57 protein-coding genes are annotated in these 52,769 nt (G+C 43.3%); 31 read left to right on the top strand and 26 right to left on the bottom strand.

Annotated elements, in window-relative coordinates:
- Positions 1-285: 285 nt before the first annotated feature.
- The gene (locus tag VC188_RS08885) at positions 286-873 is read right to left on the bottom strand and encodes a DDE-type integrase/transposase/recombinase (protein WP_323483702.1); all 588 of its coding nucleotides are present in this window, start codon (positions 871-873) and stop codon (positions 286-288) included.
- Between the two features lie 59 nt (positions 874-932).
- Entirely contained in the window at positions 933-1,214 is a 282-nt protein-coding gene (locus tag VC188_RS08890) for a transposase (RefSeq protein WP_028819441.1), read from the bottom strand.
- A 784-nt stretch (positions 1,215-1,998) separates the two neighbouring features.
- Between VC188_RS08890 and VC188_RS08895 the strand changes: the two genes are divergently transcribed.
- Positions 1,999-3,039 (top strand): STAS-like domain-containing protein, encoded by a 1,041-nt coding sequence (locus VC188_RS08895; protein ID WP_215320774.1) that lies wholly within the window; start codon positions 1,999-2,001, stop codon positions 3,037-3,039.
- 210 nt (positions 3,040-3,249) lie between these two features.
- Complete coding sequence (locus tag VC188_RS08900; protein WP_323483703.1) at positions 3,250-3,852, top strand: nitroreductase family protein; 603 nt, start codon at positions 3,250-3,252, stop codon at positions 3,850-3,852.
- Between the two features lie 186 nt (positions 3,853-4,038).
- On the opposite strand, the gene VC188_RS08905 is transcribed toward VC188_RS08900, so the two are convergent.
- Positions 4,039-4,605, bottom strand: a complete 567-nt coding sequence (locus VC188_RS08905; protein WP_215320770.1) for a YceI family protein — start codon at positions 4,603-4,605, stop codon at positions 4,039-4,041.
- Between the two features lie 526 nt (positions 4,606-5,131).
- Between VC188_RS08905 and VC188_RS08910 the strand changes: the two genes are divergently transcribed.
- Genes VC188_RS08910 through egtD (VC188_RS08940) form a run of 7 tightly spaced genes read left to right on the top strand, consistent with a single transcriptional unit; the run spans position 5,132 to position 11,576 of the window.
- Entirely contained in the window at positions 5,132-6,199 is a 1,068-nt protein-coding gene (locus VC188_RS08910) for an SUMF1/EgtB/PvdO family nonheme iron enzyme (protein ID WP_323483704.1), read from the top strand.
- Positions 6,200-6,258: 59 nt separating this feature from the next.
- On the top strand, positions 6,259-7,299 hold the full coding sequence (selD, locus tag VC188_RS08915) for a selenide, water dikinase SelD (protein ID WP_323483705.1): 1,041 nt from the start codon (positions 6,259-6,261) through the stop codon (positions 7,297-7,299).
- A gap of 39 nt (positions 7,300-7,338) precedes the next feature.
- Positions 7,339-8,211 (top strand): putative selenate ABC transporter substrate-binding protein, encoded by an 873-nt coding sequence (locus tag VC188_RS08920; protein ID WP_323483706.1) that lies wholly within the window; start codon positions 7,339-7,341, stop codon positions 8,209-8,211.
- Between the two features lie 5 nt (positions 8,212-8,216).
- A complete protein-coding gene (locus VC188_RS08925; RefSeq protein WP_323483747.1) occupies positions 8,217-8,993 on the top strand; it encodes a phosphonate ABC transporter ATP-binding protein in 777 nt (258 codons plus the stop codon).
- Positions 8,994-8,995: 2 nt separating this feature from the next.
- Positions 8,996-9,823 carry a PhnE/PtxC family ABC transporter permease gene (locus VC188_RS08930; RefSeq protein ID WP_215320762.1) on the top strand — a complete coding sequence of 276 codons (828 nt, stop codon included), beginning with the start codon at positions 8,996-8,998 and terminating at the stop codon, positions 9,821-9,823.
- A complete protein-coding gene (gene phnE, locus VC188_RS08935; RefSeq protein ID WP_215320760.1) occupies positions 9,820-10,614 on the top strand; it encodes a phosphonate ABC transporter, permease protein PhnE in 795 nt (264 codons plus the stop codon). Before VC188_RS08930 ends, phnE begins: the two co-directional genes overlap by 4 nt.
- Before the next feature lie 29 nt (positions 10,615-10,643).
- Complete coding sequence (egtD, locus tag VC188_RS08940; protein WP_323483707.1) at positions 10,644-11,576, top strand: L-histidine N(alpha)-methyltransferase; 933 nt, start codon at positions 10,644-10,646, stop codon at positions 11,574-11,576.
- Between the two features lie 11 nt (positions 11,577-11,587).
- Here the strand turns inward: egtD (VC188_RS08940) and senB are convergent, their stop codons facing one another.
- On the bottom strand, positions 11,588-12,538 hold the full coding sequence (gene senB / locus VC188_RS08945) for a selenoneine biosynthesis selenosugar synthase SenB (protein ID WP_323483708.1): 951 nt from the start codon (positions 12,536-12,538) through the stop codon (positions 11,588-11,590).
- A 157-nt stretch (positions 12,539-12,695) separates the two neighbouring features.
- On the opposite strand from senB, the gene VC188_RS08950 reads away from it, so the two are divergent.
- A complete protein-coding gene (locus tag VC188_RS08950; RefSeq protein ID WP_323483709.1) occupies positions 12,696-13,115 on the top strand; it encodes a CHRD domain-containing protein in 420 nt (139 codons plus the stop codon).
- A gap of 159 nt (positions 13,116-13,274) precedes the next feature.
- On the opposite strand, the gene VC188_RS08955 is transcribed toward VC188_RS08950, so the two are convergent.
- The 3 genes from VC188_RS08955 to VC188_RS08965 form a co-directional block, all read right to left on the bottom strand.
- A complete protein-coding gene (locus VC188_RS08955) occupies positions 13,275-13,478 on the bottom strand; it encodes a hypothetical protein (RefSeq protein ID WP_323483710.1) in 204 nt (67 codons plus the stop codon).
- Positions 13,479-13,683: 205 nt separating this feature from the next.
- The gene (locus tag VC188_RS08960; RefSeq protein ID WP_323483711.1) at positions 13,684-14,451 is read right to left on the bottom strand and encodes an ABC transporter permease; all 768 of its coding nucleotides are present in this window, start codon (positions 14,449-14,451) and stop codon (positions 13,684-13,686) included.
- Positions 14,441-15,382, bottom strand: a complete 942-nt coding sequence (locus tag VC188_RS08965) for an ABC transporter ATP-binding protein (protein ID WP_323483712.1) — start codon at positions 15,380-15,382, stop codon at positions 14,441-14,443. The genes VC188_RS08960 and VC188_RS08965 overlap by 11 nt, the downstream gene beginning before the upstream one ends.
- Positions 15,383-15,811: 429 nt before the next feature.
- Here VC188_RS08965 and VC188_RS08970 point away from each other — a divergent pair, with 429 nt between their 5' ends.
- The 3 genes from VC188_RS08970 (at position 15,812) to VC188_RS08980 (ending at position 16,631) form a co-directional block, all read left to right on the top strand.
- Entirely contained in the window at positions 15,812-16,000 is a 189-nt protein-coding gene (locus tag VC188_RS08970; protein ID WP_323483713.1) for a hypothetical protein, read from the top strand.
- A gap of 84 nt (positions 16,001-16,084) precedes the next feature.
- Complete coding sequence (locus tag VC188_RS08975) at positions 16,085-16,420, top strand: hypothetical protein (RefSeq protein ID WP_323483714.1); 336 nt, start codon at positions 16,085-16,087, stop codon at positions 16,418-16,420.
- Entirely contained in the window at positions 16,413-16,631 is a 219-nt protein-coding gene (locus VC188_RS08980) for a heavy metal-associated domain-containing protein (RefSeq protein WP_323483715.1), read from the top strand. The genes VC188_RS08975 and VC188_RS08980 overlap by 8 nt, the downstream gene beginning before the upstream one ends.
- On the opposite strand, the gene VC188_RS08985 is transcribed toward VC188_RS08980, so the two are convergent.
- From VC188_RS08985 to katG, 4 genes are all read right to left on the bottom strand, one after another.
- A complete protein-coding gene (locus VC188_RS08985; RefSeq protein ID WP_323483716.1) occupies positions 16,632-16,907 on the bottom strand; it encodes a hypothetical protein in 276 nt (91 codons plus the stop codon).
- Between the two features lie 25 nt (positions 16,908-16,932).
- Positions 16,933-17,082, bottom strand: coding sequence for a hypothetical protein (locus VC188_RS08990; RefSeq protein ID WP_323483717.1), 150 nt, complete (start codon positions 17,080-17,082; stop codon positions 16,933-16,935).
- A gap of 110 nt (positions 17,083-17,192) precedes the next feature.
- Complete coding sequence (locus VC188_RS08995) at positions 17,193-18,239, bottom strand: NAD(P)-dependent alcohol dehydrogenase (protein ID WP_323483718.1); 1,047 nt, start codon at positions 18,237-18,239, stop codon at positions 17,193-17,195.
- A 65-nt stretch (positions 18,240-18,304) separates the two neighbouring features.
- Entirely contained in the window at positions 18,305-20,455 is a 2,151-nt protein-coding gene (gene katG / locus VC188_RS09000; protein ID WP_323483719.1) for a catalase/peroxidase HPI, read from the bottom strand.
- Positions 20,456-20,669: 214 nt separating this feature from the next.
- Between katG and VC188_RS09005 the strand changes: the two genes are divergently transcribed.
- Together VC188_RS09005 and VC188_RS09010 are read left to right on the top strand one after the other, a co-directional pair.
- The gene (locus tag VC188_RS09005; RefSeq protein WP_323483720.1) at positions 20,670-21,161 is read left to right on the top strand and encodes a pyridoxamine 5'-phosphate oxidase family protein; all 492 of its coding nucleotides are present in this window, start codon (positions 20,670-20,672) and stop codon (positions 21,159-21,161) included.
- A 252-nt stretch (positions 21,162-21,413) separates the two neighbouring features.
- Complete coding sequence (locus VC188_RS09010; RefSeq protein WP_323483721.1) at positions 21,414-23,795, top strand: ice-binding family protein; 2,382 nt, start codon at positions 21,414-21,416, stop codon at positions 23,793-23,795.
- Positions 23,796-23,815: 20 nt separating this feature from the next.
- Here VC188_RS09010 and VC188_RS09015 read toward each other — a convergent pair whose 3' ends face one another.
- From VC188_RS09015 to egtD (VC188_RS09030), 4 genes are read right to left on the bottom strand one after another with little or no spacing between them, the layout of a single operon-like run.
- Positions 23,816-24,472 carry a DsbA family oxidoreductase gene (locus VC188_RS09015; RefSeq protein ID WP_323483722.1) on the bottom strand — a complete coding sequence of 219 codons (657 nt, stop codon included), beginning with the start codon at positions 24,470-24,472 and terminating at the stop codon, positions 23,816-23,818.
- Positions 24,473-24,477: 5 nt separating this feature from the next.
- Positions 24,478-25,614: a PatB family C-S lyase gene (locus VC188_RS09020; RefSeq protein WP_323483723.1), complete on the bottom strand. Its 1,137-nt coding sequence runs from the start codon at positions 25,612-25,614 to the stop codon at positions 24,478-24,480.
- Complete coding sequence (gene egtB / locus VC188_RS09025) at positions 25,604-26,842, bottom strand: ergothioneine biosynthesis protein EgtB (RefSeq protein ID WP_323483724.1); 1,239 nt, start codon at positions 26,840-26,842, stop codon at positions 25,604-25,606. The genes VC188_RS09020 and egtB overlap by 11 nt, the downstream gene beginning before the upstream one ends.
- Complete coding sequence (gene egtD / locus VC188_RS09030) at positions 26,832-27,779, bottom strand: L-histidine N(alpha)-methyltransferase (RefSeq protein WP_323483725.1); 948 nt, start codon at positions 27,777-27,779, stop codon at positions 26,832-26,834. Before egtD (VC188_RS09030) ends, egtB begins: the two co-directional genes overlap by 11 nt.
- A gap of 95 nt (positions 27,780-27,874) precedes the next feature.
- On the opposite strand from egtD (VC188_RS09030), the gene VC188_RS09035 reads away from it, so the two are divergent.
- The gene (locus tag VC188_RS09035) at positions 27,875-28,156 is read left to right on the top strand and encodes a DUF427 domain-containing protein (protein ID WP_323483726.1); all 282 of its coding nucleotides are present in this window, start codon (positions 27,875-27,877) and stop codon (positions 28,154-28,156) included.
- Between the two features lie 54 nt (positions 28,157-28,210).
- On the opposite strand, the gene VC188_RS09040 is transcribed toward VC188_RS09035, so the two are convergent.
- A complete protein-coding gene (locus VC188_RS09040) occupies positions 28,211-28,906 on the bottom strand; it encodes an SDR family NAD(P)-dependent oxidoreductase (RefSeq protein WP_323483727.1) in 696 nt (231 codons plus the stop codon).
- A gap of 151 nt (positions 28,907-29,057) precedes the next feature.
- Here VC188_RS09040 and VC188_RS09045 point away from each other — a divergent pair, with 151 nt between their 5' ends.
- On the top strand, positions 29,058-29,747 hold the full coding sequence (locus VC188_RS09045; protein ID WP_323483728.1) for a cupin domain-containing protein: 690 nt from the start codon (positions 29,058-29,060) through the stop codon (positions 29,745-29,747).
- A gap of 2 nt (positions 29,748-29,749) precedes the next feature.
- On the opposite strand, the gene VC188_RS09050 is transcribed toward VC188_RS09045, so the two are convergent.
- Genes VC188_RS09050 through VC188_RS09065 form a run of 4 tightly spaced genes read right to left on the bottom strand, consistent with a single transcriptional unit; the run spans position 29,750 to position 32,389 of the window.
- Positions 29,750-30,325: a histidine phosphatase family protein gene (locus VC188_RS09050; protein WP_323483729.1), complete on the bottom strand. Its 576-nt coding sequence runs from the start codon at positions 30,323-30,325 to the stop codon at positions 29,750-29,752.
- A 37-nt stretch (positions 30,326-30,362) separates the two neighbouring features.
- Positions 30,363-30,749: a dihydroneopterin aldolase gene (locus tag VC188_RS09055; protein ID WP_323483730.1), complete on the bottom strand. Its 387-nt coding sequence runs from the start codon at positions 30,747-30,749 to the stop codon at positions 30,363-30,365.
- A gap of 10 nt (positions 30,750-30,759) precedes the next feature.
- The gene (locus tag VC188_RS09060) at positions 30,760-31,767 is read right to left on the bottom strand and encodes an NAD(P)/FAD-dependent oxidoreductase (protein ID WP_323483731.1); all 1,008 of its coding nucleotides are present in this window, start codon (positions 31,765-31,767) and stop codon (positions 30,760-30,762) included.
- On the bottom strand, positions 31,760-32,389 hold the full coding sequence (locus VC188_RS09065; protein ID WP_216265938.1) for an alpha-ketoglutarate-dependent dioxygenase AlkB family protein: 630 nt from the start codon (positions 32,387-32,389) through the stop codon (positions 31,760-31,762). The genes VC188_RS09060 and VC188_RS09065 overlap by 8 nt, the downstream gene beginning before the upstream one ends.
- Positions 32,390-32,469: 80 nt before the next feature.
- Here VC188_RS09065 and VC188_RS09070 point away from each other — a divergent pair, with 80 nt between their 5' ends.
- Entirely contained in the window at positions 32,470-32,652 is a 183-nt protein-coding gene (locus VC188_RS09070; protein WP_216265937.1) for a hypothetical protein, read from the top strand.
- 9 nt (positions 32,653-32,661) lie between these two features.
- Here VC188_RS09070 and VC188_RS09075 read toward each other — a convergent pair whose 3' ends face one another.
- From VC188_RS09075 to VC188_RS09085, 3 genes are read right to left on the bottom strand one after another with little or no spacing between them, the layout of a single operon-like run.
- A complete protein-coding gene (locus VC188_RS09075; RefSeq protein ID WP_323483732.1) occupies positions 32,662-33,039 on the bottom strand; it encodes a DUF4149 domain-containing protein in 378 nt (125 codons plus the stop codon).
- 18 nt (positions 33,040-33,057) lie between these two features.
- Positions 33,058-33,918: an oxygenase MpaB family protein gene (locus VC188_RS09080; protein ID WP_323483733.1), complete on the bottom strand. Its 861-nt coding sequence runs from the start codon at positions 33,916-33,918 to the stop codon at positions 33,058-33,060.
- 4 nt (positions 33,919-33,922) lie between these two features.
- Positions 33,923-34,564: an LON peptidase substrate-binding domain-containing protein gene (locus tag VC188_RS09085; RefSeq protein WP_323483734.1), complete on the bottom strand. Its 642-nt coding sequence runs from the start codon at positions 34,562-34,564 to the stop codon at positions 33,923-33,925.
- A 133-nt stretch (positions 34,565-34,697) separates the two neighbouring features.
- Between VC188_RS09085 and VC188_RS09090 the strand changes: the two genes are divergently transcribed.
- Both VC188_RS09090 and VC188_RS09095 read left to right on the top strand, forming a co-directional pair.
- Positions 34,698-34,847, top strand: a complete 150-nt coding sequence (locus tag VC188_RS09090) for a hypothetical protein (RefSeq protein ID WP_215320741.1) — start codon at positions 34,698-34,700, stop codon at positions 34,845-34,847.
- A gap of 33 nt (positions 34,848-34,880) precedes the next feature.
- Positions 34,881-35,309, top strand: a complete 429-nt coding sequence (locus VC188_RS09095) for a DUF2244 domain-containing protein (protein ID WP_215320740.1) — start codon at positions 34,881-34,883, stop codon at positions 35,307-35,309.
- Here VC188_RS09095 and VC188_RS09100 read toward each other — a convergent pair.
- Positions 35,301-35,792: a DUF4149 domain-containing protein gene (locus VC188_RS09100; RefSeq protein WP_216155806.1), complete on the bottom strand. Its 492-nt coding sequence runs from the start codon at positions 35,790-35,792 to the stop codon at positions 35,301-35,303. The two genes, VC188_RS09095 and VC188_RS09100, sit on opposite strands and share 9 nt — an antisense overlap.
- A gap of 89 nt (positions 35,793-35,881) precedes the next feature.
- On the opposite strand from VC188_RS09100, the gene VC188_RS09105 reads away from it, so the two are divergent.
- The 4 genes from VC188_RS09105 (at position 35,882) to VC188_RS09120 (ending at position 41,422) form a co-directional block, all read left to right on the top strand.
- On the top strand, positions 35,882-36,469 hold the full coding sequence (locus VC188_RS09105) for an RrF2 family transcriptional regulator (protein ID WP_072583930.1): 588 nt from the start codon (positions 35,882-35,884) through the stop codon (positions 36,467-36,469).
- A 20-nt stretch (positions 36,470-36,489) separates the two neighbouring features.
- Complete coding sequence (locus tag VC188_RS09110) at positions 36,490-37,893, top strand: exonuclease domain-containing protein (RefSeq protein ID WP_323483735.1); 1,404 nt, start codon at positions 36,490-36,492, stop codon at positions 37,891-37,893.
- Positions 37,890-39,143 carry a DASH family cryptochrome gene (locus tag VC188_RS09115; protein ID WP_323483736.1) on the top strand — a complete coding sequence of 418 codons (1,254 nt, stop codon included), beginning with the start codon at positions 37,890-37,892 and terminating at the stop codon, positions 39,141-39,143. The genes VC188_RS09110 and VC188_RS09115 overlap by 4 nt, the downstream gene beginning before the upstream one ends.
- 80 nt (positions 39,144-39,223) lie before the next feature.
- Positions 39,224-41,422: an OsmC domain/YcaO domain-containing protein gene (locus VC188_RS09120; protein WP_323483737.1), complete on the top strand. Its 2,199-nt coding sequence runs from the start codon at positions 39,224-39,226 to the stop codon at positions 41,420-41,422.
- A 58-nt stretch (positions 41,423-41,480) separates the two neighbouring features.
- Here the strand turns inward: VC188_RS09120 and VC188_RS09125 are convergent, their stop codons facing one another.
- Positions 41,481-43,358, bottom strand: a complete 1,878-nt coding sequence (locus VC188_RS09125) for a propionate--CoA ligase (protein ID WP_323483738.1) — start codon at positions 43,356-43,358, stop codon at positions 41,481-41,483.
- 196 nt (positions 43,359-43,554) lie between these two features.
- Here VC188_RS09125 and VC188_RS09130 point away from each other — a divergent pair, with 196 nt between their 5' ends.
- Positions 43,555-45,225, top strand: a complete 1,671-nt coding sequence (locus VC188_RS09130) for an MFS transporter (protein ID WP_323483739.1) — start codon at positions 43,555-43,557, stop codon at positions 45,223-45,225.
- A gap of 68 nt (positions 45,226-45,293) precedes the next feature.
- On the opposite strand, the gene VC188_RS09135 is transcribed toward VC188_RS09130, so the two are convergent.
- The gene (locus VC188_RS09135; protein WP_323483740.1) at positions 45,294-46,169 is read right to left on the bottom strand and encodes a LysR family transcriptional regulator; all 876 of its coding nucleotides are present in this window, start codon (positions 46,167-46,169) and stop codon (positions 45,294-45,296) included.
- Positions 46,170-46,320: 151 nt separating this feature from the next.
- Between VC188_RS09135 and VC188_RS09140 the strand changes: the two genes are divergently transcribed.
- From VC188_RS09140 to VC188_RS09165, 6 genes are all read left to right on the top strand, one after another.
- A complete protein-coding gene (locus VC188_RS09140) occupies positions 46,321-47,823 on the top strand; it encodes a CoA-acylating methylmalonate-semialdehyde dehydrogenase (protein WP_323483741.1) in 1,503 nt (500 codons plus the stop codon).
- Between the two features lie 9 nt (positions 47,824-47,832).
- On the top strand, positions 47,833-48,609 hold the full coding sequence (locus VC188_RS09145; RefSeq protein WP_323483742.1) for an enoyl-CoA hydratase: 777 nt from the start codon (positions 47,833-47,835) through the stop codon (positions 48,607-48,609).
- Between the two features lie 17 nt (positions 48,610-48,626).
- Positions 48,627-49,523 carry a 3-hydroxyisobutyrate dehydrogenase gene (mmsB, locus tag VC188_RS09150; RefSeq protein WP_323483743.1) on the top strand — a complete coding sequence of 299 codons (897 nt, stop codon included), beginning with the start codon at positions 48,627-48,629 and terminating at the stop codon, positions 49,521-49,523.
- A 21-nt stretch (positions 49,524-49,544) separates the two neighbouring features.
- Complete coding sequence (locus VC188_RS09155; RefSeq protein WP_323483744.1) at positions 49,545-50,597, top strand: enoyl-CoA hydratase/isomerase family protein; 1,053 nt, start codon at positions 49,545-49,547, stop codon at positions 50,595-50,597.
- Positions 50,598-50,616: 19 nt separating this feature from the next.
- Positions 50,617-51,768: an acyl-CoA dehydrogenase family protein gene (locus VC188_RS09160; RefSeq protein ID WP_323483745.1), complete on the top strand. Its 1,152-nt coding sequence runs from the start codon at positions 50,617-50,619 to the stop codon at positions 51,766-51,768.
- A 262-nt stretch (positions 51,769-52,030) separates the two neighbouring features.
- The gene (locus VC188_RS09165) at positions 52,031-52,603 is read left to right on the top strand and encodes a phasin family protein (protein WP_323483746.1); all 573 of its coding nucleotides are present in this window, start codon (positions 52,031-52,033) and stop codon (positions 52,601-52,603) included.
- Positions 52,604-52,769 lie beyond the last annotated feature (166 nt).

Raw genomic sequence — 52,769 nt, forward strand, 5'->3', positions numbered from 1 at the left:
AGATGGCGCGTGTAGTGTATGGATTAGTGAAGTCAAAACAGATGTATCAAGGTTACTATGAAAAAGCTTTACCCAGTGGATCGATCCCTCTCTGTAGGGCCGTAGAGGCCGCAAGGACCTCGTAGATAATGTTTGGACCTTCCACTGGGACCTCAGATTGTTTTAAGTAGGGTAAAGACCAAAACGTGAAGTGGCGGATCTTGTGTTAATTATGGTTAATCGGGACCCCTGATTTATTTGTGGAAGTGACCGTTTGGGTATAGACAAGTAGTAAGTTTGATTTTTTTAACTGCAAATTGCAGTTACGGTATGGCTTTGCCTATCGCTGGAAAAAGTTCTTGCATTTAGTACGTTATCACTTCGGATGTGCTCGGGGATGCCGTGAGTAATCATGGCGTTGGCCAGTTGTTCAATCACTTGGATTGAGCCAATTCGTCTAGCGCAGTGGATCGTTAAACACTTTCTACTGAACTCATCAATCATGGTCAGCATCCGGATCTTGCCACCATAAGCGTCCCTGATAAAGACAAAGTCATAACTCCAAACATGATTGGTATGAGTAGCTCGCAACCTCATACAGCTGCCATCGTTAAACCAGAGTCTGCCTCTAGGAGGTTGCTTTTGTGGGATCTTTAGGCCTTCTTGCCGCCAGATGCGAGCAACCTTGGCGGTAGTCGCTTGCCCCCAACCAGCGTTACGCATCATGCCCGCAATAAATCTATAACCGTAACGGCCATAGGTGCTGGCCATGCGGATGACTTCGGCTCTAAGGGGCTCTTCGTCATCTCTAGGCAATGGCATATAGCGATACGCTGCTCTAGATAGCCCCACTAAACTGCAGGCAGTCCGCTCAGAGATAGAATGCTGGTCCATGAGCAGCTGCGCTGCATTTTTACGCCTAGTCCCTGAAGGGACTTCCGCTGGTCGTAAGCTTAGAAGTTTCCCTTAATGACTTCCTTAAGCATGACTTCTCGTAGCGATAAGTCCGCTACGAGCTTCTTGAGTCGGGTATTTTCCAGTTCTAGATCTTTGTACTTACGAGCTTGATCGACCTTCATGCCGCCATAAATCTTGCGCCAACGATAGTAGCTTTGCTCTACCGTTCCCACTTCTTTACAGGCCTGGGCTAGGGTTTTGCCGTTCGTTGTCAGGACATCGATTTGACGCAATAAGGTGACGATTTGCTCGGGTTTAAGACGTTGGCCTTTTGCCATATTTAGCACTCCTTTAAGGTGAAGATTATCAAAAATCCTCTCTTCTGGAGTGGTACTAAAAATCAGGTCAGTTCAAGGACTCATAGCGTAAGTTGTGCCTTACACGTGGAAACTGTGTAAGGGATGGTGTCAAATTCGGAGAAACCTAAAGACGTTTAAACGAGTTGTTGTATTTGCAGCTAAGTACACAAATCGTTTTAAACGAATATGGCAACGCCGAGCGAAGCTTCAATGCGAAAGTATTGTTGAACGTGTAGAGACTAGACGGCACCCATCTAAGTTGAGCGATCAATATGATGAAGGCATAGTCCAGGGAGTGGTGAAAGCTACGCAAACCGGAATCCTTTGGTCCCAGGTTCAAGTCCTGGTGGGCCCACCAGAAATGAAAATACCAACCTTCGGGTTGGTTTTTTTTGTTCTAAAAATGACGATTTACTTAGTGATAGTCCTGATGTTTAATTTGTTATGTCTTTGATATCAACTTTTGATAAATCTTCTCTACAGCGACTAAGTCATGATGAGCTTATATAGCTATACCGTAACCTAACCCCCTATCAACGCGAGCATAGTGCCGTATGGCAATGTCGCTATAAGGTGGACAACAAGTGGATACGGGCTACTACCAAAGAAACCCAGCTAGACTTGGCGGTAAATAAGGTTAAAAGGGCCTCAGAGCGCATATAAGTACTATTTATTCAGGGTGTCTTGTCGATACTTGACCAAAAACTTTACAATAATTTCATAAAACTTTACAATAATTTCATAAAACTTTACAAAAATAGATATGAAATTTGCCAATACAAAGCGCTCCCAAGAAGTACGTCAGTTCTTGGTAGATGGCGTTAAAGCCAATCAACACGATTTAGCTCATGTCGCAATGGAAAGGTTTGGTCTTACTAGACAGGCTATCCATGCTCATTTTGCAGCGTTAGTTAAGGATGGATTTTTAGCTTCCAGCGGCAGCACGAAGGCGCGTGTATATCAGTTAGGCGTAAAACGATTTCATGATGGCCTATTTAAATTAAAGGGGTTAGAGGAGTCTGAGATCTATTCACGTGATTTTGGTGAAATATTTAATGGATTGCCTAAGGAAATTGCCAATATTTGTCATTACGGCTTTACTGAGATGCTAAACAACGCCATTGACCATTCGGAGGGTACCGAGGTCTACATCAATGTAGAAAGAACACCCGATTTTGTTTCAATATCAATTATTGATAATGGCGAGGGAATATTTAACCATATTGCTAGATTATTAAAGCTGCACGATCCACGTGAGTCGATTTTGGAGTTGAGTAAAGGAAAGCTCACTACTGATCCAAGTAATCATACTGGGCAGGGAATCTTTTTTTCATCCCGTGCTTTTGATGAATTCTTTATTTTTTCTGGTGATTTGGTCTTTACACATGCTGACGGTTCGGGAATGGACTTTTTACTTCATAATGAAAAGAGTCATCAAGGAACGAGGGTTGTCATGAAAATAGCGCTCAATTCAGAAAGAACATTGCGTACGGTATTTGATAGTTTTAGTGGTACAGAAGACGAAGATTACGCGTTTAATAAAACCGTTGTTCCGGTGAAGCTAGCTCTATACGAAGGTGGCCAGCTTATTTCGCGCTCTCAGGCAAAGCGAATTTTAAATCGTGTTGATCGTTTTAAGACTGTGCTGTTGGATTTTAAGGGTGTTGAATCAATTGGTCAGGCATTTGCAGACGAAGTGTTTCGCGTTTTTGTTAAACAAAATCCGCAAATTACCATTCACTCTATTAATGAGAGTCTTGAGGTGAAAAAAATGATTAAAGCTGCCCAAAGTAATTTGGGATAGAGACTAGGCGGCACCCATCTAAGTCGAGCAATCGATATTATGAAGGCATAGTCCAGGGAGTAGTGAAAGCTACACAAACCGGAATCCTTTGGTCCCAGGTTCAAGTCCTGGTGGGCCCACCAGAAAAGCAAACCCTCATCAGCAATGGCGAGGGTTTTGTCTTTTGAATGTTGCCGTATTATCAGGGTTTGAATCTCACTGAGGAAGTTAATGAATACATTTGATGCAATCCGCGAACGTAGGGCCGTTAAGTATTTTGACCCAAGTCATGAATTTACTAAGCAAGAGACAGAGCAGTTGCTTGACCTTGCTATTCAGGCGCCATCCTCATTCAATATCCAACATTGGCGTTTAGTGAATGTTACAGACAAGGCTTTAAGAGTAAAATTGCGAGAAGCTGCTCATGATCAGGCTCAAGTTACTGATGGATCCCTATTATTTGTAGTAACTGTGGATATCAAGGCTTGGGAAAAAGATCCTGCTCGATATTGGGTAAATGCACCCAAAGAAGCTCAAGATATCTTAGTTCCTTGGATTCATCCTTTTTATGCTGGAAAAGAGCAATTACAAAGAGATGAAGCAATGCGTTCAGCTGGCATCATGCTGCAAACGATGATGCTCTCAGCCAAAGCGATGGGTTATGACTCATGCCCAATGGTTGGCTTTGATTTTGATAAGGTCGCCGAATTGATTCATTTGCCTAAAGACTATGCCATTGCTGCAATGTTGGTCGTTGGTAAGGGCATTAAACCAGCATGGCCTAAGCCTGGATTTATCCCTAAGTCAGAAATGTTGATTGAAAACCATTTTTAAGCTGATATTTTCTGAGCGGGTTTGAACGGCATGAGAAATTCAGCCTAAGCCCAGGCCCTATTAGGCTGATTAAAGCCCTCATCAGAAATGGTGAGGGCTTTATTTTTACATGGTTCCGTTAGGTTTGGCGCTCAAATGAAACCTTATTACTTGCAGACTCTATTGGCAATACCAGTGTAATTAAGGCTATTCTCTTGACGCTTCAATCACTATATTTAAGCTGATCTCATCGCCAACAAATGGCACATATTTTCCTAGATTAAACTCTGAGCGACTCAACTTCGCGCTTGCGTTAGCGCCACACATATATTTCAAAGTAATCAAGTTACGACTGCAAGAAAAGTTAGTCACTTCCACATTAACGGGCTTAGTAATGCCTTTGATGGTGAGCTCGCCTGAGAGTGACGTAATGACCTGATCATTAAATATAACGTTATCGGAGATGAATTTGGCTACGGGAAATTTTTCAGAATTAAAGTAATCTTCACTTCTAAGTAACTTATTAAAGGTATCGGAGCCTGTGCTAATTGAGCCAGTCTCAATGTCAATATCTATAGTGCCGCCATCCATTTGATCATTGAGTGTAATAGTTCCATTCACCTTATCAAAACGACTAGTTTGAATCGAGTAAGCTAAATGTTTGTAGCTAAAACTAACAAAGGTGTGATCAGGGTCAGTAATATAAATTTCTGCCGCTTGTACCGAGGAGGTCACCAAAGTCAGGAGCAAGGCGCTTATATAAAAAAAGTTCATTAGATATTTTAGGTGTTGATATGAGAATGTGCTGAATCAGCGCCCCTATCCTCAATAGGGGCCTAAATACCTTGTTTTTAGTCTTTCCGACAGTTAAGGCATCAATTGAGACTGTAAAAGATAAGTAAGAATGAGCATAAAATTCATTTATATAAGTTAATTCATTTAATTAACAACCGTATCACGCCCAATACTAATATTACTAAATCAAAAGACAGTAGCAATGCTTCCCCGAAACTCACCAAGTCAGATGCGAGATTTAGATGATCTTAGTCAATTAAGCAATATTGTTTCTGATAAATGCAGGGGTCAACGCTCATTAGTGAGAAGAATTTTTCACCGCGAAGTTTCATGCCCATTATGGGGTATAAAACCTTTGAGGAATTACTTGAGATCTTGCCTAACTAGTGCAGCAATATTGATGATCTTCATTTTCTAAATCCAAATGACACAGTTTGACTATCTGCGCTACGAGCCTTGGCCATTGCCAAATAAGCTTCTAATAGATTTGGAGCGCTCGACTCATGTGACACAAACCATTATTAGTAAGCTTGATCACGGTCAGGAAAAAGTCGCCTTATTGCCCGGATTAAACCCCCCGCATTGGGAGTTTGGTCATCTGATTTGGTTTCACGAATTTTGGGTTCATCGCAAAGGGATGGAATCTAATCCTTCCTTTTTAGCCCATGCAGATGCTTTATTTAATTCTTCTGAAATGATTCATGATGATCGCTGGCAGGTACAAATACCCTCTATCGATATCTTGATGAATTACTTTTCGGATGTGATGGAGCGTACATTTATCATCCTCAGATCTGGAACCTTGAGTCCTGAGCAGGCTTACTTTATTCAGTTAGCTCTCTATCATGAAGATATGCACAATGAAGCGTTTGCTTATATGTGGCAATCTTTAGGTTACGCCTGGCCTCTTGAGCAAGATCTTGGCGCTAGTCAAGACCAACACAATGATTTTGAGTCAAGATATATCCATATTCCTCAGTGCCAATTTCAGCTTGGGTCAGCACCAAGCACGGGCTTTATTTTTGATAATGAGAAATGGCAGCATGATGTATTGACTCATGATTTTTCAATTTCAAGCCATGCAGTTAGTAACGGTGAATATTTAGAGTTTTTAAGATCTCTAAATGATGCAGAAATAAGCTTTAAGCATCAACCTGCATATTGGAAAAAAGAGGGTAATGCCTGGTTTGAGCGATTTTTTGATCGGTGGCGAGAGCTGGATCTCAATGCTCCAGTGAGACATATCTCTGCCCATACTGCTGAGCAGTATTGTTTATGGAAGGGTGTTCGACTCCCTACTGAAAATGAGCTTAGCGTCTTAATGACATCAGCGCGTGAGCCATGGCAACCATCCAGCTTATGGGAGTGGACTAGTAGTACTTTTAAGCCTTTTGAGGGCTTTAGTTCTGATCCTTATCAAGATTATTCGGCCCCATGGTTTGATAGCAGACATCGGGTTTTGAAGGGTTGGAGTGTATTTACTCCTGACTATCTGCGTCGCCCCCAATTTCGTAATTTTTATCTACCTTCCCGCAGTGATTTTTTTTGCGGCTTTCGTACCTGTTTGGCATAAATTAGGTAAGCTCACATACTTAGCTGCCATCCTCTTACTTTTAAATTGAGTTCTTCAACATGACATATAACGGTCGTCTTACCTCCCTCTCTCACGGCGGGGGCTGTGGTTGCAAAATTGCTCCAGGTGTTTTGAGCGATATTCTGAAATCTTCCCCTATTCGCCAGATGCCTGCTGCACTGCTGGCAGGCTCTGATAACAATGAAGATGCCGCTGTTTATCAAATCAACGAACATCAAGCGATCGTGGCGACCACAGATTTCTTTATGCCGATTGTCGATGACCCCTATCAGTTTGGGCGAATTGCAGCTACGAATGCTATTTCAGATATTTACGCTATGGGTGCCCAACCTCTTTTTGCCCTAGCGCTATTGGGCATGCCAATCAATGTCCTTCCTTTGGAGGTCATTCAGCAAATCACTGCTGGCGGTGAGTCGGTGTGTGCAGAAGCTGGGATTATGATTGCCGGTGGCCACTCGATTGATACTGTAGAGCCGATTTATGGCTTGGTTGCCATTGGCGTAGTAGACCCTAAAAAACTAAAGCGTAATAGTGGTGCAAAGTTAGGCGATAGCATCATCCTTAGCAAGCCCTTGGGTGTAGGCATTCTTTCTGCTGCGCTGAAAAAAGAGCAGCTTTCTGACTCTGCTTATCAGGAGATGATTGCCTTAACGACTAAGTTGAATAAACCTGGCGTCGCGCTATCCCAACTCGATAGCGTGCATGCGCTTACGGATGTGACAGGGTTTGGCTTAGCAGGGCACTTATTGGAACTGTGCCGTGGAGCAAAGCTTTCAGCTCAGATTCAGTGGGACTCTATTCCAGTAGTTTCTGAGGCGGTCAAGCTGGTAAAAGAAGGTATCTTTACTGGTGCATCACCACGTAACTGGCTGGGTTATGGTCATGAAATAGAGATGGCCTCTCATTTGAATGAGTGGCAGCAAAACCTCTTGTCTGATCCTCAAACAAGTGGCGGTTTATTAATCTCTTGCAGTCCAGAAGCAACCGAGCAGGTATTAGAAATTCTCAGAGCAGATGGATTTAGCCAGGCTCAAAAAATAGGTCAATTTGTACAGGGCTCAGGCGTTTCTGTAGCCTAAGCTCTACTTCTTTAATTCAATAGAAAGTATCCAAACAATATGAAACTAAACACTTTGAAATTTTCACTCGGCCTTGTTTTAGCAACGCTTTGCTTTAGCATGTTCACGCTTCCAGCTCAGGCGCAAGCCGTCTTACGTGTCTCCGCGATTCCGGATGAATCACCAACTGAGTTACAAAGAAAATTTCTTCCTTTAGGCGAATATCTTTCTAAAGAGACGGGCATGAAAGTCGAATTTACGCCCGTGACAGACTACGCCGCAGTTGTTGAGGCGCTGGCAACAAATAAAATCGATATGGCATGGTTAGGCGGTTTTACTTATATTCAAGCAAAAATTCGTACGAATGGCGCCGTCAAGCCGATCATTCAGCGTCTTGAAGATGAAAAATTTACGAGTAAATTTATTATTCCTGAGGCTAGCTCGGCAAAGACTTTGACAGATTTAAAGGGCAAGACCTTTGCTTTTGGTTCACCATCATCTACTTCAGGCCATTTAATGCCGCGTTTTTACCTAATGAAGGCAGGCATTAACCCAGATAAAGACTTTAAGAGTATTGCTTTTTCTGGAGCCCATGACGCAACAGTCGCATTTGTTGCTAGCGGTAAAGCAGATGCTGGCGCTTTAAATGCATCTGTTTGGGATAAATTGTCTGATGCTAAAAATCCTAATACCGAAAAAGTAAAAGTTCTGTATACAACGCCTACGTACCATGATTACAACTGGACCGTACGAGGTGGTTTGGATGCAGCGGTAACTAAAAAAATTAGCGATGCTTTTTTAAAGCTGAATGCCAATGATCCTGCTCAAAAAGAATTAATGGATCTTCAGAGGGCTAGCAAATATATTCCTACTAAATCATCCAACTACGATGAAATTGAAAAGGCTGCAATTGGTGCTGGTTTGATTAAGTGAAAAAAATAGCATTTGCATTTAAGCAAGTTAGTTTTAGTCATAGCAATGGCAAAGAGGCGCTAAAAAATATCAACATTAGCGCCTCAGCTGGTGAATCAATTGCGATTATTGGATCATCTGGCTCTGGCAAGACGAGCTTGCTTAACTTGATAGCGACTTCACTGCGCCCTAGTATTGGATCGATATCGGTATTGGGCATTGATCCATGGGCGATTTCAAAAGGGCAATTACGCCGTTTACGCTCTCAAATAGGCTTAGTTCATCAAGCAGCTCCGATCCCACCAAGACAAAGAGTGATTACCGCCGTCTTAGCTGGTCGTCTTGGTCAGTGGCCGCTCTGGAAATCTCTTCTGTCATTAATCTATCCGGTAGATATCGCGGGTCCGCAGTTATGTCTGCAAAAACTCGATCTCGCCGACCGCCTCTTTGATCGTTGTGACCGCCTGTCTGGAGGTCAATTGCAAAGAGTGGGTGTCGCGCGCGTGCTGTACCAGAAGCCTTATTTATTGCTGGCTGATGAGCCAGTATCAGCAATGGACCCTGTTCTTTCTGATTTAACGATTCAGCGCCTTTTAGAGGATGCTCGCACCAGGGATGCTTGCTTTGTGGCCAGCCTTCATGCAGTAGACATTGCTTTACGGTGGTTCCCAAGAGTTGTTGGGCTGAAGGATGGGGAGGTCTTTTTTGACTTGCCAGCATCCGATGTGAGTGAGAGCTTGCTTCAACAGTTATATGCATCTGAACGCGGTATTCTGCCAAAACAAGGCAGTCCGAATCCATAACCATGAAAAGAGTGGTCTATTTTAGGGATCCAGATGCGCTCAGGCGTTTTGTGGTGACGTGTATTGCATTAACAATCTTATGGCCAATGATGCAATTGGCACAGTTTGATGTATTTGCATTATTTGAAGCTAGCAACCTCAAAGTTTTTACTAACTTCTTAATTCAGTTTTTCCCACCCAATCTTCAGGCATCATTTTTAGCGCTAGTGTTTAAGGCTACTTTAGAGACTTTAGCCATGGCAACTGCAGGCATTGCTCTGGCAATGCTGATGGCAATTCCACTGGGCCTCATCATCACTTATAGCCTATCGATTTCACGTATTGGTCCTGCTTCTGGTCATCGCATTGCGAAACTCGGTAGATATCTTGCCCGAATGCTGATGTTATTACTCAGAGGTATTCCAGAAATTGTATGGGCCTTGCTGTTGGTGAGAGTGTTTGGTTTGGGCCCAATCGCAGGCGTGCTAGCAATTGCTATTACCTATGGTGGCATGCTCGCAAAAGTGTATTCCGAAATCTTAGAGACTGAAAACACCCTACCTGCTAAAGCGCTAATAATGTTAGGTAGCGGCCGTATCAATGCATTTTTATATGGGTTATTGCCAGGCGCCTCACAAGAGCTAGCCTCTTACACAATCTATCGCTGGGAATGCGCAGTTAGGGCCTCGGTTGTCATGGGCTTTGTAGGTGCTGGTGGCTTAGGACAGCTTATGGACCAGTCAATGAAGATGCTCAACGGTGGTGAAGTATCTACCATTCTCATCGTATTTTTGCTGCTTGTTTTACTCGCTGACTACATCAGTCTCATCATTCGTCGGCAACTCGCATGAACCACTATCCTGCTCGCGAATTTTGTCTAAAGTGTCTCATTACGCTTGTGCTAATTGCGCTTTTTATTGTGGTGAGCTTTGTTTATCTTTCATTTAATCCTCTGGCTTTGTTTACTAAACAAGCTATGAGTGATGTTGTTATTTATACAGGACGCTTTTTTCCACCAGATCTCTCACCATCTTTTTTACAGAAGGTGTGGAGTGGTGTATTGCAGACCTTGGCCATTTCTGCCTTGGCCACTTTATTAGCGGCAATTGCGAGCCTTTTTCTGGCGCTACCAGCAGCTGGACAGTTTGGTCGTAGCGCAAAAGTAGCAACCCGTTTTTTCTTAAATTTTTTGCGCTCGGTGCCAGAGCTTGTTTGGGCGGTATTAATGGTACTAGCAGTAGGTTTAGGACCATTTGCTGGAACCCTAGCGCTCGCCTTGCACACCACAGGAGTGCTGGGGCGTTTATTTGGCGAGACCCTGGAAAATCACTCTCCCAATGCAACGCAAGCTCTGAGATTGGCTGGGGCAAGTAATGCTCAAGCATTTATTTATGGGGCTTTACCAGGGATTTATTCTCAACTGCTCTCTTATAGTCTTTATCGTTGGGAAATGAATATACGTATGGCCACGATATTAGGATTTGTTGGTGCAGGGGGTCTTGGACAAATTCTGTACTACGAACTCTCTTTATTGCATGAGCAGCAAGCCTCAACGGTGATCATAGCGATGCTTATCTTAGTTATAGCTGTAGACATGATTAGCAACAAGCTTCGTAGAGTGCAAATGCACAGTCTTGGCTAAATTAGGTAACATGAAAAAGGAATATTGAAGTGAGTCAAGATAATTTACCCGATCAAAAATTAACTGATGAAATTATTGCTGGTCTTTCACAAGAGCAGCCATCAATATCTCCAAAGTTTTTCTATGATGAAATTGGTTCGCACTTATTTGAGGCAATTACTTTTTTGGAAGAGTATTACCCAACCCGAACTGAAAAACAAATCATGGTGCAATACGGCGAAGCAATAGCTTTGACGATTGGAAAGTGCGATGTTTTGTTGGACTTAGGGGCTGGTAACTGTGAAAAGGGTAGCGCATTATTTGACACCCTATTACCCAAAGAATATCGGGCGCTAGATATCTCAAAAGAATTTTTAGAGCAGGCTATCTCAGGCTTGCAAAAAGAATTTCCAAAAATTCAGATGCAGGCACAAACCTGTGATTTACAGGAAGAAATGGCGTTTCCTGATTTGGTGGGTCGAAAGAAAACCTTTTTTTATCCAGGCTCTTCCATTGGAAATTTTGACCCAGATGCTGCGCTGGGACTATTCAAAAATATTGTGAAAGTTTGCCAAGGTGATGGGGGTTTATTGATCGGGGTTGATTTGGTTAAGGATCGCGAAGTTCTATCTCGAGCTTATAACGATGCCCTTGGAATTACTGCGGCTTTTAATAAAAACATCCTTTTACACCTGAACCGGCTAGTTGAAACGGATTTCAATTTAGAAAATTGGGAGCACTACGCAATTTTTAATGAGCAACTTACTCGAATCGAAATGTATCTTCGATCTACTCGGAATCAATTGGTTTCGTTCCCCGGTGGCGAAAGGCGTTTTGATAGCGGTGTGCTTATTCATACTGAAAATAGCTATAAGTACACGCAAGAAAAATTTGAATCTCTTTTAATGAGCGCCGGTTTTAAAGCCGTACACTCCTGGACTGATCCAAATTGCTACTTTTTGGTAGCTTATGCGACAGCATAGGGCCTGATTGATTATTTAATCAGGCTTTTAATGAGCTTTTGAATAGATTTTTGCTCTAATTCTGATTTGGTGATCTTCTGTCGCAAGGCAATCGCCCTGCACAATTTTTCATAAAAGGCTGGATTGGTTTCAGCCTTGGTTAGTAGTTTGCTTAAAGCAACTTTATCGCCTACTGGATAGTAGGCGGGGTAGGCATCTCCCAGTAAGCCTCGATTACCTGGAATGTCTGATGCAATTACTGGGATGCCAATAGCAATAGCTTCAGATACCACATGGGCGCCACCTTCCATAATGCTGGATATGATCATCACGTGTGAGCGGGAGAGCCACTGAAGCGTTTTAGAGTGACTCAGTTGGCCTAACCATCGATAACGCATAACGTTTTTTTCAATAGAGAGTGCTTGCTTTTTAAACTCAGGACTCATTGCCTTGCCGAGTTGTACCAGCTGAATCTTGCTGTTTGAGGGCAGCAAAGATAGGCATTGCGCAGCACAAAAGGGATCTTTTTCAGACCGCAGATGGCCAATGATGCTGGCTAAAAAATGACGTTTTGGTGGCGGCTTTCTAGTGATGCCTTTTACTGACTGGTAAATCACTTGGACTTTATGATGAAATTTCTTAGGTAAGGATTGAATGGCATCTGGTTGAAGAACCACAATCGCATCAGCCATCTCCATTGACTTGATAACTTTAGTGGAGTTTTTTAGGTCTCGGTAGATGTCCGTTCCAGTCATGATTAATATGACTGGATAATTGGGATAGGCTTTTTTATACCTTTGAATAGAGTCATGACTTCGTAGTCCATGTAGTGCAATCAGAACATCACATGGCTTTTTAGACCATTGCTCTGTAATAGCGCTTTGGTAATTGAGGCGTGACAAGAATTGATGCCACCGTAAAGCAGTAATACGGTTTCCGTGAAGGGTGCCAGGGGGTGCGGGCGTTACGATTTCAATACGCATTTCAAGTCAATAAATCCGGGTTTGCCTAGATATAAATGTTATGTACTAAGTGATTCTAGGGCAGATGGTAAAGATACGTATAAAGCGAATCAATTGTCATGATTTATGCCTGTGGGTATGATAGTCTGAGGATTCGCTAACCCGATTGGAGATATAGATGAAGATTAATCATGTTTTTGCTAAAGCTGCTTTGGTATTGGGTGTTGGGATTGCCTCATTTGGTGTATCAGCACAGTCTATGAAAGTAACCCTAACCGGGTCTCAAGAGGTGCCACCAGTTATGACTTCTGCATCTGGAGTGGGTTCAATTATGGTTGCTCCAGATGGCTCTGTATCCGGAACCATCACTACCATGGGTATGGAGGGGACTATGGCGCATATCCACGAAGCCCCTATGGGTCAAAATGGCCCGGTAATTGTTCCATTTAGTAAAACTGCAGAAAATGTGTGGTCGGCTCCAGCAGGTGCTAAATTAACCGAGGCTCAGATCCAAAGTCTGAAGAGCGGAAATCTTTATCTCAATGTTCATAGCGCTACAAATAAATCTGGTGAAATTAGGGCGCAGCTTAAGTATTGAGAATATAGCTGCATCCTCAGCCTCATGTAACTAAGAATTGTATAAGCCACCTTAGGGTGGTTTTTTTGAGCGCTACTTTATATGGCGCTCACGACTTAGGGAACTCGTGATTAGAAAATTAAGATCTAATCGCGCAGAATGTGTCAATTAATCAGAGCCCTAATATCTCCGACGTTTTTTCCATGTATACGGCTCGCCATTTGAGAATTTACCGCTAGTGATGCCGTCTACCCCAAACTTACCCGCGATCTCTAGACCGTTAAATTTTATCGTAACAAACTCGCCTAGCTGCTTAGCCCAATCCATTGCTTCATCAAGCGTCTTAAATTCATACGTCTTCGAATGATGTTCTATGGTTATCACTTTAATCTTAGTAATGTTGATGGGATTAAATTGCGTAACAGTCCCCAGCTTAGCCCACTTTATGAAATTCCTTTAGGAAACTCAAGTAATGGACTCCGCTTATTGTTCTGAAGGGCTAGGGAATGTATGGTTTCGCTATGCAAAACGTACTGCATCGATAAAACAAATCCCTCGGCCGAGAGGGTGGGGGTTTTATCTTTTGGGGTTATTTCTTAAGACGGTAACCGGTTCTAAAGATCCAAATGACAACGGCAATTGATATTGCTAAAAAAGACATTGTCATTCCTAGGCTTACCCAAAGCGACACGTCCTCAATGCTGTAAAAGCTCCAGCGAAAGCCGCTAATGAGATACACAACTGGGTTGAGTAAGGCTACTTTTTGCCAGAAGGATGGCAAAACAGAGATCGAATAAAAGCTTCCACCTAGGAAAGTCAGTGGTGTAATGATGAGTAAAGGCACCACTTGGAGTTTTTCAAAGCCATCTGCCCATACGCCAATGATAAAACCAATCATGCTGAAAGTGATTGACGTGATCACCAAATAAAATAGCATCCACAAAGGATGATCTATTTGAAGTGGTACAAAAAAAGTAGCAGTAGCCAGAATGATTAAGCCCAAAATAATCGATTTACTTGCTGCAGCACCAACGTAGCCCATCACAATTTCTAATGGGGATATAGGCGCAGAGAGGATCTCATAAATAGTTCCGCTAAATTTAGGAAAATAGATTCCAAATGAGGCATTAGAAATACTTTGCGTGAGCAGTGAAAGCATGATGAGGCCAGGCACGATAAATGCCCCATAGGAGATCCCCTCCATCTGAGTCATACGCGAACCAATAGCAGATCCAAAAACAATAAAGTACAAGGAAGTCGATATAACAGGGGCAATAATGCTTTGCATTAATGTGCGCCGTGTTCTTGCCATTTCAAATTTATAAATAGCGCGTACACCATAGTAATTAAGCTTCATGTGTATCAGCCTTTGAGTTAACAAGATTTACAAAGATTTCTTCTAGTGAGCTCTGTTTTGTGTGGAGGTCCTTAAAGATAATGCCCAGGCTTGTGATCTTTTGAAGTAGCTGCGCAATATCAATATCTTCATCTTTGGAGTCAAAGCGATAAGTAAGCTCGTATTTATCTTCTGAAAGACTTAGACTCGGTAAATCCAACTCCTTCGGCAGGCTCTGGAGCGGGCTTTGTAGCTGAAGGGTTAACTCTTTTTTACCTAGTTTATTCATCAGCGCTAATTTATTGTCCACCATGATGAGCTCGCCGCTGCGAATAATACCAATACGATCAGCCATTTCTTCGGCCTCTTCAATATAGTGAGTCGTGAGAATGACGGTAGTGCCGTTGTCTTTCAGAATTTTGACCAAATTCCACATATCTTTTCTGAGGCTAACATCAACTCCTGCAGTGGGCTCATCCAGAAAAAGGATGCTGGGTTCATGAGAGAGCGCTTTTGCAATCATCACTCGGCGTTTCATGCCGCCAGATAGCGTCATAATTTTGTTGTGACGTTTATCCCATAAGGACAAGTCCTTCAGGATCTTTTCAATGAATGCTGGCTTAGATGGTTTTCCATATAAACCTCGACTAAATGTTACGGTATTCCAGACGGTTTCAAAAGAGTCGGTAGAGAGCTCTTGAGGCACAAGACCAATTAACTCTCTTGCCTCACGGTAATCGCTAATGATATTTTTACCATCCACCAAAACCCGACCGCTACTGGGGCTCACGATTCCGCAAATAATGCTAATTAAGGTAGTTTTTCCTGCGCCGTTTTGTCCAAGCAGGGCAAATATCTCACCCTTAGATATCTCCAAATTAATATCTTTTAGGGCCTGGAAGCCGGATTGATAAGTCTTATTAAGATGAGAAATGGAAAGGATGTTTGTCATAAGTGCTAATGATATTAGAAATCAAGCTACTTCGAAAAATCTCATTCATCAGGAGCGGGTGCAGCTCCAAATGAAAATGATGTTCAAAATAAGTCAATTAAGCAATTTTTATCCACACTAAAAAAACAAATCTAAGGAAGATCTTCTGGAAAACTGGCTAATGTGGCATAAACCGCCCTTCTGTTGTGGAGAGTCTAGGCCTTAGCGGGTCTACTTATGAAATCAACGACTTAGGGAGAAATTCCCAAGTCGCTATTCTTTTGATGCTACTCGGTTTGTGTGCAATCGAATATATCTTTCATATGTCTGATTGCATACAGACGAATTCATAAACCCTTTATAGACTAGCTAATCGATGAGTCAACCTACTAGGAAGGGGTGTAATAAATGTATCACTCTAACTTGCATACAGAGAACACCATTAGGTTAATGGAAATAGTTCTTGCTTTAACAGGTGATGATAAGTGCTACCCCTATCAAAATCCTCCATACGTATTAGATCATGACGGCATTATTACTCTCAGTGGGGCGCTTAGATCGGAATTAAATAAGATTGGAAATCAGGATTTGGTGGTTTGGGCGAGTCAAAATATTGTCAGCCTTTTTAAAGAAAATTAATACTTTTAAATATACGTACAGTGAATCATTGCGCCTGGTAGCAAACTTAATGATCATATAAAAGAATTTAAAAAGGAAAACAGAGTGAAACAAGAATACGAAATGGTAGATCAAAATATCCTTCTGTATGAGGCGCGCCTTAAGCATATAGATGAATTTTGCCGCCAGTCTGAAAAGCTGATACCGACTCACCCGGAGATGGATATAAAGGCTCAGTTAATTCCTATTAAAGCCGCACGAGAATCCCTGGTAGCCTTAATTAAATCTGCCAAGGCTGATGCAGAAAGGTCGCATACAAAAGAATCTGATAAACCCCATCACAGCCTCTTGTGGCAAGAAATTACTGCCGAGCTTGAAAGATTGTTAAAACCGTTTGAGAATTTATTACCTATTGTGCAAATATCTTCAAAAAATGACTGAAATTTACATAAGCGTGCAGGGCATGGAGAGTCAGGCTTGCATCAAAGCAGTCACCAAGGTGATTCAGGCATTACAAGATGTGCAAAGTATTCATGTAGATATCCAGTCTGGCCGTATTGAAGTTAGCCGAACTGTAAATAAATCAGATGATTTGATTCATGCTCTAAATGCCGCAGGCTACCCCTCAAGTCTAGATTTGGATGAGCAGTAATTATGGCCTCTGAACTGCCGATTGAATATTGGCATGCTCATTAATCGCATCTTCACTATTCTGTAGTGCCTTCAGTGCGTCAGCATGCGCCACAAGCGCATGAGTAGCAGAAGCCTCGTGATTGCCTAACTCGTGCATCCTTGCCGCCTCTAAATGACTTTTCATGGCTTGCTCATGATGATTGGCTGCTTTCCCATGAAAATGCTCGGCTGTACTTTGATGATGTACATGATTTTTATCTAGTGGATGTGAGTGACTTGGGTCTTGATGTGACATGAAATTCTCCTAAAAGATATATTGTTCAATTTTTAAGACTTTTTGCTGCCTTCTTGGCTGCTCTAGCTTCAGAGTAGGCAATTGCTACAGCCTGTTTCATCGGCTTGCCAGCTTTAATTTCTGTTTTGATGTTTTCCTTAAATGCTTCTGGACTTATTGATTTTTTTAGCGGCATTTGTTTCTCCTGGCGAACATAAAAGTAGTCTCTTTTAAATGTAATACATATTTCTTGGTTCAATTGTTTGCTAGCGAACAAAGCGATATATTTACGGTACTAACATGTTGCTAGCTGAGGCTGCTCATATCAATAACAAAGCGGTATTTCACATCGTTTTTTAAGATTCGTTCATAGGCGGTATTGATTTGATCCATTTTGATCAGCTCTATATCCGCCACGATCTGATGCTTGGCGCAAAAGTAGAGCATTTCTTGAGTTTCTTTAATGCCGCCGACCAAAGAGCCTGCAATGGTTCTACGCCGATAGACCATTGGTTCGGTATTGAGTTCTGCAGTAGGCCCAATAGAACCAACGATGCACATGCAGCCATCCACTTTGAGTAAGTTCATGTAGTGGTTATAGTCATGGGGCCCTGGAATAGTATTTAGTAAGAAATCAAACTGATTCACCATGCTCTGCATTGCAACTAAATCTGTAGAGATCAGCACTTCATCAGCCCCCAGTTTGATTGCAGTCATAGCCTTATCTTTGGATGTTGTGATCATTACAGTTTTTGCTCCCATGGCGTGCGCAAGTTTCACACCCATATGACCCAGGCCTCCAAGGCCGATAATGCCAACCGTCATTCCTGGCTTAACGCCCCAATGCATTAATGGTGAGTAGGTAGTAATTCCTGCGCAGAGCAAAGGCGCGGCACCCGCTGGATCTAAACCTGTTGGAACAATCAATACGAAATGCTTATCAACCACAATACTTTTTGAGTATCCACCAAAGCTAAACCCGCCCGGATCCTTTGAGGGGCTATTAAAGATGGTTGAGAAACCTTCTAGGCAGTACTGTTCAAGGCTGGATTTACAGGAAGTGCAAACTCCACATGATCCACCGATATAACCAGCGCCCACTCGTTGGCCAATTTTTAGATGCGTAACCCCTGCACCGAACGCGGTGACTTTACCAATAATTTCATGGCCTGGAACCACTGGATAGTGAGTGCCTCCCCATTCATTTTTTGTGAAGTGGATATCGGTATGACAGACGCCACAAAATTCAATGGCGATTTGTACATCGTTCACCCCAAGTTTTCGTCGCTCAATTTTGAAAGGCTCTAATAATGATTTATCAGATTGGGCTGCGTAGCAAGCGGTTAGGGTCATCAATTCTCCGGGGAAATTTAGTTTTTGGGTGGGCTGAAATATTCTTTAAGGCGACTGAAAAATTATCAAAAAATATCGGCGTTCATTACTTTGGCCCATGCCGCTACAAAGTCATTTACAAACTTTTCTTTGTTGTCATCTTGCGCATAAACTTCTGAGTAGGCCCGAAGAATGGAGTTTGATCCAAAAACTAAATCGACTCGTGTGGCCGTCCACTTGGTCTTTTTAGTATTGCTATCAATGACGTCATAGCTATTGCGGCCGGTCGGTGTCCAGGAGTAATTCATATTAGTGAGATTGATGAAGAAGTCATTACTCAGTACACCTTCCCTATCTGTGAATACCCCATGTGTTGTGCTGCCATAGTTTGTGCCAAGTACGCGCATACCGCCAATAAGCACTGTCATTTCCTGAGCTGTTAAGCCCATTAATTGAGTTCGGTCTAGAAGCAACTCTTCTGGAGTGACTGCATAGTTTTCTTTCTGCCAATTACGATAAGCATCGGCCAAAGGTTCAAGAACCTCAAATGACTCTACATCCGTCATTTCTTGTGTTGCATCGCCTCGACCTGGGGTAAATGGAACCTTTACTTCAAACCCGCCTGCCTTAGCTGCTTGCTCAATACCGATATTTCCAGCGAGAACAATAATGTCAGCAATGCTGACACCAGAGTCTTTTGAAATTTTTTCATAGACACTGAGTATTCTTGCTAAGCGGCTGGGTTCATTACCTATCCAGTCTTTTTGCGGAGATAGTCGAATACGCGCGCCATTGGCACCACCACGCTTATCTGATCCTCGATAGGTGCGGGCACTATCCCATGCCGTTGTCACCATATCGCCAATCGAGAGATCGTTGACTCTGATCTTGGCTTTTACAGATTCAATATCGTATTCCTTGGTACCAGTTGACACGGGGTCTTGCCAAATGAGCTCTTCTTTTGGCACATCTGGTCCAAAGTATCTAGCTTTGGGACCCATGTCACGATGGGTTAACTTAAACCAAGCTCTGGCAAATGTTTCTGAAAAATAGGCCTGATCTTGAGAAAACTTTTCTATAATTTTTCGATACTCGGGATCCATCTTCATGCCAATATCAGCATCAGTCATCATGGGCATGCAACGTATTGATGAATCCTCAACATCGACAGGCTTATCTTCTTCTTTGATGTTAATGGGCTCGTATTGCCAAGCGCCTGCAGGGCTTTTAGTCAGTTTCCATTCGTAATTGAGTAATGAGTGAAAGTAACCGTTATCCCATTGGGTAGGGTGCGCCGTCCAAGCGCCTTCAATACCGCTGCTAACAGTATCGCGGCCAATACCTCTGGTTTTATGGTTAATCCAACCAAGCCCTTGCTCATCTATTGGGGCCGCTTCAGGTACTGGTCCTAAATTTGCTGCATTGCCATTGCCATGGGCCTTACCTACGGTATGCCCACCAGCAGTAAGGGCTGCCGTTTCTTCATCATTCATCGCCATACGAGCAAACGTGACTCGAATATCATTTGCAGTTTTTAATGGGTCAGGATTTCCATCTACACCCTCTGGGTTTACGTAGATCAAGCCCATCATGACTGCCGCTAAGGGGTTGGCTAAATCTCGTTCACCTGAATAGCGACTACCTTCACCACCAGTTTTTTTCAGCCATTCCTTTTCGGAGCCCCAGTAGATATCTTTTTCTGGCTGCCAAATATCTTCGCGACCAAATGAGAAGCCAAATGTTTTCAGGCCCATGGATTCATATGCAATAGTTCCGGCCAAGATCATTAAATCTGCCCAACTGACTTTATTGCCGTATTTCTTTTTAAGAGGCCATAAGAGTCGGCGTGCTTTATCGAGGTTAACGTTGTCGGGCCATGAATTGATAGGCGCAAAGCGTTGGTTACCGCTGCCTGCACCTCCACGACCATCGGCAATGCGATAGGTTCCTGCTGAGTGCCATGCCATCCGAATCATCAGGCCCCCATAGTGTCCCCAGTCTGCTGGCCACCAATCTTGACTAGTAGTGATCAGGCTATGCATATCCTTTTTTAAGGCAGACACATCTAGTTTTTTTAATTCATCTCGATAGTTAAAAGACGGTCCCATGGGATTGGTCTTCGTGTCATGCTGATGAAGAATGTCGAGATTAAGCGACTTGGGCCACCAAGCCATTGGAGTCTCACTAGATTTTGTATTGGCGCCATTTGCAACTGGGCACATTCCATTTGATGTCATGGGTGTCGCCTTTCAGATAGATTGTTGATTAACAAGGTTCACCCTATCCGATAAAGCAAATCTGGTCTGTACGCTTAAGGACAAGTCTTCAATATTGGAAGATATGAGATTTATCCCAAACGGTATGTTGGTTAGCGCACTGTATTTCTCTTGTATTTCTATAGGATGGAAAGCTATAAAACTTTTTAATACTTGAAGGCAGGGGTTGGTGGCAATGGATAAGAGCACAAGCAAGGATTTATTTGATCTAGTAAGCGAATTCGATGTTGCGATGTTGGTAACCCATAGTCCCAATGGCATTCATGCGCGTCCTATGGCCATTGCACGCCTAGATGTTGGAATGTGTACAACTTACTTTGTGACTGACATCAATTCGATTAAGGTTGATGAAATTAATGCGAACCCTCATGCCCTGGTCACCTTTCAAGGCGCTAGAAAATATGCCTCAGTAAGTGGCGAGTTAGCCGTTCTAAAAGATCGCGAATTAATCGAGGGGATGTGGAAAGAAATTTGGAAAGTATGGTTTCCAAATGGTAAGTCTGATCCGAATATTGCTATTCTGAAATTTACAGCCCACGAAGGGGAGTTTTGGGATAACGCAGGTATGCAGGCATTGAGATATGTTTACAGTGCAGCCAAAGCCTATATATCCGGAACAAGACCTGAGCCTGATAAAGAGCAGCATAGCAAGGTGGTCATTAAGTAGGGTGAGTGACTGCTCACAGCCCCTTTATTGATAAAGCCTAGTGTGTAGGATTTCTCTAGACATCTTCCGGAGCAAATCTCTATAGATATAAATGCGTCTATGTTCTGTGCCGCACATACAAATTGATTTAATACGCCTAGATTGGAGTCTTGAGTAACGCATTTAATTAAATCATTCAAAACTTATCTGAAAACGAAACGTAGTAATTGGAGATACCTCTCCATCTCAATAGCTCTGATAACAAGCATTTGCTTGGGAGGGTGCGGGGGTGGAAGTGGGGGTGGGGTCGACTCTAATGCCGGATCCAATCTAAGCTCCTCCTCAAGAATTTCAGCCTTCTCCCTGAATGGCGTTGTTGGCGTCATTAGCGAAACAGGAAAAACTATTAGCGTAGTCATGCCTTCTGGCAGTGCCATTACGACTTTAATTACAACCTTCTCCACAACAGGTTCTAGTGTTGCCATTGGCAGTACTGCTCAAGTCAGCGGGATAACCATTAATAACTTTACCAATCCGGTTCAGTATGTTGTGACTGCAGCTGATGGCTCCACTGCAATTTATGCTGTAACGGTAACGGTGGCTCCAGCAACTGCAAAGGCTATTACTAGCTTCTCCCTCAATAGTGTCGTTGGCGTCATTAGCGAAACGGGTAAGACCATTAGCGTAGTCATGCCTTCTGGCAGTGTCATTACGAATTTAATCGCAACCTTCTCTACAACAGGTTCTAGTGTTGCCGTTGGTAGCAATACTCAAGTAAGCGGTAACACAATCAATAACTTCGCTAATCCAGTCCGGTATGTCGTGACTGCAGCTGATGGCTCTACCGCAACGTATACGGTGACGGTAACGGTGGCCCCAACAACTTCAAAGGCGATCACTGGTTTTTCCCTTGATGGTATTGTTGGTGTGATTAGCGAGACGGGTAAAACCATTGGTGTAGTTATGCCAGCTGGCTTTGCAGTAACAGGTTTAATTGCGACCTTCTCCACAACAGGCTCAAAGGTTGCCATTGGTAGCACCTCTCAAGTCAGCGGGACGACTGTGAATGACTTTACCAATCCAGTCCGGTATGTTGTGACCGCAGCTGATGGATCCACCACAACTTATACAGTAACGGTGACGGTGGCTCCAGCAACCTCAAAGGCTATTACTGGCTTCTCTCTCAATAGTATTGTTGGTGTGATTAGCGAGACGGGTAAAACCATTGGCGTAGTCATGCCTTCCGGCAGTGTCATTACGAATTTAATTGCAACCTTCTCCACAACAGGTTCTAGTGTTGCTATTGGTAGTACTGCTCAAGTCAGCGGAACGACTATAAATAACTTTACCAACCCAGTCCAGTACGCTGTGACTGCAGCGGATGGCTCTACTGCAATTTATACGGTGACGGTAACAGTAGCCCCAACAACTTCAAAGGCCATAACCAGCTTCTCCCTTGATAGTGTTGTTGGTACCATTACTGAAACTAGTAAGACTATCAGCGTAGTTATGCCCTCCGGATCTGGGGTAACAGGTTTAATCGCAACCTTCTCTACAACAGGTTCTAGTGTTGCCGTTGGCAGCACTGTTCAAGTCAGTGGGACGACGGCGAATAACTTCACCAATCCAGTCCAGTACGTTGTGACTGCAGCGGATAGCTCTACTGCAATTTATACGGTGACGGTAACGGTGGCCCCAACAACTTCAAAGGCCATAACAAGCTTCGCCCTTGGAGGTGTTACTGGTGTCATTAGCGAAACAGGAAAAACCATTGCTGTAGTTATGCCCTCCGGATCTGGGGTAACAGGTTTAATTGCAACCTTCTCTTCAACAGGTTCTAGTGTTGCTGTTGGCAGTACCACTCAAGTGAGTGGAGCCACAATCAATAACTTTACCAACCCAGTCCAGTATGTTGTGACCGCAGCTGATGGCTCCACCACAACTTATACAGTCACGGTAACGGTAGCTGCTGCTGGACCAGCTCCAGTAGCATTAGGTAATGCTGGAGCCTTTGTCCTATTTGCGGGTACAGGTATGTCCAGTAGTCCGGCTTCGGTGATTACGGGGAATGTTGGTGTTGGGCCAGGAGTGACTTCAACTGCGATTACTACTGGCTTTAACTTAACGCTCCCTCCGGGTGGAGCATATTCAACAGCTCCTCAGGTGACTGGTAATGTTTATGCTTACGACTATGCGAGCCCTACACCAGACTACATCGCTAGTACATCTAACGACATGTTGGCTGCATACAGTGATGCAGCTGGAAGGCCTAACCCTATTATATTTGCTAGCTCTAATTTGGATGGCCTGACGCTGGCACCCGGCCTTTATAGCTCGCTTGTGGACCTAAATTTATCTGCCAATAGTACTTTAACTCTTAATGGGGGTCCAAATGACGTATGGATCATTCAGGTTGCGGGAGGGCTTACAACTGGGGCAACAAGTAATATTTCTTTAACTGGTGGTGCATTACCTCAGAATGTCTTTTGGCAAATTAAAACTGCGCTTACTGTTGGAGCAACATCTACCTTTAACGGAGTGGTGTTGACTGGTACAGCAGTCACCATTGGAGTGAGCTCAATAATTCATGGAAGACTGCTGGCTCAGTCAGCAATCACAATGCATTCCAATGCCATTACTAAGCCTGCGCCTTAATAGCAAGGGCAGATATTTTTTTAGATTTTCTGAATTAATTGCTCAAATGCATTGATGAATGATTCAGGAGGCTGCGCTCCTTGTAAAAGGTATTGCTCATTCAGAATGATCGAGGGAACAGAGCTGATTCCTGCTTTTGTATAGGTCATTTCTTCTGCTCTGACTTCGCTGGTAAATTCATCGCCATTTAGAATTGCCTGCGCTCTTTGATGGTCTAAGCCAGCACGAGTTACTGCATCGATTAGATTTTTTTGATCATCTAAATTGACCGCAAGACAGAAGTAGGTGTTGAGTAATTCTGCTTTTAGGGTGGCTTGCTTTTGTAAATCATATTCCTTTGCTGCCCAATAGAGGAGGCGATGAGCATCAAAGGTGTTGTAAACCCGTTTACGACCCTCTGGATGAAACTCAAATCCAGCGTCTAAAGCCTTAGTTCTAATGTTGGCTTGATTAACTTTGACCTGGTCTACTGTTAACCCATACTTTTCAGTGAGATGCTCAATGGCATCTTGACCGCCCTGGGGCATATTTGGATTAAGCTCAAATGGACGAAAGTGAACTTCAAAATCCACATTATCCTTTAGCTCTTCCATTGCCTGTTTAAGATTACCAAGACCAACAGCACACCAAGGGCAGGCGATATCGGATACAAAGTCTATTTTAATAATTGGTTTCATCTTTTTTATGAGCAGGTCTTTTGAATAATATCTAAAGCGTCATTTAATCGACTTCTTTGTGTTCCAAAGTTGAGTCTGACAAATTGATCTCTACCAAATTGAATGCCTGGTGAAGTGGCTAAGCCAGCATCTAGTAGGAGTTGATAGGGGTTTTGGTTCTTCAGTTCAGTGCAATTAATCCAGGCCAAATAGCTGCCTTCCATTTTATCTAGGCTTAATCTGGTTATGCTGCCAATTCTTTCTTGAATCAAATCTCGGTTTTTTCTCAAGTATTCAATTAAAGCTTTTCTCCAGGGTTCACCTTCCTTCATTGCTGCCATTGTTGCTGTATATGCAAACAAAGAGGGCGGAGCAATGGTTTGATGAAGGCCAGCCTGCATTGCATTACGCAAGACTGGGTTTTCTGCAATAGCCCAAGCGAGGCCGATGCCAGGGAAGTTAAAGGTCTTATTTAAGGACATTAAGGTAACAGTCCTTTCTGAGATTTCCTTACTGATGCTTGCAAGCGGGGTATGTTTTCTGTCTGCAGCCAGCACAAGACCTGCGTGAATCTCATCAGAACAAATCCATAAATCATTTTGAACACAAAAATTGCCAAATTCTTTTAACTCATCTTTAGTAAATACAGTAGAGCCTGGATTTTGGGGGTTGCAAAATAAGGCCAATTTTGTCTTGGCATTAACGAGCTCTGATAATTGATCGCTTGGTAAAACCCAGCGACCCTCCTTCAATACCAGTGGCATTTCTTGAATTGATCTATTGGCAGTAGTGCAAGCAAGACTTAAGTGATGGTAGACAGGATTAGGAACAAGAATGCCGTCATCTTTGTTGGTGAGTTGCTGAACGGCTGTATAAAGTCCAGAAACAACGCTAGGGAGGATCACAATCCAATCAGGATCTATGGTCCATTGGTGTTGTTCTTGCAAATAGTCCGCAATCATCCTGTTCATTTGATTGGGGCTATGGGTATAACCGTAAATTCCTTGTTGCACTCTATCGTTCAGTGCCTGGATCACACAAGGCGGGGATTTAAAATCCATATCCGCCACCCATAAAGGAAGGGCCTCTTTGCTGTGAGCAATATCCCAGCGAATAGAGTCCGTCTTTAATCGATTGGTAGGTGTATCAAAATCAAATGCCATCTTTAGCAAGCCTTAAGCCCGTCATTTGCCAACGTGCATGTGTTGGGAAAAAATTTCGATAAGTAATTCTTGAGTGACCCTTAGGTGTGTAAGCTGAACTTCCTTTAAGCACGATCTGATTGACCATAAATTTACCGTTGTACTCACCAGCAATTCCGCCCCATGGCTTATAGCCAGGATAGGGAGTGTAGTTACTGCTAGTCCATTGCCAGGCTTTGCCAAATAGATCATCGATAGACGCAAAATGCGATTGTGCAAATGCCTCCCATTCAAATTCAGTGGGTAGACGGGCTCCAGCAAAGCCATCGAGATTTTGGCTGGCCCAGCGCGCAAAAGCATCTGCCTCAAAATAGCTAATATTCGATACTGGCGCCTGCAGATCAAGTGGGTTATTGCCATTCAGCGAAAAGCGCAAGATCTGAACTTGACTATCTTTATTCCAATACAGTGGAGCAGAAATCTTTTCCGCTTTAAGCCATGCCCATCCGGCATCTAACCACCATTGAAAATTATCGTAACCACCATCTTCAATAAATTGTAGCCACTCAGAATTACTGACTAGTCGATTTCCTATCGAATGCGTTTGATTCAGAGCGGTATGTTGTGGACCTTCATTATCAAAATGAAATCCATTACCTTGATAGCCAGTTTGAACTAGGCCGCTAATTCCTTCGATCCATTCAAATGGCTGGTCTACTGAGGGGGTCTCGTTATTTTGAGGGGTGTAAGTTGGCCAAAGTGAGTTGTTAGAAAAAAGATGGTGAATATCTGTTAACAGCAACTCTTGATGTTGCTGCTCATGGTTTATTCCAAGCTGTATTAGCCATAGTAGCTCTTCAGAGAAATTTTCTTTTAAGAGACTCTGCACTCGATCTTCAATATTTTTACGCCATTCGAGTACTTGCTGTAGAGAAGGGCGCGTTAATAAGCCGCGTTTACTGCGTGGATGCTTATCCCCAACCCCGTTGTAATAGCTATTAAATAAAACAGCAAATTCAGGGTTCCAAAAAGAAAAGTTCTTTTCAAAGGCCCTTAGAACCATTACTTCATAGAACCAAGTGACGTGGGCTAAATGCCATTTAGCGGGACTTGCATCTTCCATAGACTGTGCTTGGCAGTCTTCTGAGCTCAAATTCGCAATCAGATCTACAGAATACTTTCTGGAACTATGAAATTTCTCTAATAGTTCGTCTGTAGAGGGCGCTTGATATGAAAGGTTATTTTGCATATATCACTGCGAAATAGTTTTTGGGATCAGTCCAGATTTGAGTGGTTTCAAAACCAGCACTTATCAGTAATTGCTTGATAGATTCAATAGTGTACTTGTGTGAATTCTCTGTGTGAATCAATTCACCCTTTTTAAATGTTCTAGATTTTCCTAGCCAGGAGACTGTCACGTTCTCGAGCGCCTCTAGATACAGCTCAACCCTATTATCCGCATGATTCACTTTGACCTTGTGCCTGAATTGTTCCACCTTGAAATTAGAGTTCAGATGCGAGTTGATCGACCGGAGAATATTAAGGTTGAAAGCAGCCGTTACTTTTAGAGGGTCATCATATGCTGCCATCAGCACAGAATCTGCTTTCATCAAGTCAACACCAATTAACAAGCCGCCATCATTGGCTTGATTCTTGATTTGACTCAGCAAATGAAGTGCTTCCGAAGGGAGGAAATTTCCAAGGCTGGAGCCTGGATAAAAGAATGTCCTTTTTGTCGTGGCAATGGAGTCGGGAATGATAAGTTTCTTGGAAAAATCCATACCAATGCATTGCATCAGAATATGCGGATATTTTCCCGAAAGTTTATTTAAAGCATCTTGCAAATACCCAGATGAAAAATCAATCGCCAGGTAGTTTGAAGGTTTTAGAGATTCAAAAAAGGATTCTGCTTTTTGGCAATTTCCAGCGCCTAAATCGATTAGGGTGCCACCAATACCTACTGCTTGTGAAATTTGATCTCGGTACTGAATAAAAATATTTTTTTCAGTATTGGTTGGGTAGTACTCTGGCAATAGGGTAATGGCAGTAAAGAGGTGTGACCCTAAAGGGTCGTATAAAAACTTTGGAGAAATAGAGGCGTTCTCAGCCAGTAAGCCCAACTCGATCTCAGGAATAAAATCATGATCAATTGTGGCAGTATTTGCTGAAGAAGTCGGTATTTGCATGAATTTTTGATGACAGAATAAACATTAAAGTCGTCAATCTTTATACAGCATAAAGTTAATATTTGCTTTATGCTAAATCTTCACAAGGAGATGGTATGAAAGCTATTTGGAATAACGAAGTTTTGGCTGATTCAAACGCAACTATTGTGGTAGAGGGCAATCATTACTTTCCATCTGCTAGCTTAAATATGCAGTTTTTTAAGAAATCAGAAAAAAATACTGTGTGCTCTTGGAAAGGCACTGCTAGCTACTACGATGTAGATGTCAATGGTCAATCAAATAAAGATGCTGCATGGTACTACCCTGAACCTAAATCGGCTGCAAATAATATTGCTGGATATATCGCTTTTTGGAAGGGCGTTCAAGTAACTGAGTAATCCACAGTCGCTTATAAGTGTTATAGGGAGATGAATGTAGGTGGGTTCTGATTGCTACCAAGGCAATTTTTCACCTGAGTATGTCAGAAAGCTGCCTGAATCTTCCTTATTGACATTCGCAAGGACGTTGAACATATCAGTCACAGCTTCTAAAGGATCCCTGCCGATTTGCTGACCGCGAAAAGGTTGTGATAAACCAGAGTTCACGGTGCCGGGGTGAAGGGCAATCAAAGCAATATTGGGTTTCGTTCTTGCAAATTCGATAGAGGCCGTTTTAATGATCATATTGAGCGCGGCTTTTGAAGCTCTATAGCTATACCAACCACCCAGTCGATTATCTTCAATGCTGCCTACCTTAGCAGAGAGGGTTGCCATAACCCCATGCTTTGGGTCCAAGAGTTTTGAGAAATGCTTGATTGTTAGAGCTGGACCAATGGCGTTTGTATTGAACATCTCGGCCAGTTGAGTTGAATTCAAATCATCTAATTTCTTCTCAGGCATCCATTGTTCTGAGTGCAACACACCAATAGTGTTGATGATTAGTTGAAAAGGACCCAGCTCAGCCAGACTGCTTGCGGAGGCTTCAATAGTCTCAGGTTGAGAGTAGTCAATTGCATGAGGGGAATTACGATGGATGCCAATGATCTTGGAGCAAGATGGATGATTCTCCAAAAGTTTGACAAAATGGGAGCCAATAGTTCCCGATGCTCCGATGACGAGTGCGCTAAATGGATTGGGAAGTAAGCTCATGATGCCTTTTCAAAGCGATAAGAAATTTCAGGGTATTAAATAGACTTTATCGCAGTTCCCATAAAAGGGTTTGTATGCACCTTTGTCCTTTAAGCGCTTACCCCAATAGCTTGCTATGCTTATGGGTCTTTACATATGCGAAATTAACCAAGTGAATATCAACTCAGATTACAGCAAGAGAATTGTCATAGACCACCATGACTTGCCTTGGGTCCCCAGTCCTGAGCCAGGGGTTGAGCGACGCATGCTTGATCGCATAGGCGATGAGGTGGCAAAAGCGACTTCTATTGTGCGCTATCAACCGGGAACCCAATTTAAAACCCATACCCATGAATTCGGTGAAGAGATCCTGGTGTTAGATGGAGTCTTTAGTGATGAGACTGGTGACTACCCTGCTGGTACTTATCTGATGAATCCCCCGGGATCTTCTCATGCGCCATTTAGTAAAACTGGCTGTACGCTTTTTGTGAAGTTGCGACATCTTGGCCTAGATCAGGTGGTGAGAGAAGTAATTGATACCAAAACTGCTCCTTGGTATCAGGGCATGGTCCCTGGACTTCATGTGATGCCACTCATGCAGCAAGGTAGCGGCTCAACCTTAGTGCGTTGGGCGCCGCAAACGTACTTCAATCCCCATAAGCATTACGGTGGCGAAGAAATCTTTGTAGTTGATGGGGTATTTGAAGATGAACACGGACGCTATCCTGCTGGTTCTTGGATCAGAAGTCCTCATATGAGCCTGCATCAACCGTTTAGCAAAGAGGGCTGCACTATCTTTGTGAAAACTGGACACCTGCAAGAGGATGGCAATACTAGCGGTGCTAAGCGAGCCTCTTACTAAGTCTAGGGGCTAGGGTACATTTGGTGAGATAAATGCTGACCATGCTTATTGACCTTTACTAGAACCATGTCCCCTACATTCACTACTTTGCCTGTATAGGCTTGTATATTGACGTGGTGAGTTACTAGAATCAGTGGCGCATTGTTATTACCGTTGAGTTTGGACTGAATGAGTTTCTCCAACTCTTTTGTTTGCTGCTTTTCAAGACTCATGTCATCAAAGAATGAGCCAAGGGCTGGCGAGATCTGAACAGGTCCTTTATTCAGTAGTTTGGCTGTATCTATGCAACGACACCACTGACTGCTAATGACGTTTGCGGAAATAATTCCCTGGCTTTTAAGCCAATCCCCTATGATGACAGCTTGTTTCTTACCATAGTCACCCAGATTTCTTTGGGTAGCGCATTTATCTAGTTGATAGCCCTTAGGATCACCATAGCCAGGAGCATCTGCGTGTCGTATGAGGAGTACATGCTGCCCATCATTTAAATCACTCGCTAAATTAGCATTCGCTAACAGAGGGAAAAGACCAAGCGCGATGCTTGCTAATGTGGAGATCAAGGTATTAATGAAATTCATGGCTAATCTTCCGTTGATTTGGTGTATTGAGTAAAGTCTAGCTTCTCAACTTTGATAAGGCTGCCTGATCCAGATTTAGTCTAAGGCCGAGTGAGCCCGAGTTATTGCGAACGGGTGATTTTCTAAGGCCGATTTCTAGTGATTGGATTTGAGGATAGCTAGCGCAGGCTTCGGTGATTCTACTCATCAGTCTTTCCTGAGTTTCATAATGACAATCACTGGCTAGCCTTGTAATCTCAAGTACCAGAGGGTCGTAATCAAAGACATTGCTCATATTGTCCTCAGAAATAAACACGAGATTCGAGTCAATCCAAAGCGTGAGATCCAATACATGATTATCAGGGATGATGTCACCAGTTTTATACGTGCCAATCTGAGTTTGTAGTTTTAGATCTCGTAATTCGATAGATGCCTTAGTCGACATAATACGGTCCTTATGGGTTCGTTTCTGCTGAAATATTCATTGCATTTGCTAGTTTGTAGCCACTTAACCAGGCTCCCTCAACTCTGCCACCATTGAGCCAGTCGCCACACAGATTGAGCTTGCTACCTTCATTCAGAATAAATCCCATTTCTGTATTAATTGCTCCGCTTGCGTAACGCCAGCGATGAATAGAAATTTCAGCATTCTGACAATTAAGTCCAAGCTTCTTTGCGGATTCTAGGATTCGCTTGCTAGCCTCCTCTTTATTTAGCTCAATCCATTGCTGACTCCATTGGGGGTTTGCATGTATTGTCCAGGCCTCTTGGCCAGTGCGTCCAGGCTTGGAATTATTCCGAGAGATCCAGCTAATGATTTCACCATTAATGAAGGCGGCATCAAATGGCATATTCTCTTTATCTGAGAACCGTGCCATCACCGTCCAACAGCCTTGCATATTTACGCTAGAGCAAATTGCTCCAATGGAGTGGTCTACTAATTTGGCAAGAGCGTAGCTCTGAGGTGAAGGAATCGCTAATACTAAGTAATCAAAGGATTGGGTAATTTCACCATTCTCTAGGCCATGGAGAAACCATTTCCCATCTTGCCGGTAAATTTTATCGATAGTCTGATTAAACTCAATAGATATGGTCTTGGCTAAATATTGACCGGGTGAGTTCATGGCAGGCACACCCACATAGCGATGCTCGGTGGAATTCCCCTCTCGCCATTGCTCACCTTCATATATAGATAAGCGTGGATTCCAGTTGGCGGCTACGCCTGCCTTAATCCATGTATTGAGCGCTTCAATAAACACTGGATCTCTTGCTGTGAAATATTGAGCCCCATGATCTGCCGACCAACCTTCACCATGACGAGTGCTCATTCGACCGCTTGGTCCGCGACTCTTTTCATAAACATGGACTTGAAAGCCTAGCGTTTGCAATCTATCGGCACAACTAAGGCCTGCTAAGCCTGCACCTATGATTGCTACAGATAGTTTTGGTTTGAGCTTATTCATCACAAAGAGCTATTTTTCGAAAGGTCAGATTAATGCGCATATCGGATACGATTTTTGTTTTCAGCAAAGCGTGTTGCCAAAATTCTTGAGTGGGTGGACGCATGATGAGGGCGCTACCATTCTCTAAAAAAAGAGAAATCGTTTCTTTGTCCTTTTTATGGCGAAAGGCAAATTTGCGCTGCGCCCCAAGACTGAGGGATGCAATGGGTGATAAGGGATCAAGCTCTTTTTCATTATCACTATGCCAACCCATGCCATCGCTTCCATCATGGTAGAGATTGAGTAAGCAAGAATTAAATTGGGCTTGTGATATTTCTTCTAGCTTTTCTTTAATCAAGACGAGCTCAGACGTCCATGCTTGCGGGATCTTTTTTACCCCAGAATAGGTATAGCTGCACTGAGGATCCCCAACCCAAGCAACTTTACGCCGAGTAGTCACTAACTTCCCAAACATCATGAGTTGTTCTGGCTCCCATTTAAGTGAGGTCTGAAGCCGGTTCATCAATGCCTTGCAATCTTGTTCGGTAAATACCTTGGGGTAGTAGCGAGCGCCCCCATCCTTTAGCAATATATCTACGGCATGATCACCGCGGGAGGTTTCAAATAAAGTGCTTTGCATCATTTACCGGTTGCAAGATTAAGCGCTAGTTTCATAAAAACCCTAGAATAGTCTTAATTTCAATTTTTTGATTAGGCTAATTTATGAAGACTCCAGATAAGCGTTGCTGTGGCTCAGGTGTATGCATCATTAATGATGCAGGTGAGTGTTGGTGTGGCCAAGTTTGGGATGGCGAAAAAATGTCCGCCCCCAGTTTAAATTTACCAATCAAGCAAGATAAGGTTGGGGAGTCAGATCCAAATAAGGTTAATCCCCAATCCGAGTAATCCGTATATTCATGACAGTTTGACTAAAAGATAAATAAAAATAATCAACTGAAATAGGTTGATAACAACGCTTGCACCATGCAATAAATGAAAACGACGAACTTGCCCCTGATCTTTGGCATCATTAATTTTTCCAGTCAGATGGAAGAGGGTAAAGGCAAAGAGGAGTGCACAGATTGCCAATAAGATCTTGCTAGCTCCGTCAGGCGCGGTAAAAATACAGGCAGCGGTTATTAAGCCCAGGCAGGCATAGTACTTGGGAAAAAAATTCCGAACATACTTGCTAGACCATTCAACGGGGAGAACCTTAAAAACAGTCGGAGCTACTACGACAGTAAAGAAAAGCATGATGCCAACCATGCCTGATATTAGGTAATTAGTGATCATGATATCTTTCTAAAAAAATCATCCATAAACTCTACGGAGTGAGTGGGCGGCCACCCCATCTTTAAGGGCCTCACGAATGGGTATCGCAATTAAATCGACACTCTTTTTCACTGCTAAACGCTCAATCAGGTTAGGGGTAGGCCTCTTGATAAAGGGGTAGACCCAATCTGGAAGATTCAGATAGCCAGCGCGAGTAATCAGTTTGATAAACGGCTTTGCAGCAAGCTTGCTAGGAAAGTTCTCGAGCAAAGCAAGGATACTTTTTGCACGCTCCCCAAAGTAAAGCTCAGGAATGTAGCTCTTAATCGCGTCATCTGTTTTGGCGTAGGTAGTAGGTAAATTATGAGCACCCATTCTTTCTCCAAGCGATTTCATTTCAACAAAGTATTGATCTCTATCCTGTGGACTTAATTTCTCTTTCCGATAGTCTTCAAAAGCCTGCATAAAACTATGTGTTTCTGTGAGATGAACCCAAGCCAGTAGATGTGGATCGGTGGCTGAATAGGGCTTTCCAAACTCATCAAAGCCATGAATTTTTTCATGAATCTGATTAACCTTTTCAATAACTTTTTCTGCCATCTCGGTTGATCCATAAGTGGTAGCGGCGATGAAGAATGCCGTTCTACCAAGCCGGCCCTTAAGATCCTCTCTAAAGCTAGAATGATCCCAAACCCCTGCTAAAGCCTGAGGATGGAGGGCTTGCATGATCAGTGAGCTAATGCCGCCAATCATCATCGAGATAAAGTCCGCATGTACTTTCCAGGCAATAGATTCCGGGCCAAAGAGGCCACGATCGCCTGGTGGCGTTAGAAAGGCAACCGGGGGCCCACCACCGCCCACCATTTCACGAATCGTTTTGCGAATAAGCTCATCAAGCATGGATTTAGTGCAGCATGAGATTGCTTAAGCCATCGTCTTCAATAATTTCAGTAACCAGATCGAGTCTGATTCTGGGATTGGTTTGGGCTAGCAAATGGTTCTTTTGGGCCAGGGAGATGGGTAATAGTTCTGCAAGGCGATTTGATACCCAGCCGCAGTCATCGATCTTGAAGGGCTTCTTAAATGGGGACTCTTCTAATAAATCTTCACTCTGAATCACTGAAATAATTTCATTCAATAATTTCACGACCTTTTGATGTTCTTCAGGGATAGGGGTAATGGGATCATTCGCTAGAAGCTCAACTTCACCAATCCACAGGCCATTAGATTCTTGTTGGCTATGAAGAAGTCTAAAGCGCTGCGTTCCTGATGACCTAGTCATATATAAGGCGGGTTGAATGGGGTCAAAATCTTCAATTAGGGCTAGAGTTCCGATTTGGGAAAAAACAAGAGGCGAATCTCCTTTGGAGTCCTGGTCTTTCATGATGCTAACAACGCCAAACTCTGTTTTTTCACGCAAGCATGTCTTAATCATGTCGAGGTAGCGTGCCTCAAAGATCTTGAGGGCAATTACGCCGTCTGGAAACAGTACGGTTCCTAGTGGGAATAGCGGTATTTTTCGAGTGGTGGAGTCTAAATTAGTCATCTAATCAATTTAATGGATTTGAATAATTTTTGCTGATGCGAATCTCGCGGTAAATCCCCCCCAGTTTTAATCTGCGCTCAGCAATAAATGCGTTTTCCGTTTACATTTGAGGTTCACCAATCAGAGGTAAAAAATGGTCCAAAAACTACGCATCAAACTCGCTCGCTGGATTCTGGGTAAGCATTGCCCTTGTTATCAAATGGGGTATCACTCCATGGTGGATTTTCAACAAAGAAGCGCCGACCAGTTAGCTAAATCTCAAGAGCGTAGTAAAGGCCAATAGGCTCTCACTAGTTATTTCCAGAACTACATCAATATGAAGCGCTGGCAAATGCGCAGAAACTGCGCGCTGACTCCTAAGCAGCTCCTCAAGTTCTATATTGTTCTAGTTTGTCTCTCGCTGACAGTCGCAACTGGGTTCTTCTTAGCTGGAGTATGGGTCATTCCCATTTTTACAGCCTTAGAGCTTTTTGCAGTAACAGTCGGATTTCTAATCTACTGTAGACATGCTTTAGATTGTGAAACGATTGAGATTGATGGCAAGCGTCTTTTGGTCAAAAAATTCATTGGCTACAAAGAGACTGTGTATGAACTGAATACGCAGTGGGCCAAAATTGAAATGCCCTCGGAAGGGTCAAAGGTCTTTCACATAAGCCAATCAAGCCTACGTATAGAGTTGGGACAGTTTCTAAGACCAGAGCAGCAGATACCCTTGATTGCTGTGATTCGAGCGCATCTAGGTTGATTCTGATTTAGCCAGGCGCCATGCCACCAGGACGCTAGCAATGATCTGCGTTAACAGCAGCATCAGCACCAAGATATTCAATATCTGAAAGTAGCTGGCAAACGGCGAGAGCATGACCGGCATGCCATCTATTAGCGCTGTTTCCCTCAAGTAATCCATGCGCGGTATGAGAAGAAAGCTTACCACTGCAACTGCCATCATCAGTATTAGTAAAGGTAGGCGGATATTCTTAAGTGGAGACGAACCCCTTTTAATGAGAATGTTGGCAATGCTTAAGATTGCGAACGCACATCCTAAAAAGTAGTAGGAAAGTTGCTGAACTACTATGTGCGCCACCATACCCGCAGCTTGTGAATCACTAATTGATAAATAAGCCGCTAGGCAGCTTATGGCTTGAGAAATGAATCCGCCGGCCAGAATGCAGGCTAGAAAGCGAAGTAGCCGATGGGTAAGGGGATGCTGGGGTCTAGTTATTTCAACCATAAGTTAGATAGGGTTAATTAATGCGCTGCAGCACACTTTTCGGATCAGTTTCATACTAGCCTCAATCTAACTTTTATGCCGAAACTCCCATGGAAGTCACCAAAGCAGTCAGGGTAGCTCTCAATACCCTCGTAGATATTGCAAGCCATTCAGCTAATGGGCAGCTTGTCCCTGCTCCAGAGATAGCAAAAAGACAGCATATATCAGTCAGTCGTATCGAACTTTTGCTGCGTCCACTAAGGGAGTCGGGTCTTGTGACTGCAGTTAGAGGTCGGGCAGGCGGGTATCAACTTTCAAAGGATCCTAGAATTATTACCATCAAGGATATCGTTCTAGCAATGAACCTAATTAAGAAGAAAAAAGTGGAGGTATCGGATATTGCTAAAGAGCTCTATCAATCACTTGAAACCTACATGATGAGCTGCATCTCTAATGTGACGCTAGCCTCTGCTATCAAAGATTACATTCCACGCTTTAGTGAGGTTCAAACTGCGCCGGAGCGAAAGCCATACTTGCCAATAGAAAAGCAAGCTACCCCTAGTCACGAAAAAAAGAAAAAAGGCGAAACTCAAAAGGTTGTTAAAACAAGCTTTAAAAAAGTTGAGGATGTGCCTCGCGGGCCAAACTCTATTTTTAGTTTTGCTGACTATCTGAATAGAGTTTCATCTGCAAGCTAAATGGAATTAACGGTTCTAGCGTGAACAGTCAGCGTGGCCCTTACCCAGATTTAGCTTTTGTAGATATTGAAACCACAGGGTCTCATTTCGATCGTGACCGCATTACTGAAATTGGAATTAAAACCCTAGCGGGTAATCAGGTTCAGATGTGGGAAAAGTTGATTGATCCTCAAACCTATATCCCACAAAATATTCAAAGACTGACTGGCATTTCTCCATCAATGGTCCAAGGGCGGCCTTGTTTTTCTGAGTTGGCTGAAGATTTAAAAAAAGAGCTTGAGGGAAAAATATTTGTCGCTCATAACGCTCGCTTTGATTATGGTTTTATCAAGACCTCTTTTAAGAGGGTTGGCATTGACTTTAAGCCTAAAGTTTTATGTACCGTAAAGCTATCTCGATTACTTTTCCCAGATCAGCCACGTCATAATCTCGACACCATCATTAGTACGCATGGACTAAAGGTTAGTGCTAGACATCGTGCACTAGGGGATGCTGATTTATTGCTTCAATTTTGGCGTGTGTGTGAGTCAAAGTTTGGGCAAGAAAAGTTAAATGAGGCGATAAACCAACTCATTGGCAATGCTAGTCTTCCCCCTAACATAGACCAGGGTGTAATTGACTCCATACCCGATGGCCCAGGTTGCTATATCTTTTATGGAGAAAATAAGACCCCTCTTTATATTGGCAAAAGTATTTCCTTGCGGAGCAGGGTGATGGGGCATTTTCAGGGTGCTTTAACGCAACGTAAAGAAATGAAACTTTCTTTGCAGGTTCGCGATATTGATTGGATCGAGACGAGTGGAGAGCTAGGCGCTTTAATTCTTGAGTCGAGATTGATAAAAGAGCGTATGCCTTCTCTGAATATTAAGCTACGTAGATCAAAGGATCTTTGTGCCTGGAGCTTAGAGGAGGATGTTAGTGGTGTTCTGACACCTTCTTTAGTAACTCATCATCATTTGGCTCCTGGTTTGCAAGATAATTTATACGGCTTGTTCTATAGCAAGCGAGAGGCGCATGCTTATTTAAAGGCATTGGCAAAAAAACACCATTTATGCGAAGCCTTGCTTGGCTTGGAGAAGCGTATTGAGGGTAAATCTTGCTTTGGCTATCAAGTAAAGCAATGCAGTGGAACCTGCATCAACATTACCCCTATCGCCTTACATAATTTACAGTTAAAAACAGCCATGGACCTCTTTAAGGTTCAGGTTTGGCCATATTCTGGAGCCATTGCCATTAAAGAGGGTGGCGAGATGATTGTGGTCGATAAATGGTGCTATTTGGGCACTGCCATTAATCAGGATGAGCTTTATGAGTTGGCACAGTCGGGTGAAGTGGAGTTTGATCTCGACATCTATAAGATAGTCAAAAAGGCGCTATCGGGTGCCTATAGAAATCAAGTGATTCGGATTGGTGTAGATAAATGACAACTGCAATCTATTGGTTTAGAAATGATCTCCGCCTAGCGGATAACCCATCATTTTTACAGGCGTGTAAGTCAGCAGATCATCTGCTACCAGTCTATATTCATCAGCCCAACTTAGAGCAAGATACTGCATGGGGATTTCCGAGGGTAGGGGAGCATCGTCGGGTATTTTTGGATCAATCTCTTCAGGAATTGCGCAGTCAGCTACGAGAACTGGGATCGGACCTATATGAGGTCACCGGTGATGTCTTGCATGTATTTGAGAAATTAAAAGCTCAGACTCAAGCAGATCGTATTTATTGTGAGCAAATTCAAGCGCCTGAAGAGTTGGAGCAAGTGGCGCTATTAAGTGGTGCTGGTTTTAGGGTGAATCCAGTATGGCAATCTAGTATGTTGGATGCTCAATCCTTACCATTTCCATTGCAAGAGATGCCAGATGTCTTTACTCAATTTCGTCAGCAAGTTGAAAAGAGAGGTTTAAGATTTTCTGCCCCTGTTGATTCTCCCAAGAGCATTCCTTCATTACCTGCTATCGAAATACCCCCTATTAATGCATTTGACAGTAACACTACATTTAGTGGCAGTAAGTTTCGAGGCGGGGAGCGGAGTGCTCATACCCATATCCAGCAGTATTTTGAGCGACGTCTTCCTGATACCTACAGGCAAACACGTAATGAGCTGATTGGTATAGATTACTCCAGCAAATTCTCTCTATGGCTAGCGCAAGGTTGTTGCTCTGCGGGTTCTATTGCAAAGCAATTAGCGGATTATGAATCTTGCCATGGAGCAAATGATGGAACTTACTGGTTTTGGTTTGAATTACTCTGGAGAGACTACTTCCGGTTTTTGCATTTCAAGTATGACAAAAGACTCTATCACTCCAAAGGTTTAAGTAAATTACCTGGCAACCAGTTTGATAGTGAAAAATTCATCAAATGGTCATCTGGTACTACTGGGGAATCACTGATAGATGCTGGCATGCGTGAATTGAAAAAAACGGGCTATCTATCCAATCGTATGCGTCAAATTGTGGCGAGCTATTGGATTTATGACATGAGGGGTGATTGGCAGGCGGGTTGTGCCTGGTTTGAATATCAATTGATTGACTACGATGTTTATAGCAATCAAGGCAACTGGCTATATATTGCCGGCAAGGGCACTGATCCTAGAGGGGGTAGACCTTTTAGTGTGGCTAAGCAAACCCAAGATCATGACCGGGATGGCATATATCGCCAAATGTGGCTGACTTAGCTTTTAAGACATTCTGCAGATGGCGTTGAGATGGATAATGGTGTTCACAACATTTTTTTCGCTATTTTGGAATCATCCCCATGGAAATTAAAGTCAACTTTCTCGATAAGCTTCGTTTAGAAGCAAAGTTCGATGACTTCACAGTAATTGCTGACCAGCCTATTCGATATAAGGGTGATGGTTCTGCACCAGGACCTTTTGATTACTTCTTAGCCTCATCTGCTTTATGCGCAGCTTACTTTGTAAAGCTGTACTGTGAAACCCGTAATATTTCTACTGAGAATATTCGCCTCTCACAAAACAATATTGTTGATCCAGAGAATCGCTACAAACAAATCTTTAAAATTCAAGTTGAGTTGCCGACCGATATTTCAGCAACTGATCGACAAGGTATTCTGCGCTCAATTGAGCGTTGTACGGTTAAGAAGGTGGTTCAGGAAGGCCCCGATTTTGTTATCGAGCAAGTTGCCAATCTTGACGCTGATGCCCAAAGTCTATTGACCTTAAGGCCTGACGTTAGCACTAGTACTCATATTCTGGGTAAAGATCTACCCCTGGAGCAAACCATTGCCAATATGTCGAGTCTTTTGGCAAATCTAGGAATTAAGATCGAAATCGCTTCATGGCGCAACCTGATTCCGAATGTATGGTCATTGCATATACGTGATGCGCACTCCCCGATGTGCTTTACCAATGGTAAGGGCGCAACCAAAGAAAGTGCTTTAGCTTCTGCTTTGGGCGAATATATCGAGCGCTTGAGTAATAACCATTTCTATGCCGGCGCTTACTGGGGTGAGGATATTGCTAATGCAGAGTTTGTGCATTACCCCAATGAGCGTTGGTTTAAACCTGGCAAGAAAGATGCATTGCCCACTGAAATTTTGGATGAATACTCTCAAAACATTTATAACCCAGATGGAGAGCTAAAGGCTTCGCATCTAGTGGATACCAATTCCGGTAATGTAGAGCGTGGTATCTGCTCATTGCCCTATATACGGCAATCTGACGGCGAGACTGTATATTTTCCATCCAATCTGATTGAGAATCTATTCGTCAGTAATGGTATGAGTGCTGGCAATACCTTAGCCGAAGCCCAGGTACAGTGCTTGTCAGAAATTTTTGAGCGAGCAGTAAAGCGTGAGATTCTAGAAAGCGAAATTGCATTGCCGGATGTGCCGCAGGAAGTGCTCGCGAAGTATCCCGGCATTCTGGCTGGTATTCAGAGTCTGGAGGAGCAGGGCTTCCCAGTATTAGTTAAAGATGCATCACTCGGTGGTGTCTACCCAGTCATGTGCGTTACCTTAATGAACCCAAGAACAGGAGGAGTCTTTGCCTCTTTTGGCGCTCATCCAAGTCTTGAAGTTGCCTTAGAGAGAAGTTTGACTGAGTTATTGCAAGGTCGCAGCTTAGAAGGTCTGAATGATTTGCCCCCACCCACCTTTGCCAGCGAGGCGGTGACTGAGTCCAACAACTTTGTTGAACACTTTATTGATTCCAGCGGCATTGTGTCCTGGCGTTTCTTCAGCGCCAAATCAGATTATGAATTTGTAGAGTGGGATTTCTCTAGCAAGGGTGAGGATTCGAATATTAAAGAAGTCCAAACTCTGTTTGGCATTCTAAAAGAGATTGGCAAAGCGGCTTATGTAGCTGTCTATGATCAGCTGGGCGCAACAGCTTGTCGAATCTTAGTGCCCGGCTACTCTGAGATCTACCCAATTGAAGATTTGATTTGGGATAACACTAATAAGTCTTTACTGTTCCGCAAGGATATTCTCAATTTATCCCAACTAGACGATGCTAGCTTAACTGCACTTCTAGATCGTTTGGAAAATAACGAGCTAGATGAGTATGGCGACATCGCCACATTAATTGGCATTGAGTTTGATGAGAATACCGTTTGGGGCCAACTTACTGTTTTGGAGTTAAAGCTATTGATACATCTTGCGCTAAAGCAATTTGAGGAAGCACATGAGCTAGTGGGCGCCTTTCTTCAGTACAACGACAATACAGTAGAGCGTAAATTGTTTTACCAAGCCCTAGATGCTGCCCTTGAAGTTCACCTAGATGATGAATTAGAGATGTCAGACTATGAATCGAACTTCCGTCGTATGTATGGTGATGCTAGGATGGATGCCGTTTTAGGTTCAATCGATGGCAGCGTGCGTTTCTACGGTTTAACGCCAACGAGCATGAGGTTAGAGGGGTTAGATAGGCATCATCGTTTGATCGATAGTTATCAGAAGCTTCATAAAGTACGAGCTAGCGGTATATCTTCATAAATTCAGAAAAGAAAATGCCAGCCCTAGGGTTGGCATTATTGATTAAAGCGTTTAGAAATTATTTTTTTAGATCAATAATTGCTTGAATTTGCTCTAAAACTGTCTTGTCTTCCATGGTGCTGATATCCCCAGGGTCACGGCCTTCAGATATCGCTTGCAGAGCACGACGCACAATTTTTCCTGAGCGAGTCTTAGGTAACAGATTGACAATATAAATTTTTGCCGGTCTAGCGAGCGCTCCCAACTTAGAGTCAACGATTTTCATTAACTCAGCTTCTATCTCTGGAGAGTTCTTACCATCTTTTGTGATAACAAAACCAATTGGAACCTGACCTTTGAGTTGGTCTTCAATACCAACTACAGCAACCTCGGCAATATTAGGGTGACTAGATAAACATTCCTCGATCTCACGAGTTCCCAGACGATGCCCCGCAACATTAATCACATCATCTGTTCGACCTAAGATAAAGAAGTAGCCATCTTTATCTTTAATGCCCCAGTCAAACGTGGAGTAGGTTAGTCGACCAGGAACAGTTTCCCAGTAGGTGCTAACAAAGCGCTTATCGTCACCCCAAACTGTCTGCATGCAGCCCGGAGGTAGCGGACCTTCAATCACTACTACCCCTTTTTTATCTGCACCAAGTTCTTCACCTGTACTTTCATCAAGGAGTTTGATGTTGTAGCCAAATACCGGTACGCCAGGAGATCCAAATTTATGCGGCATGACTTCCACACCCCGTTGTATTGCCATCATTGGCCAACCCGTTTCTGTCTGCCAATAGTTATCCACAATCGGTTTCTTAATACCCTCATGAATCCAATGAGCAGTAGGCTCATCTAATGGCTCACCCGCTAAAAATAATAAGCGTAATGAAGATAAATCATATTTACTTAAGTATTCTGGATCTTGTTTTTTTAATACACGAATAGCAGTCGGCGCAGTAAACATGACAGTCACTTTGTATTTTTCAACCAGAGACCACCAAATTCCAGGATCAGGACGCAAAGGCGTTCCTTCATACATGATGGAACTCATACCGTTTATCAAGGGGCCATAAATAGTGTAGCTATGACCCACTGCCCAACCTACGTCAGAGGCAGTAAACATAGCCTCGCCAGGATTGCCGCAAAAAATATATTTCATTGAAGCAGCAAGTGCAACTGCGTGACCACCGGTATCTCTCTGAATACCTTTCGGTTTTCCTGTCGTGCCTGATGTGTAAAGGATATAGGATGGATGAGTCGAATCAACCCATTCCACTGGAACTTCACTATTAAGATGTTTTTGATATTCTGTAGCGTAATCAAGGTCTCTTTCAGCAACACGGCTAAACGGGGTTAAACCACGATCAACAATTAAGACTTTGCTAGGCTTGAACTTAGCAATTTCGATTGCTTCATCCAGGAGCGGTTTATAGGGAACCGTTTTTCCCGCACGCATGCCGGACTCTGCTGTCACAATCACTACTGGTTCAGCATCATCAATACGGGTAGCTAAGCTATGAGATGCAAACCCACCAAAAACTACTGAGTGGATAGCACCCAGACGTGCACATGCCAGCATGGCAAAGGCTGCCTCAGCAATCATGGGCATATAAATAAGAACTCGATCGCCTTTATTGACGCCATTGTCTTTGAGAATGGCCGCCATCCGATTGACTTCGGTATAGAGCTCTTTGTAGGTATATGTTTTCTCTTGATTGGTTTCTGTGGAAACGGCTATTAAAGCGACTTGGTCTCCTCGGGTTGCGAGATGACGATCAATTGCGTTATGGCATAAATTAGTAAGCCCGCCCTTAAACCATTTTGCAAATGGTGGGGTCGAGTAATCTAGCACTTCTGTAAAAGGCGTTTTCCAGTCAATCAATTTGGCCTGCTCCGCCCAAAATTGTGCAGGGTTCTCAATTGAAGACTTGTGAAATTCTTGGTATGACATAACTTTCCTTGGTATAGAACTAATTTAATCCGTCAAATGGGTATAGCCGAGTGTAAGTGGTTTGGCTAAAAGTTAAAGCTACGGGATTACCCTAGATATCAGACATTAGGAGTTTCCCTAGCATCGCTATTTATCCTAAAAATTGAATAGATAATCTATGGGTTGTTTTATTTACATAAATAGTTAGGAGCTACTGATGTCAACATCCATTAAAGCGGCCCCAATGACCGCTGAAGAGCGCAAAGTTATTCTTGCTTCCTCTTTGGGTACGGTTTTTGAGTGGTACGATTTTTTCCTTTACGGTTCACTTGCAGCAATTATTGCTAAGCAGTTTTTCTCTGGCCTTGATGCTGGCTCCGCGTTTATTTTCGCTTTGTTAGCGTTTGCCGCTGGTTTCATCGTGCGACCATTTGGTGCGTTGGTGTTTGGTCGCTTAGGCGATTTGATTGGTCGTAAATATACCTTCTTGGTTACGATTCTCATTATGGGTGGAGCAACCTTTATTGTTGGTTGTTTGCCGAACTATGCATCGATCGGCGTTGCTGCTCCAGTGATCTTAATTTCTTTGCGTATGCTGCAAGGTTTGGCTTTGGGTGGTGAGTATGGCGGCGCTGCTACTTATGTTGCCGAGCATGCTCCTCATGGCAAGCGCGGTGCATACACCTCCTGGATTCAGACAACCGCTACTCTTGGCTTGTTCTTATCCTTACTGGTGATTTTGTTCACACGTGAATTTACGGGTCCAGACTTTGATGTTTGGGGTTGGCGTGTCCCATTTTTGCTATCCATCATCTTGTTAGCGGTTTCCGTTTACATACGTTTATCCATGAGTGAGTCACCAGCATTTAAGAAGATGAAAGAAGAAGGCAAGCTGTCTAAAGCACCTTTGACAGAGTCATTTGCTCAATGGAAAAACCTGAAGGTGGTACTCTTGGCCTTGTTTGGTCTGGTTGCTGGTCAAGCGGTTATTTGGTATACCGGTCAGTTCTACGCTTTGTTCTACCTCACACAGGTGTTGAAAGTAGATCCTAAAACTGCGAACTTGTTGATTGCTGGTTCATTGGTTATCGGTACACCATTTTTCGTGATCTTCGGCAGCTTGTCAGACAAAATTGGTCGTAAAGTTGTCATTTTGGGTGGATTATTACTCGCCGTCATTTTGTATATCCCGAACACACCAGTTTCCTTGTTTAATGGTTTAACCCACTTTGCTAATCCAGCATTAGAAAAGGCCATGGCAACCGCACCAGCAACGATTACTGCTGATGTGAATGAATGTACTTTCCAGTTCAACCCAACTGGTACAGCGAAGTTCACCAGCTCTTGTGATATTGCAAAACAAGTGATGGCTTCGAACTCTGCAAGCTACACTACCGTTCCAGCTCCCGCTGGATCGGTTGCTGTTGTGAAAATTGGCGATACAGAGATTGCTGGCTATACCTCTAAAGGAATTGATCCAGCTGAAGCCAAAGCAAAGGATGCCGAGTTTAAGAAGGCGATTCGTGATGCGTTGAATGCTGCGGGCTATCCAACTAAAGCCGATCCAGCACAAATGAATTATGTGATGCTGCTTATTTTGTTGAGTATCTTGGTGATCTTGGCGACTATTAGTTACGGCCCAATTGCTGCGATGTTGGTTGAGATGTTCCCAACCCGCATTCGTTACACCTCAATGTCTTTGCCATATCACATTGGTAACGGTTGGTTCGGTGGCTTATTGCCAACGATCTCGTTTGCCTTGGTAGCGCAAAACGGTAACATTTACTATGGTCTCTGGTACCCAATCATCATCGCTGCGGTGACATTGGTGATCGGTACGCTATTTGTTAAAGAAACCAAAGACGTGGATATCTACGCACGTGACTAAGAAGATTGACTAAGATTCTTTAGTCTGCAACAAATCAGAAACCCGATCAGAAATGGTCGGGTTTTTGTTTATACCCCAGCTTCTTTTTTAAGGCTATCCCAAACTAGATTCATGCGCTCAATCTTTTTATATTCATTGGGCATGATCATCCAAAAACTGCGAATAATTTGAATTTCGTGGGGAAGGATTGGTTTTAAATTAGAGTCATTATTTACCATGAAGCTAGGAAGGACTGCAACACCCAATCCAGAGCGAGCAGCTTCAAGTTGGGACTGAATACTGGTGCTTCGAAATGAAATTTGTTTTGGTTTACAAATTTCATCGAGATAGCTCAGCTCTTTACTGAAGAGTAGGTCGTCGACATAGCTAATAAATGTTTGTTTATCTAAATCACTTCTACTAGAGATTTCAGGGTTAGTCAGCAGGTAATCGGGGGATGCGTACAACTGCAGCTGATAGTCCCTTAGTTTGGTAACTAGATAAGGTCCTCGCGTTGGCCGTTGCAGTGCAATGGCAATATCAGCCTCACGTCGGGATAAATTCACGATACGTGGAAGTGATAGGAGATCAATAGAAAGACGAGGAAATTTTTTGCCAAGCTTGTGTAGGATGGGGCCAATAACATAGCTGCCAAATCCTTCAGTGGCTCCAACACGGACCGTTCCACTGACTTCGGTATTCTCAGAGGAGATGTTTTTATTAATCCCCGTGATTTGCCCTTCTACCTTGTGAGCAATTTCCTGAAGTTGTAAACCGGCTTCGGTTAATTCAAAGCCTGCATTACTGCGGTTAAAGAGTTGGACGCCTAAATCTCGCTCCAAGGCCTGAATTCGCCGTGAAACAGTGGTGTGGTTTACCCCTAAAGACCTAGCAGCAACGACTAGTTTGCCATCCTTGGCTAAGGCCAAAAAGTACTGTAAGTGATCCCAATTCATTGAATTCATGGGAAATTATTCCGTTTCTCAGTGAATATTGATGTGCATTATTGCAGATTGAAGTTGCAAAATATAGTGTTGTTAATACATTTTTATGCATATATCCTTTATCTCACTTATAAAAGCGTGTACTTTCAACTATTACTCAAAGGAAATCCTTATGACAACCACTCCTCCCAATATCCCTTTATTTATTGATGGCAAGTTAGTCCAGTCAAAAACAACGGAATGGCGAGATATTGTCAATCCAGCAACGCAAGAAGTGTTAGCTCGCGTACCTTTTGCAACAGCCGATGAAGTCAATGCAGCTGTCGCTAGCGCACATAAAGCGTTTGCTACCTGGAAGAAGACCTCAATCGGTGCGAGAGCCCGCATTTTTTTAAAGTATCAGCAGCTCATTCGCGAAAATATGAAAGAGTTAGCCGCTATTTTGACGGCCGAACAAGGAAAAACATTGGCTGATGCCGAGGGAGATGTTTTCCGTGGCCTAGAGGTAGTTGAGCATGCTGCTGCAATTGGTAATCTGCAATTGGGTGATTTTGCCAATAACGTTGCTGGAGGTGTAGATACATATAGCCTCTTACAGCCGATCGGAGTTTGTGCCGGTATTACGCCATTTAATTTCCCAGCCATGATTCCTTTGTGGATGTTTCCAATGGCCATTGTGACGGGTAATTCTTTTGTGTTGAAGCCTTCAGAGCAGGATCCAATGGTGACGATGCGTTTAGTCGAATTAGCAGCAGAGGCAGGTATTCCTGCGGGCGTTCTCAACGTAATTCATGGTGGTGAATCTGTTGTAAACGGAATCTGTGATCATCCTGATATCAAGGCTGTTTCCTTTGTGGGCTCAACCCGTGTAGGTACTCATGTCTATAACCGTGCCACCTTGAGTGGTAAGCGAGTTCAGTGCATGATGGGTGCAAAGAATCACGCCATCATCATGCCAGATGCTAACAAGGAGCAGACCTTAAATAGCTTGCTCGGTGCTTCATTCGGAGCTGCTGGTCAGCGTTGTATGGCTATCTCTGTAGCCATCATGGTTGGCGATGCCAAAAATTGGGTTGCTGATTTGGTAGAAAAATCTAAAACTTTAAAAGTACATGCTGGTGTTGAGCCAGGCACAGACGTGGGGCCGTTAGTTTCACAAGCCGCTTATAACCGTGTAAGTGGCTTAATTGATAAAGGTGTTGCTGAAGCGAAGCTGGAACTAGATGGCAGATCAGTCAAAGTGGCTGGCTATGAGAATGGAAATTTTGTTGGACCTACTATTTTTTCTGATGTGAAGCCTGGCATGACTATTTATGATCAAGAGATTTTTGGTCCAGTACTATGCCTGAGCTTTGCAAAAGATATTGATGAAGCTATCGCTATGATTAACCAGAATCCAAATGGCAATGGCACAGCAATCTTTACCCAGTCCGGCGCGACTGCTCGTAAATTCCAGGAAGAAATCGATGTTGGACAAGTGGGCATTAACGTTCCCATTCCAGTCCCTGTCCCAATGTTCTCTTTCACTGGTTCACGTGCCTCAAAGTTAGGCGACTTGGGTCCATATGGTAAACAGGTCATTGCTTTCTATACCCAAACAAAAACAGTTACCGCCCGTTGGTTTGATGACAGCACTGCTTCTGCAGGTGTAAATACAACCATTAGCTTGAAGTAAGGCATTGATATGACATATGAAAATATTATCGTTAGCATCCATGGCAAAGTGGCGCTCATTACACTTAATCGCCCCAAGGCACTGAATGCGCTTAGCCCTGATCTCACCAGAGAGTTGGGAGATGCCTTAGATGCCATTGAGAATAATCCTAAGATTGCTGCAGTGGTATTGACGGGAAGTGAAAAAGCGTTTGCAGCTGGAGCAGATATTAAGGTCATGAAAGATTGGACTTATATGGACGTTTACAAGTCTGACTTTATTACCGCTACTTGGGAAAGAATCACTAATTTTCGTAAGCCAACGATTGCAGCAGTGGCTGGATATGCGCTTGGTGGCGGTTGCGAGCTAGCAATGATGTGTGATTTTATTATTGCTGCTGACAATGCCAAGTTTGGCCAGCCTGAAATTACTATTGGCACCATTCCCGGTGCTGGCGGTACACAACGTTTAACCCGTGTGGTTGGCAAATCTAAAGCGATGGAGATGGTTCTAACAGGTCGCATGATGGATGCTGTAGAGGCAGAGAGAGCGGGCTTAGTCACTCGCATCGTGCCAGCAGATCAATTGGTGGCTGATGCATTAAAGACGGCTGAAAAGATTGCCTCAATGTCACTTCCAATCGCCATGATGGCTAAAGATGCTGTCAATAGAGCGTATGAAGTATCGCTGAATGAAGGCATTCATTTTGAGAGACGCTTATTTCACTCAACGTTTGCTACCGAAGACCAAAAAGAAGGTATGAATGCGTTTTCTGAAAAACGTCCTCCAGTATTCAAAGATAAATAAATAGTAAAAGGTCAAATATGAAATTAGGATTTATTGGCTTAGGTAATATGGGTGCTCCAATGGCGCGCAATCTGCTGAAGGCTGGCCATGACTTGGTTGTTTTTGATGTGGTTCAGGGTAATGTGGATGCATTAGTGCAGCATGGTCAAGATCGTGCCACAGCTGCTGCAACTCCAGCAGCTGTTTTAGCTGGCGGTGTAGATGCGGTTATCACTATGCTTCCAGCAGCGCAGCATGTGAAATCTGTCTACCTGGGTAACGACGGACTTCTCTCTGCAAACGTCAAGGGAGTCGTATTGATTGATTCTTCAACCATTGACCCAATGTCTGCACGTGAAGTAGCAAAGGTAGCAGGTGATAAAGGTGCATTGATGTTGGATGCCCCAGTATCCGGTGGTACTGGTGGCGCTGAGGCCGGCACTCTCACCTTTATGGTTGGTGGTGAGGAGCCGATCTTTAATCAAATGAAACCTCTGCTCCAAGCTATGGGTAAGAATATTGTGTACTGTGGCGGCGCTGGTAATGGTCAAGTTGCTAAAGTAGCTAACAATATGCTCTTAGGTATCTCTATGATAGGCACTGCTGAGGCTATGGCGCTTGGTGTTTCCTTAGGTATGGACCCAAAAGTATTGGCCGGAATTATTAATACCTCTAGTGGGCGTTGCTGGAGTTCAGACACTTACAACCCTTATCCAGGTGTATTAGAGAATGTCCCGTCCTCAAGGGGTTATACCGGTGGCTTTGGTTCTGACCTCATGCTCAAAGATCTTGGCTTGGCTACCGAGGCTGCGAAGCTTTCTAAGCAGCCTGTGCCTCTTGGAAGTTTGGCTCAGCAGATCTACCAAACATTTAGCATGCAGGGTCATGGTGGCTTAGACTTTTCCGCCATTATTAAAATGTTTACTAAGAAATAAGCTTTACTCGAGAGATATCTGATGAGCGATGAAATTCTTTTTCAGAAAAAAAATGGTTTAGGCCTGATTACCCTAAACCGTCCAAAAGCCTTAAATGCATTGAGTTATCCCATGATTCAATTGATGTATAAGGCTCTGAAAGATTGGGAAAAGGATTCCGAAGTTCTGGCGGTATTGGTGAGGGGTGAAGGTGAGAAAGCCTTTTGTGCTGGCGGCGATATTCGTAGTCTTTATGAAAGTATTACCTCAGGAAGCGATGAACACACTCACTTTTTTAAAGACGAATATGCTCTAAATGAATATATCTATAGCTATCCAAAACCTTACATCGCATTAATGAATGGTTATGTTATGGGTGGTGGCATGGGGATCTCCCAGGGCGCTAGCTTTAGAGTGCTCACGGAGCGCTCTAAAATTTCGATGCCAGAAGTGGCAATTGGATTCTTTCCAGATGTGGGTGGTAGCCATTTCCTATCAAAGTGTCCAGGTAGTCTAGGCGATTACTTGGCGCTTACAGGCGTAACCTTGAATGGTGAAGATGCTCTGTATGCCAATCTAGGGGACTGGATATTGGCTTCTGAGCATATCAATGCATTTTTGGAAAAATTAGAAACACTTAGTAGCAATGGTTCTGCCGCAGAACAAGTCAAAAAAATTCTGCTGGACTTAGGCGCCCGTAATGCACCTATTAACCCACCTTTAGCAGAGAGACGTCAAGTGATTGACACTATTTTTTCCCTAAATAGTGTTGTTGATATTATTGCAGGACTCGATCGTGCAGCAGTAGATGGCCCGGCATGGATTCGCGAGACTGCAGCGCTCATGAAACAGCGTTCTCCTTTAGCGATGGTTGGTGCTCGCGAAACAATTCATAGGGGTAGGAAGCTCACGATTTCAGAGTGCTTTGCTATGGAGCTTGCGCTAGGTGCCAGATGGATTGAAGTGGGTGATTTTATCGAAGGCATTCGAGCATTGATTATTGATAAAGATAATTCACCTCAATGGGCTTACACATTACCTGAGTTAACTGAGCAAAAGATACAAAGCTTGTTCCCATCGCTACCAAAGATTTAATCATTACAAGGATCTATTCATGTCATTTCTCGAGCTAACTGAAGAACAAGTCATGGTTCAAGATATGGCAAAAGATTTTGCCAAGAATGAGCTTGCGCCTAATGGAGAGCGCTGGGATCATGAGGGTTGGATTGATGATGCTGTTATCGCGCAAATGGGCGAGCTTGGGCTCATGGGCATGGTAGTTCCAGAGGAGTGGGGTGGAGCTAACGTGGACTATGTTTCTTACGCGCTTGCTGTGGAAGAAATCTCTGCAGGTGATGGGGCGGTTGGCGCCATTATGAGTATTCATAATTCTGTTGGCTGCGGCCCTATATTAAATTACGGTTCTGAAGAACAGAAAAAGACCTGGTTGGGTGAGTTAGCATCAGGCCGAGCTATTGGTTGCTTTTGCTTAACTGAACCCCAGGCTGGTTCTGAAGCAAATAATCTAAGAACAAAAGCAGTTCTTAAAGATGGTTCTTGGACGTTAAATGGCTCAAAGCAATTTGTGAGTAATGGCAAGAGAGCTAAATTAGCGATTGTGTTTGCTGTTACCGATCCAGAGTTAGGAAAAAAGGGGATATCAGCCTTCTTGGTGCCGACAGATACTCCAGGATTTATTGTGAACCGTGTAGAGAAAAAGTTAGGAATACGCGGCTCAGATACCTGTGCGATCACATTGGATAATTGCGTTATTACTGAAGGGAATTTACTTGGCCCGAGAGGTAAAGGTCTCGCTATTGCATTATCTAATCTTGAGGGTGGTCGTATTGGCATCGCTGCACAAGCTTTGGGAATCGCCAGAGCAGCATTTGAGTCCGCTTTGAAATATTCAAAGGAGCGAATTCAGTTTGGGGTGCCATTAATCGACCATCAAAGTGTTGCTAATTTTTTGGCAGATATGCAAACGCAAATTAATGCTGCGCGTTTATTAATACTGCAGGCTGCGAGCATGAAAGAGCGAGGGTTGCCTTGTTTATCTGAGGCATCACAAGCGAAGTTATACGCATCGGAGATGTCCGAATCTGTATGCTCAAAAGCAATTCAGATATACGGTGGATATGGATACCTTGAGGACTATCCGGTTGAGCGTTATTACCGCGATGCCCGCATTACTCAGATTTATGAGGGCACCAGTGAAGTGCAAAGATTGGTTATTGCACGTACTCTAAAAGAGCTAGATTTGTAATATTGCCCATCATGGCTCCTAATGCGGGGTTTATCAGGCAGCAAATAGCTAAGAAACGAGGGTTCAGGTAAAGCTCTTAGTATCAATTTTTGATACTACTAATCATAATATCTTGGGAATAAACCCCCATTTAAACGCTTGAAATCAAGGTTTCTCAAATATATGTTGCTTTGCAACAAAAATACCTTGCATTTATAAAATAGCAAACTTAAAATGGTGCATTGCAATAAATTCAACCCATTAAACAAAGTAAGGATTAATCATGTTTCAAACTCAATTAAACGACCAACTCGCTTCTGCACAAGCTAAAGCAATCGAAACTGCTAAACATTTGGCACAAGTTGCTGTTGAGAGCGCTCAAGAATTAGCTGAAATCAACCAAGCTGCCGCTAAAGATGCTTTAGTTGCTGCTCAAGATACAAGCTCACAATTGTTGGCAATCAAGGACCCACAACAATTGGCTAAATTAGCTCAGCCAGAAGCTGCTCAAGAAGCTGCTAAATATGCTGCTGCATACCAAGCTAAAGTAAACCAAGTAGTTCGCAACGGTAACAAAGAAGTTGCTCAAGTAGTTGACGCTTCTATCAATGACGCACGTGCGGATTTGGTTAAGTTTGTTAAAGAAGCTACTAAGACAGCTCCTGCTGGTTCTGAAGCTTTTGTTTCTGCATTCAAAACTGCATTTGATTCTTCACTCCAACAGTTTGACCAAGTTCGCGCATCTGCAACTGACGCATTTGCTAACTTTGAGAAGAGTGTTGATGCTGCTTTGGCAAACATTCAAGGTCAATACGCTGTTGCTAAGCCAGCTGCTAAAAGCCGTAAAGTTGCTTAATTAACTGAATAGTTAATTTTGTCGTTAAAAAAGCCACCTTCTGAACTGACCCCCAAAAGTTGGACGCTATGTCCAACCAAGGGGGTTTTGTTTTATGAGCAAGTACAGCAAGCAGTTCAAGCTAAAGGTAGTTAAAGAGTTTCTAAAGTCAGGCGGTCTTAAGCGG

The organism is Polynucleobacter sp. MG-28-Ekke-A2 (assembly GCF_035012985.1).
Classification (GTDB): Bacteria; Pseudomonadota; Gammaproteobacteria; order Burkholderiales; family Burkholderiaceae; genus Polynucleobacter.

Bases quoted from the DNA above. Each gene is read 5' to 3' on its own strand.
- VC188_RS08885 (WP_323483702.1), bottom strand. From the start codon at position 873: ATGGACCAGCATTCTATCTCTGAGCGGACTGCCTGCAGTTTAGTGGGG.
- VC188_RS08890 (WP_028819441.1), bottom strand. From the start codon at position 1,214: ATGGCAAAAGGCCAACGTCTTAAACCCGAGCAAATCGTCACCTTATTG.
- VC188_RS08895 (WP_215320774.1), top strand. From the start codon at position 1,999: ATGAAATTTGCCAATACAAAGCGCTCCCAAGAAGTACGTCAGTTCTTG.
- VC188_RS08900 (WP_323483703.1), top strand. From the start codon at position 3,250: ATGAATACATTTGATGCAATCCGCGAACGTAGGGCCGTTAAGTATTTT.
- VC188_RS08905 (WP_215320770.1), bottom strand. From the start codon at position 4,605: ATGAACTTTTTTTATATAAGCGCCTTGCTCCTGACTTTGGTGACCTCC.
- selD (WP_323483705.1), top strand. From the start codon at position 6,259: ATGACATATAACGGTCGTCTTACCTCCCTCTCTCACGGCGGGGGCTGT.
- VC188_RS08920 (WP_323483706.1), top strand. From the start codon at position 7,339: ATGAAACTAAACACTTTGAAATTTTCACTCGGCCTTGTTTTAGCAACG.
- VC188_RS08930 (WP_215320762.1), top strand. From the start codon at position 8,996: ATGAAAAGAGTGGTCTATTTTAGGGATCCAGATGCGCTCAGGCGTTTT.
- phnE (WP_215320760.1), top strand. From the start codon at position 9,820: ATGAACCACTATCCTGCTCGCGAATTTTGTCTAAAGTGTCTCATTACG.
- senB (WP_323483708.1), bottom strand. From the start codon at position 12,538: ATGCGTATTGAAATCGTAACGCCCGCACCCCCTGGCACCCTTCACGGA.
- VC188_RS08950 (WP_323483709.1), top strand. From the start codon at position 12,696: ATGAAGATTAATCATGTTTTTGCTAAAGCTGCTTTGGTATTGGGTGTT.
- VC188_RS08960 (WP_323483711.1), bottom strand. From the start codon at position 14,451: ATGAAGCTTAATTACTATGGTGTACGCGCTATTTATAAATTTGAAATG.
- VC188_RS08965 (WP_323483712.1), bottom strand. From the start codon at position 15,382: ATGACAAACATCCTTTCCATTTCTCATCTTAATAAGACTTATCAATCC.
- VC188_RS08970 (WP_323483713.1), top strand. From the start codon at position 15,812: ATGGAAATAGTTCTTGCTTTAACAGGTGATGATAAGTGCTACCCCTAT.
- VC188_RS08980 (WP_323483715.1), top strand. From the start codon at position 16,413: ATGACTGAAATTTACATAAGCGTGCAGGGCATGGAGAGTCAGGCTTGC.
- VC188_RS08985 (WP_323483716.1), bottom strand. From the start codon at position 16,907: ATGTCACATCAAGACCCAAGTCACTCACATCCACTAGATAAAAATCAT.
- VC188_RS08990 (WP_323483717.1), bottom strand. From the start codon at position 17,082: ATGCCGCTAAAAAAATCAATAAGTCCAGAAGCATTTAAGGAAAACATC.
- VC188_RS08995 (WP_323483718.1), bottom strand. From the start codon at position 18,239: ATGACCCTAACCGCTTGCTACGCAGCCCAATCTGATAAATCATTATTA.
- katG (WP_323483719.1), bottom strand. From the start codon at position 20,455: ATGACATCAAATGGAATGTGCCCAGTTGCAAATGGCGCCAATACAAAA.
- VC188_RS09005 (WP_323483720.1), top strand. From the start codon at position 20,670: ATGGATAAGAGCACAAGCAAGGATTTATTTGATCTAGTAAGCGAATTC.
- VC188_RS09015 (WP_323483722.1), bottom strand. From the start codon at position 24,472: ATGAAACCAATTATTAAAATAGACTTTGTATCCGATATCGCCTGCCCT.
- VC188_RS09020 (WP_323483723.1), bottom strand. From the start codon at position 25,614: ATGGCATTTGATTTTGATACACCTACCAATCGATTAAAGACGGACTCT.
- egtB (WP_323483724.1), bottom strand. From the start codon at position 26,842: ATGCAAAATAACCTTTCATATCAAGCGCCCTCTACAGACGAACTATTA.
- egtD (WP_323483725.1), bottom strand. From the start codon at position 27,779: ATGCAAATACCGACTTCTTCAGCAAATACTGCCACAATTGATCATGAT.
- VC188_RS09035 (WP_323483726.1), top strand. From the start codon at position 27,875: ATGAAAGCTATTTGGAATAACGAAGTTTTGGCTGATTCAAACGCAACT.
- VC188_RS09040 (WP_323483727.1), bottom strand. From the start codon at position 28,906: ATGAGCTTACTTCCCAATCCATTTAGCGCACTCGTCATCGGAGCATCG.
- VC188_RS09050 (WP_323483729.1), bottom strand. From the start codon at position 30,325: ATGAATTTCATTAATACCTTGATCTCCACATTAGCAAGCATCGCGCTT.
- VC188_RS09055 (WP_323483730.1), bottom strand. From the start codon at position 30,749: ATGTCGACTAAGGCATCTATCGAATTACGAGATCTAAAACTACAAACT.
- VC188_RS09060 (WP_323483731.1), bottom strand. From the start codon at position 31,767: ATGAATAAGCTCAAACCAAAACTATCTGTAGCAATCATAGGTGCAGGC.
- VC188_RS09065 (WP_216265938.1), bottom strand. From the start codon at position 32,389: ATGATGCAAAGCACTTTATTTGAAACCTCCCGCGGTGATCATGCCGTA.
- VC188_RS09070 (WP_216265937.1), top strand. From the start codon at position 32,470: ATGAAGACTCCAGATAAGCGTTGCTGTGGCTCAGGTGTATGCATCATT.
- VC188_RS09075 (WP_323483732.1), bottom strand. From the start codon at position 33,039: ATGATCACTAATTACCTAATATCAGGCATGGTTGGCATCATGCTTTTC.
- VC188_RS09080 (WP_323483733.1), bottom strand. From the start codon at position 33,918: ATGCTTGATGAGCTTATTCGCAAAACGATTCGTGAAATGGTGGGCGGT.
- VC188_RS09085 (WP_323483734.1), bottom strand. From the start codon at position 34,564: ATGACTAATTTAGACTCCACCACTCGAAAAATACCGCTATTCCCACTA.
- VC188_RS09090 (WP_215320741.1), top strand. From the start codon at position 34,698: ATGGTCCAAAAACTACGCATCAAACTCGCTCGCTGGATTCTGGGTAAG.
- VC188_RS09095 (WP_215320740.1), top strand. From the start codon at position 34,881: ATGAAGCGCTGGCAAATGCGCAGAAACTGCGCGCTGACTCCTAAGCAG.
- VC188_RS09100 (WP_216155806.1), bottom strand. From the start codon at position 35,792: ATGGTTGAAATAACTAGACCCCAGCATCCCCTTACCCATCGGCTACTT.
- VC188_RS09105 (WP_072583930.1), top strand. From the start codon at position 35,882: ATGGAAGTCACCAAAGCAGTCAGGGTAGCTCTCAATACCCTCGTAGAT.
- VC188_RS09115 (WP_323483736.1), top strand. From the start codon at position 37,890: ATGACAACTGCAATCTATTGGTTTAGAAATGATCTCCGCCTAGCGGAT.
- VC188_RS09120 (WP_323483737.1), top strand. From the start codon at position 39,224: ATGGAAATTAAAGTCAACTTTCTCGATAAGCTTCGTTTAGAAGCAAAG.
- VC188_RS09125 (WP_323483738.1), bottom strand. From the start codon at position 43,358: ATGTCATACCAAGAATTTCACAAGTCTTCAATTGAGAACCCTGCACAA.
- VC188_RS09130 (WP_323483739.1), top strand. From the start codon at position 43,555: ATGTCAACATCCATTAAAGCGGCCCCAATGACCGCTGAAGAGCGCAAA.
- VC188_RS09135 (WP_323483740.1), bottom strand. From the start codon at position 46,169: ATGAATTCAATGAATTGGGATCACTTACAGTACTTTTTGGCCTTAGCC.
- VC188_RS09140 (WP_323483741.1), top strand. From the start codon at position 46,321: ATGACAACCACTCCTCCCAATATCCCTTTATTTATTGATGGCAAGTTA.
- VC188_RS09145 (WP_323483742.1), top strand. From the start codon at position 47,833: ATGACATATGAAAATATTATCGTTAGCATCCATGGCAAAGTGGCGCTC.
- mmsB (WP_323483743.1), top strand. From the start codon at position 48,627: ATGAAATTAGGATTTATTGGCTTAGGTAATATGGGTGCTCCAATGGCG.
- VC188_RS09155 (WP_323483744.1), top strand. From the start codon at position 49,545: ATGAGCGATGAAATTCTTTTTCAGAAAAAAAATGGTTTAGGCCTGATT.
- VC188_RS09160 (WP_323483745.1), top strand. From the start codon at position 50,617: ATGTCATTTCTCGAGCTAACTGAAGAACAAGTCATGGTTCAAGATATG.
- VC188_RS09165 (WP_323483746.1), top strand. From the start codon at position 52,031: ATGTTTCAAACTCAATTAAACGACCAACTCGCTTCTGCACAAGCTAAA.